At 60.6% G+C, this 55,705-nt stretch carries 60 protein-coding genes (1 of these 60 running past the window's edge); 9 read left to right on the top strand and 51 right to left on the bottom strand.

Translation table 11 applies throughout. The features are described from left to right. Both HX899_RS32800 and HX899_RS32795 read right to left on the bottom strand, forming a co-directional pair. Positions 1–809, bottom strand: the 5' portion of a protein-coding gene (locus HX899_RS32800; protein WP_181294426.1) for a carbohydrate ABC transporter permease. The gene continues 205 nt to the left of window position 1, outside the view; the window shows 809 of its 1,014 coding nt (coding positions 1–809); it begins with the start codon at positions 807–809; its stop codon lies off the left edge, out of view. 187 nt (positions 810–996) lie between these two features. Continuing rightward, a complete protein-coding gene (locus HX899_RS32795) occupies positions 997–2,358 on the bottom strand; it encodes an ABC transporter substrate-binding protein (protein WP_138334352.1) in 1,362 nt (453 codons plus the stop codon). Here HX899_RS32795 and HX899_RS32790 point away from each other — a divergent pair. Next, positions 2,346–2,639 (top strand): hypothetical protein, encoded by a 294-nt coding sequence (locus HX899_RS32790; protein ID WP_181294425.1) that lies wholly within the window; start codon positions 2,346–2,348, stop codon positions 2,637–2,639. The two genes, HX899_RS32795 and HX899_RS32790, sit on opposite strands and share 13 nt — an antisense overlap. A 27-nt stretch (positions 2,640–2,666) precedes the next feature. Further along, positions 2,667–3,692, top strand: a complete 1,026-nt coding sequence (locus HX899_RS32785) for a LacI family DNA-binding transcriptional regulator (RefSeq protein ID WP_138388076.1) — start codon at positions 2,667–2,669, stop codon at positions 3,690–3,692. Positions 3,693–3,805: 113 nt separating this feature from the next. On the opposite strand, the gene folD is transcribed toward HX899_RS32785, so the two are convergent. From folD to HX899_RS32655, 26 genes are all read right to left on the bottom strand, one after another. Further along, a complete protein-coding gene (folD, locus tag HX899_RS32780) occupies positions 3,806–4,705 on the bottom strand; it encodes a bifunctional methylenetetrahydrofolate dehydrogenase/methenyltetrahydrofolate cyclohydrolase FolD (protein ID WP_020048498.1) in 900 nt (299 codons plus the stop codon). 120 nt (positions 4,706–4,825) lie between these two features. Further along, positions 4,826–6,598: a succinoglycan biosynthesis protein exop gene (locus tag HX899_RS32775; protein WP_181294424.1), complete on the bottom strand. Its 1,773-nt coding sequence runs from the start codon at positions 6,596–6,598 to the stop codon at positions 4,826–4,828. A gap of 156 nt (positions 6,599–6,754) precedes the next feature. Then, complete coding sequence (locus HX899_RS32770) at positions 6,755–7,594, bottom strand: WecB/TagA/CpsF family glycosyltransferase (protein ID WP_181294423.1); 840 nt, start codon at positions 7,592–7,594, stop codon at positions 6,755–6,757. A gap of 394 nt (positions 7,595–7,988) precedes the next feature. Beyond that, positions 7,989–8,528, bottom strand: coding sequence for a hypothetical protein (locus tag HX899_RS32765; RefSeq protein ID WP_138334356.1), 540 nt, complete (start codon positions 8,526–8,528; stop codon positions 7,989–7,991). Beyond that, positions 8,528–8,893 carry a hypothetical protein gene (locus HX899_RS32760; RefSeq protein WP_003545575.1) on the bottom strand — a complete coding sequence of 122 codons (366 nt, stop codon included), beginning with the start codon at positions 8,891–8,893 and terminating at the stop codon, positions 8,528–8,530. Before HX899_RS32760 ends, HX899_RS32765 begins: the two co-directional genes overlap by 1 nt. A 124-nt stretch (positions 8,894–9,017) precedes the next feature. Next, the gene (locus HX899_RS32755) at positions 9,018–9,581 is read right to left on the bottom strand and encodes a rod-binding protein (protein ID WP_138334357.1); all 564 of its coding nucleotides are present in this window, start codon (positions 9,579–9,581) and stop codon (positions 9,018–9,020) included. Positions 9,582–9,613: 32 nt separating this feature from the next. After that, entirely contained in the window at positions 9,614–10,027 is a 414-nt protein-coding gene (locus HX899_RS32750; protein WP_003545570.1) for a hypothetical protein, read from the bottom strand. Positions 10,028–10,034: 7 nt separating this feature from the next. Then, entirely contained in the window at positions 10,035–10,787 is a 753-nt protein-coding gene (locus HX899_RS32745) for a flagellar biosynthetic protein FliR (RefSeq protein ID WP_181294422.1), read from the bottom strand. Then, a complete protein-coding gene (gene flhA / locus HX899_RS32740) occupies positions 10,784–12,871 on the bottom strand; it encodes a flagellar biosynthesis protein FlhA (RefSeq protein ID WP_064652575.1) in 2,088 nt (695 codons plus the stop codon). The genes HX899_RS32745 and flhA overlap by 4 nt, the downstream gene beginning before the upstream one ends. Before the next feature lie 193 nt (positions 12,872–13,064). Continuing rightward, positions 13,065–13,331: a flagellar biosynthesis protein FliQ gene (gene fliQ, locus HX899_RS32735; protein ID WP_003556576.1), complete on the bottom strand. Its 267-nt coding sequence runs from the start codon at positions 13,329–13,331 to the stop codon at positions 13,065–13,067. A gap of 99 nt (positions 13,332–13,430) precedes the next feature. Beyond that, positions 13,431–13,859, bottom strand: coding sequence for a flagellar hook assembly protein FlgD (gene flgD / locus HX899_RS32730; protein WP_171599666.1), 429 nt, complete (start codon positions 13,857–13,859; stop codon positions 13,431–13,433). After that, the gene (flbT, locus tag HX899_RS32725; protein ID WP_003556571.1) at positions 13,850–14,299 is read right to left on the bottom strand and encodes a flagellar biosynthesis repressor FlbT; all 450 of its coding nucleotides are present in this window, start codon (positions 14,297–14,299) and stop codon (positions 13,850–13,852) included. Before flbT ends, flgD begins: the two co-directional genes overlap by 10 nt. Next, entirely contained in the window at positions 14,296–14,643 is a 348-nt protein-coding gene (flaF, locus tag HX899_RS32720) for a flagellar biosynthesis regulator FlaF (protein WP_027666404.1), read from the bottom strand. Before flaF ends, flbT begins: the two co-directional genes overlap by 4 nt. 34 nt (positions 14,644–14,677) lie before the next feature. Then, positions 14,678–15,730: a flagellar hook-associated family protein gene (locus tag HX899_RS32715; protein ID WP_171599667.1), complete on the bottom strand. Its 1,053-nt coding sequence runs from the start codon at positions 15,728–15,730 to the stop codon at positions 14,678–14,680. A gap of 3 nt (positions 15,731–15,733) precedes the next feature. Next, a complete protein-coding gene (gene flgK / locus HX899_RS32710) occupies positions 15,734–17,221 on the bottom strand; it encodes a flagellar hook-associated protein FlgK (RefSeq protein WP_171599668.1) in 1,488 nt (495 codons plus the stop codon). Positions 17,222–17,240: 19 nt separating this feature from the next. Beyond that, complete coding sequence (locus HX899_RS32705) at positions 17,241–18,542, bottom strand: flagellar hook protein FlgE (protein WP_181294421.1); 1,302 nt, start codon at positions 18,540–18,542, stop codon at positions 17,241–17,243. A gap of 124 nt (positions 18,543–18,666) precedes the next feature. Beyond that, positions 18,667–19,338 (bottom strand): transcriptional activator Rem, encoded by a 672-nt coding sequence (rem, locus tag HX899_RS32700; RefSeq protein ID WP_003545558.1) that lies wholly within the window; start codon positions 19,336–19,338, stop codon positions 18,667–18,669. Positions 19,339–19,618: 280 nt separating this feature from the next. Then, positions 19,619–20,176 (bottom strand): transglycosylase SLT domain-containing protein, encoded by a 558-nt coding sequence (locus HX899_RS32695; RefSeq protein WP_003545557.1) that lies wholly within the window; start codon positions 20,174–20,176, stop codon positions 19,619–19,621. Further along, positions 20,124–21,557 (bottom strand): flagellar hook-length control protein FliK, encoded by a 1,434-nt coding sequence (locus HX899_RS32690; protein WP_181294420.1) that lies wholly within the window; start codon positions 21,555–21,557, stop codon positions 20,124–20,126. The genes HX899_RS32695 and HX899_RS32690 overlap by 53 nt, the downstream gene beginning before the upstream one ends. Continuing rightward, complete coding sequence (gene motC / locus HX899_RS32685) at positions 21,554–22,849, bottom strand: chemotaxis protein MotC (protein WP_138334365.1); 1,296 nt, start codon at positions 22,847–22,849, stop codon at positions 21,554–21,556. The genes HX899_RS32690 and motC overlap by 4 nt, the downstream gene beginning before the upstream one ends. Positions 22,850–22,853: 4 nt before the next feature. Next, positions 22,854–24,185: a MotB family protein gene (locus tag HX899_RS32680; protein WP_138334366.1), complete on the bottom strand. Its 1,332-nt coding sequence runs from the start codon at positions 24,183–24,185 to the stop codon at positions 22,854–22,856. After that, positions 24,182–24,811 (bottom strand): hypothetical protein, encoded by a 630-nt coding sequence (locus HX899_RS32675; protein WP_181294419.1) that lies wholly within the window; start codon positions 24,809–24,811, stop codon positions 24,182–24,184. Before HX899_RS32675 ends, HX899_RS32680 begins: the two co-directional genes overlap by 4 nt. Before the next feature lie 202 nt (positions 24,812–25,013). After that, complete coding sequence (locus HX899_RS32670) at positions 25,014–25,976, bottom strand: flagellin (RefSeq protein WP_138334368.1); 963 nt, start codon at positions 25,974–25,976, stop codon at positions 25,014–25,016. A gap of 300 nt (positions 25,977–26,276) precedes the next feature. After that, positions 26,277–27,188 (bottom strand): flagellin, encoded by a 912-nt coding sequence (locus HX899_RS32665; protein ID WP_129417936.1) that lies wholly within the window; start codon positions 27,186–27,188, stop codon positions 26,277–26,279. Between the two features lie 246 nt (positions 27,189–27,434). Beyond that, positions 27,435–28,343: a flagellin gene (locus HX899_RS32660; RefSeq protein WP_062942473.1), complete on the bottom strand. Its 909-nt coding sequence runs from the start codon at positions 28,341–28,343 to the stop codon at positions 27,435–27,437. Positions 28,344–28,625: 282 nt separating this feature from the next. Then, positions 28,626–29,531 carry a flagellin gene (locus tag HX899_RS32655; protein ID WP_138334369.1) on the bottom strand — a complete coding sequence of 302 codons (906 nt, stop codon included), beginning with the start codon at positions 29,529–29,531 and terminating at the stop codon, positions 28,626–28,628. A gap of 431 nt (positions 29,532–29,962) precedes the next feature. On the opposite strand from HX899_RS32655, the gene HX899_RS32650 reads away from it, so the two are divergent. Then, positions 29,963–31,936 carry a glycosyl transferase gene (locus HX899_RS32650; protein WP_181294418.1) on the top strand — a complete coding sequence of 658 codons (1,974 nt, stop codon included), beginning with the start codon at positions 29,963–29,965 and terminating at the stop codon, positions 31,934–31,936. Between the two features lie 140 nt (positions 31,937–32,076). Here the strand turns inward: HX899_RS32650 and fliP are convergent, their stop codons facing one another. From fliP to flgF, 13 genes are all read right to left on the bottom strand, one after another. Continuing rightward, on the bottom strand, positions 32,077–32,814 hold the full coding sequence (fliP, locus tag HX899_RS32645) for a flagellar type III secretion system pore protein FliP (protein ID WP_138334371.1): 738 nt from the start codon (positions 32,812–32,814) through the stop codon (positions 32,077–32,079). Further along, positions 32,811–33,317 carry a flagellar basal body-associated protein FliL gene (fliL, locus tag HX899_RS32640; RefSeq protein WP_138334372.1) on the bottom strand — a complete coding sequence of 169 codons (507 nt, stop codon included), beginning with the start codon at positions 33,315–33,317 and terminating at the stop codon, positions 32,811–32,813. The genes fliP and fliL overlap by 4 nt, the downstream gene beginning before the upstream one ends. Before the next feature lie 12 nt (positions 33,318–33,329). Next, on the bottom strand, positions 33,330–34,046 hold the full coding sequence (flgH, locus tag HX899_RS32635; RefSeq protein WP_011650477.1) for a flagellar basal body L-ring protein FlgH: 717 nt from the start codon (positions 34,044–34,046) through the stop codon (positions 33,330–33,332). Continuing rightward, positions 34,043–34,585 (bottom strand): MotE family protein, encoded by a 543-nt coding sequence (locus HX899_RS32630; protein WP_138334373.1) that lies wholly within the window; start codon positions 34,583–34,585, stop codon positions 34,043–34,045. Before HX899_RS32630 ends, flgH begins: the two co-directional genes overlap by 4 nt. After that, entirely contained in the window at positions 34,582–35,703 is a 1,122-nt protein-coding gene (locus HX899_RS32625) for a flagellar basal body P-ring protein FlgI (protein WP_003545536.1), read from the bottom strand. Before HX899_RS32625 ends, HX899_RS32630 begins: the two co-directional genes overlap by 4 nt. After that, positions 35,700–36,182 carry a flagellar basal body P-ring formation chaperone FlgA gene (flgA, locus tag HX899_RS32620; RefSeq protein ID WP_003545535.1) on the bottom strand — a complete coding sequence of 161 codons (483 nt, stop codon included), beginning with the start codon at positions 36,180–36,182 and terminating at the stop codon, positions 35,700–35,702. Before flgA ends, HX899_RS32625 begins: the two co-directional genes overlap by 4 nt. Before the next feature lie 16 nt (positions 36,183–36,198). Beyond that, entirely contained in the window at positions 36,199–36,987 is a 789-nt protein-coding gene (flgG, locus tag HX899_RS32615) for a flagellar basal-body rod protein FlgG (protein WP_003545534.1), read from the bottom strand. A 19-nt stretch (positions 36,988–37,006) separates the two neighbouring features. Then, the gene (locus tag HX899_RS32610) at positions 37,007–37,348 is read right to left on the bottom strand and encodes a flagellar hook-basal body complex protein FliE (protein WP_138334374.1); all 342 of its coding nucleotides are present in this window, start codon (positions 37,346–37,348) and stop codon (positions 37,007–37,009) included. Positions 37,349–37,350: 2 nt separating this feature from the next. After that, complete coding sequence (flgC, locus tag HX899_RS32605; protein WP_003545531.1) at positions 37,351–37,767, bottom strand: flagellar basal body rod protein FlgC; 417 nt, start codon at positions 37,765–37,767, stop codon at positions 37,351–37,353. A gap of 4 nt (positions 37,768–37,771) precedes the next feature. After that, positions 37,772–38,164, bottom strand: coding sequence for a flagellar basal body rod protein FlgB (flgB, locus tag HX899_RS32600; protein WP_138388095.1), 393 nt, complete (start codon positions 38,162–38,164; stop codon positions 37,772–37,774). A gap of 243 nt (positions 38,165–38,407) precedes the next feature. Then, the gene (locus tag HX899_RS32595) at positions 38,408–38,950 is read right to left on the bottom strand and encodes a flagellar protein (protein ID WP_138388096.1); all 543 of its coding nucleotides are present in this window, start codon (positions 38,948–38,950) and stop codon (positions 38,408–38,410) included. Positions 38,951–38,952: 2 nt separating this feature from the next. Further along, positions 38,953–40,353: a flagellar protein export ATPase FliI gene (gene fliI, locus HX899_RS32590; RefSeq protein WP_171599674.1), complete on the bottom strand. Its 1,401-nt coding sequence runs from the start codon at positions 40,351–40,353 to the stop codon at positions 38,953–38,955. Between the two features lie 119 nt (positions 40,354–40,472). Then, positions 40,473–41,207: a flagellar basal-body rod protein FlgF gene (flgF, locus tag HX899_RS32585; protein WP_138334377.1), complete on the bottom strand. Its 735-nt coding sequence runs from the start codon at positions 41,205–41,207 to the stop codon at positions 40,473–40,475. Between the two features lie 254 nt (positions 41,208–41,461). Here flgF and motA point away from each other — a divergent pair, with 254 nt between their 5' ends. The 6 genes from motA (at position 41,462) to HX899_RS32555 (ending at position 46,768) form a co-directional block, all read left to right on the top strand. Continuing rightward, positions 41,462–42,334 carry a flagellar motor stator protein MotA gene (gene motA, locus HX899_RS32580; RefSeq protein WP_011650470.1) on the top strand — a complete coding sequence of 291 codons (873 nt, stop codon included), beginning with the start codon at positions 41,462–41,464 and terminating at the stop codon, positions 42,332–42,334. Then, a complete protein-coding gene (locus tag HX899_RS32575) occupies positions 42,335–43,285 on the top strand; it encodes a FliM/FliN family flagellar motor switch protein (protein ID WP_003545522.1) in 951 nt (316 codons plus the stop codon). Between the two features lie 65 nt (positions 43,286–43,350). Next, entirely contained in the window at positions 43,351–43,938 is a 588-nt protein-coding gene (gene fliN / locus HX899_RS32570; RefSeq protein WP_027666382.1) for a flagellar motor switch protein FliN, read from the top strand. Between the two features lie 28 nt (positions 43,939–43,966). After that, positions 43,967–45,007 carry a flagellar motor switch protein FliG gene (gene fliG, locus HX899_RS32565; RefSeq protein WP_138334378.1) on the top strand — a complete coding sequence of 347 codons (1,041 nt, stop codon included), beginning with the start codon at positions 43,967–43,969 and terminating at the stop codon, positions 45,005–45,007. A 232-nt stretch (positions 45,008–45,239) separates the two neighbouring features. Then, positions 45,240–46,319, top strand: a complete 1,080-nt coding sequence (flhB, locus tag HX899_RS32560) for a flagellar biosynthesis protein FlhB (protein ID WP_138334380.1) — start codon at positions 45,240–45,242, stop codon at positions 46,317–46,319. Positions 46,320–46,324: 5 nt separating this feature from the next. Beyond that, entirely contained in the window at positions 46,325–46,768 is a 444-nt protein-coding gene (locus HX899_RS32555) for a hypothetical protein (protein WP_064652618.1), read from the top strand. A gap of 82 nt (positions 46,769–46,850) precedes the next feature. On the opposite strand, the gene visR is transcribed toward HX899_RS32555, so the two are convergent. The 10 genes from visR to HX899_RS35390 form a co-directional block, all read right to left on the bottom strand. After that, on the bottom strand, positions 46,851–47,597 hold the full coding sequence (gene visR / locus HX899_RS32550; protein ID WP_017990277.1) for a transcriptional regulator VisR: 747 nt from the start codon (positions 47,595–47,597) through the stop codon (positions 46,851–46,853). Positions 47,598–47,605: 8 nt separating this feature from the next. Further along, on the bottom strand, positions 47,606–48,352 hold the full coding sequence (gene visN / locus HX899_RS32545) for a transcriptional regulator VisN (protein ID WP_025393145.1): 747 nt from the start codon (positions 48,350–48,352) through the stop codon (positions 47,606–47,608). Positions 48,353–48,754: 402 nt separating this feature from the next. Beyond that, on the bottom strand, positions 48,755–50,446 hold the full coding sequence (gene fliF / locus HX899_RS32540) for a flagellar basal-body MS-ring/collar protein FliF (protein ID WP_138334382.1): 1,692 nt from the start codon (positions 50,444–50,446) through the stop codon (positions 48,755–48,757). 314 nt (positions 50,447–50,760) lie between these two features. After that, complete coding sequence (locus HX899_RS32535; protein ID WP_003545510.1) at positions 50,761–51,150, bottom strand: hypothetical protein; 390 nt, start codon at positions 51,148–51,150, stop codon at positions 50,761–50,763. Between the two features lie 16 nt (positions 51,151–51,166). Then, entirely contained in the window at positions 51,167–51,721 is a 555-nt protein-coding gene (gene cheD / locus HX899_RS32530) for a chemoreceptor glutamine deamidase CheD (RefSeq protein WP_003545509.1), read from the bottom strand. Next, positions 51,718–52,107: a response regulator gene (locus tag HX899_RS32525; protein ID WP_062942457.1), complete on the bottom strand. Its 390-nt coding sequence runs from the start codon at positions 52,105–52,107 to the stop codon at positions 51,718–51,720. Before HX899_RS32525 ends, cheD begins: the two co-directional genes overlap by 4 nt. Then, entirely contained in the window at positions 52,108–53,151 is a 1,044-nt protein-coding gene (gene cheB / locus HX899_RS32520) for a protein-glutamate O-methylesterase CheB (RefSeq protein WP_017958976.1), read from the bottom strand. Continuing rightward, positions 53,148–54,056 (bottom strand): protein-glutamate O-methyltransferase CheR, encoded by a 909-nt coding sequence (cheR, locus tag HX899_RS32515; protein ID WP_017958975.1) that lies wholly within the window; start codon positions 54,054–54,056, stop codon positions 53,148–53,150. The genes cheB and cheR overlap by 4 nt, the downstream gene beginning before the upstream one ends. Continuing rightward, positions 54,053–54,520 carry a chemotaxis protein CheW gene (locus HX899_RS32510; RefSeq protein WP_003545496.1) on the bottom strand — a complete coding sequence of 156 codons (468 nt, stop codon included), beginning with the start codon at positions 54,518–54,520 and terminating at the stop codon, positions 54,053–54,055. The genes cheR and HX899_RS32510 overlap by 4 nt, the downstream gene beginning before the upstream one ends. Before the next feature lie 4 nt (positions 54,521–54,524). After that, positions 54,525–55,705, bottom strand: a 1,181-nt coding sequence (locus HX899_RS35390; RefSeq protein WP_246697235.1) for a chemotaxis protein CheA, incomplete at its 5' end; no start/stop codon positions are given.

Below are 55,705 nucleotides of genomic sequence, written 5' to 3'. Positions count from 1 at the left end.
ACGAGGATGGTGATCGTCGTCCAGACGACGGCGATGCTGCCCCAGACCTGCGGCACCATGATGCGCCAGAAGATCTGCCAGCCATTGGCGCCGTCGATGACGGCGGCTTCGATCGTCTCTTCCGGAATGCCGCGAAGAGCCGCGGACAGGATGACCATGGCGAAACCGGTCTGGATCCAGATCAGAATGATCATCAAGAAGAAGTTGTTCCAGAAGGGAATGGAGATCCACACCTCCGGCGTGCCGCCGAAGGTCTGGACGATGGCGTTCAGCAGGCCGATCTGGACGTCGTTGCCGCCGCGATATTCATAGATGAATTTCCAGATGACCGAGGCGCCGACGAAGGAGATCGCCATCGGCATGAAGACGATGCTCTTGGCGATATTGCCCCACCAGATGCGATCGGTCATCACGGCGATGACGAGGCCGAAGAAGGTGCAGGCAGCCGGCACCACGGCGAGCCAGAGGATGTTGTTGAAGATCGACTGGCGGAATTCGCGGTCACCGAGCGCCCATTTGTAATTGGCGAGGCCGACGAACTGCAGACCGGCGCGGTCGTAGAAGGAGAGGATGAAGGTCGCAACCACGGGATAGACGAGGTAGACGACGAGCAGGAAGAGCGCCGGGCCGATGAACAGCCATGGCCGGACGAGCGCGCGGCGGTTCAGATTGCGCGATGCCGCTCGGATGTCGCCATCCTTCACCGGCAGAGCCATGTCCAGAATCTTATTTGAAAAATAGAAATAGGCCGAACACGCGATCACGGCGGCGAACACGACGCCCAAAGCGGACACTATCTGCAACAGCATTTCGTCCCTCCCCTGCTTCCCCTGATCTTATTCCGATCGGTTTTTAATTCTGACGGGTCGACCTCAGTCACCGTCAATCTCTTTGATTGCCTGATCACAATATATCCTGCGATGGCCGGGCTCTTTGCGAGCCCGGCCAGTCATGCAAGCCATGCCGCCGGCAAGCCGGCAGCATCGTCTTGAAGGATTACTTGATGCCGTCCCAGGCGCTCTGGATTTCGCCAGCGGCCTCTTCAGCGGACTTGCCACCGACGAAATCGACCATGCCCGTCCAGAAGGCGCCGGCGCCGATCTTGCCCGGCATCAGGTCGGAACCGTCGAAGCGGAAGGTGGTGGCGGAGGTCAGGATATCGCCTTCCTTCTTCATCTGTGGGTTGGCATAGGCCTCGGTGCTGACGCTCTTATATGGCGTCAGGAAGCTCGACTGCGCCATCCAGACCTCATGGGCGATCGGGGTCTTCAGGAAGTCGATGAAGGCGCGGGCCGTCTTCGAGTCCTTGGCGATCGAGACGAGCGTGCCGGCGCCGAGAACCGGCTTGCCGAGTTCGGGATGCGAAGCAAAGGTCGGCATGTAGAAGAAGTCGGCATCCTGACCGAGCTTCGTGCCTTCAGGGAAGAAGGACGGGATGAACGAGGCCTGATGGTGCATGTAGCACTTCGGCGGAACCGCGAAGAGGCCCTTCGGGCTGTCGCGGAAATCGGTCGAGGCCACAGCTGCGACGCCGCCATCGACGTACTTCGCGTTCTTGGCGAACTTGCCGAACTCGTCGATCGCGGCAACGACGGCCGGATCGGTGAACTTCAGCTCGTTGGTCGTCCACTTGTCGTAGGCTTCCGGCGGCTGCATGCGCAGCATGATGTCCTCGACCCAGTCGGTCGCCGGCCAGCCGGTGGCGCCGCCGGAACCGAGACCGATGCACCAGGGAACGCCGCCGTCCTTGACGATCTGGTCGGTCAGGGCATGCAGCTCTTCCATGGTCGTCGGGATCTTGTAACCGGCTTCCTCGAAATTCTCCGGCACGTACCAGACGAGCGACTTTACGTCGGCCTTATACGGGAAGGCGTAGAAGGCTTCCTTGCCATCCTTGCCCTTGTAGGTGCCGTAACCGACCCAGCTGTCGCCGGCGCCGTAATTGTCCTTGATCCACTTCGAGTTGTCGTCGCCGAGCGGCGTCAGGAAGCCCTTGCTGGCGAGATCGGCCAGGAGGCCCGGCTGCGGCAGAACGGCAATGTTCGGCGGCGAGCCCGCCTGCGTGTCGATGACGATCTGCTGTTCGTAGTTTTCGGAAGAAGAGTATTTGGCATCGATGCCGGTGGCTTCGGTGAAGTAGGCAAGCACGCTCATGAAGAACGCCTCGTCCTCGCCGCGCCACGGCCCGAAGATCGTCAGCGGCTGGCCCTTCAGATCGGCATGCGCAGCCTTGAATTCGTCATAGCTCTTCCAGTTGAACTTGGCATCCTGCCCCGGCGCAAATTTCAGTTCGGCCGCAGACGCAGCACCGGCAAAAAGCGCTGCCACGGCAACGCCCATCAAAAATGACTTTTTCATGTGATCATCCTCCCATCACAATCCCAACCGCGCTGAATTCCCTCAATAAAGAAATTTCAAAGCGCTTTGACACCCAACTCATTCCACTTTCGGTGGAATGGAGTCAAGTCAATTCGCGAAAACCCGATGTGAACACGCCAAATATCGCGGCATATCGCGGCGCAACAGCGCCTATCGGGAAATATGGAGCGATTTTTCTTGAGTCAAGCGCGCCAGATGATACATACTTGAAAGCGCTTTGGATGCCGCTGGGAGGCGGCAAGCCTTTTCAAAACGGCTGACGGGCGGGCTGGGAGGAAGCATAGCAGGTGAATCTCAAACAGCTATCGCAATTGCTGGGGCTGTCTCAGACGACGGTGAGCCGGGCGCTCAACGGCTATCCCGAGGTCAACGAGGCAACCCGGGAGCGCGTGCTTCAGGCTGTCAAGGAAACCGGATACAGGCCGAACAAGGCGGCGCAGCGGCTTGCGACCGGCAAGGCAGGCTCGATCGGCCTCGTCATGCCGACGGCGCCCGGCCACCAGTCCGACGTGCATTTCGGTGAATTCCTGGCCGGGCTCGGCGAAGAGGCCGTGCGCCACGATTTCCACTTCGTGATCATGCCTGCCGACCCGGATGACGAGGTGGCGGCGCTGCGCCGCCTTGCGATCAGCGGCAATGTCGATGCCCTGTTCGTTGCCTATATGCGCGGCCACGACCCGCGGCTCGCCATGCTGAAATCGCTCTCCATGCCCTATGTCGTGCACGGCCGGTCCTTCGGTTCGGAGCCGGACTATCCCTATCTCGACATCGACAATGAAGGCGCCTTCTACGATGCGACGCGGCTCTTGCTGCAGCTCGGCCATACGCGCTTTGCGCTGATGAATGGACCGATGCATCTCGATTTCGCCATCCGCAGGAAGAACGGCGTCGTATCGGCCCTTGCCGAGCGCGGGCTCACGCTCGAGGAGGGTTGCATGAGCCACGCGCTGATGACAGACGAACAAGGCCTGCTGGCGATGGAACGCTTCCTGCAATTGCCGGAGCGGCCGACGGCGATCCTCTGCTCCAGCACGGTGCTGGCGCTCGGCGCGATCCGCGCGGTCAACCAGGCCGGATTGCGGCTCGGTGAGGATATCTCGCTGATCGCCCATGACGACGTGCTGCCGCTGCTGAAGCCGGAAAGCTTTTCCGTGCCGCTGACGACGACACGCTCTTCACTGCGGGCGGCGGGCGTTCGCATCGCGCAGCGGCTGATCGGCACGGTAAAGCAGGCCGGCCCCTTCCCCGACCAGGAACTCTGGAAGACAGAGCTGATCGTCAGAGCCTCGACCGGTCCCGTTCCCCAGGCCTAGAACCGGATGATTTTAGGCCGGGTCGGCGTAAAATCTGAATCCTGTTCTGCATCATATAGTTAAAGCATGATGTCGTCCGAAAACCGCTGACACTTTTCGGCATCATGCTCCAATCAAAACTGCGGCGGTGTCTGCCCTGCCGTGCGATGGGCGGCGATGACCGTGTTGGCCATCAGCATGGCGATGGTCATCGGCCCGACGCCACCGGGAACCGGAGTGATGGTGCTGGCGACCGCCGAGACCTCCTCGAAGGCGACGTCGCCGACGAGCCGGGTCTTGCCCTCGCCTCTTTCGGGGGCTGCCACCCGATTGATGCCGACGTCGATGACCGTCGCACCGGGCTTGACCCAATCGGCCCTGACCATCTCCGGCCGGCCGACGGCGGCCACCAGAATATCGGCGTTGCGGCAGACCTCGGCGAGATTCTTGGTCCTGGAATGGGCAATCGTCACCGTCGCATTGGCGTTGAGCAGCAACTGCGCCATCGGCTTGCCGAACAGGTTGGAGCGGCCGATGACGACGGCGTTGAGGCCTGAGAGATCCTCGCCATGGGTGCGGCGGACGAAGACCATGGCGCCGGCCGGGGTGCAGGAGACCAGTCCGGTCTTCAGGTCGCCGGTGGCGAGCTTGCCGGCGTTGACGACGCTCAGGCCGTCGACATCCTTTTCCGGCAGGATCGACTGGATGATCGCCTCGCTGTCGAGCGGCTTCGGCAAGGGCAGCTGCACCAGAATGCCGTGGATCGACGGATCGGCGTTGAGGGTGGCGACGAGAGCTGCCAGATCCTCCTGCTTCGTTTCGGCCGGCAGCGTGTGCTGAACGGACTTGAAGCCGCACTCCTTGGCCATGCGGCCCTTGGAGCCGACATAGGCGTGGCTTGCCGGGTCGTCGCCGACGATGACGACCGCAAGGCCGGTGGTGACGCCGCTGCTCTTTTCCAGCGCCGCCGTCGCACTCTTGACCGTCTGAATGACCGATGCAGCTACGTTCTTGCCGTCGATTACTGTCGTCACGCGTCTCTCCGCCCTGTTTCGCGTCAATCTATGGATACTCGGCGAGCGTCAATTGCCCGCTAACGCCCTATCCTGTCGGAAAGCGGCAATGCAATAGCAAGCTTGCAAGGAAATGTTCGTTCAGCGCAGCGGCTGCCGCGCTTCAAGCGAATGAACACGAAGCCGGTCGCGCAGACCGGAGATTTCGGAGCGCAGCAGCTCCATTTCGTCGACCGGCGCGGGGGCCTGCGCAGGCATGGAGGGCGGCGGGGCCTGCGGCCGGGATACGGGCATTTTCTCGCTTGCGGAATCGGCGACGGGCCTACGCAGCCGGAGCAGGAAAGTCGCAGCAAGGCCTATCGCAAGGCCCGCCGCGGCACCGGTCAGCGCGCGGCCGGTCAGACCATCGCTTCCTGATACTGCGGTTGCCAACGCCGGCTTCAGGAGAACGATACGACCGTCGGCGGCCGTTTCCACCGCTGCGGACGCCGCCTCTTCGAGGCGCGAGCGCGCGGCATTCGCCTTTTCGCTGAGTTCGGTCAGGCGTGACAAATCGACGCCGGTGTCCCGGCTCTGGGCGATCAGCGTGTTGCGGCGATCGTTCAGTCCCTTGCGTGCCTCGACGGCGGCTTTGGCGGCGAGGTTGGCACTCTGGGCAAGACGGGTCAGCTCCTTGCCCATATTCTCCTTCAGGCCGTCGGTTTCGGCCTGCTGCTGCAAGAGGCGCGGATGGCGCGGGCCGAGCTCGGCCGAAAGCTGCGCAAGCGTCGTTTTGGCGACGGCATATTTGTCACGCCAGTCCTGCAGCGCCGGCGAAAGCATATCGGAGGGGAGCGAACCGTCGAGCACCTCGGCAAGTTTTGCGGCCTTGAGCCGGTCGGTCTGCGCCTTGGCGGCAAGGATGTTCTGGTCGGCCGCTTTCAGATCGGCATCGAGCCGGTCGATCTGGCGGCGAAGATCGATCGCCACCTTGACGTTGCCCTCGCCGCTCTTCGCCGTGAAGGCGGCAAGCTCCGCCTTGACCTCGTCATAGGTTTTGCGCAAGGCGGTATCGGTCTCGACGTTGCCGCCGGGTCCGTCTGCTGCGGACACCGCTTCGGCAAGCCTTGCGGCGACGCGCATGGATTTGCCGCTGTCGCCGGTCGTTACCCTGACGAGGACGGTGCCGGCAGCGGTATCGGGCAGTACCTCGACCGCATGTTTCAGCGTCGCTTCGGCGCGCGAGGCCGGATCGGCAGCAGCACCGGTCGCCGAAAGGAGATCGAGCGCGATGCCGAGCGCATTGGCACTGGCGCCGGCAAATTCGGGATCATGATCGAGTTTCAGGGCTGCGACCGTCGAAGCAACCACCCGCGCCGACAGCAGCCCTTTTGCCGCGGCTTGGGTGAAGGCAGCGCGGCTTGCGGCATCGCTCTTCACCGCAAAGGTCGCCTCGGCACGGTAGAGGGTCGGCGAAGCTGGCATCAGCGCCGGCAAGCCCGCGCCAATGATCGTCGTGATGGCAACCATCATCGCAAGGCCGATCCCGCTCGCCCGACGCCGCGGCGCTACCGGCCGGGGCTCGGCGGGTCCTTCACGGACCGCGGCCAGCGGTTCGGGTGAGATCATCGGCTCGTCGGCCGGAACGCTCAGCTCTTCATCGCCCGCCGGCTCCTGAGGAAGCGGACGGCCGACGTCGTTGGCGGCCCGGAGGCGGTTGCCGAGGATGGTTTCGATGCGGTCGACCAACGGTGCGGTGCGCGCCGCTCTTGTGCGCTGTTCTTCAAGCGCGCGGCCGATGGCGCGCAGCAATTCGGCCTCGGGCGGCGCGATATCAGGCCGGCTCGACCGGGGCGCCCCATAGGAATCGTCATGGGCGCGCGGCCCTGCGGCTGCGCGATCCTGGAAGCTGTTTCTGGCCCTGATATCGTACATTTGCGCCACATCTCATGCACATGATGGCCGAGTTCGCTCATCCGCACGAATGCAGATGATTAAGTGACTCTAAATATTCATAGCAAAGAAATGGTTAACCGCAGCGGGCAAGAATTGCTAAGCCGCGCATCTTGTTAGACGCGCGGTGCTATAAGGTCAGCTCGCCTTCTTATGGTCCGACCGCGGCTGCAGCGTGGTGCCGTGCTCTTCCGGATGGCTGAGGATCCTTTCGCGCCGGCGGAAGCGGTAGCGCAGGACATGGAAGAGAAACACCGGGATGCCGATGACGTAACGGCGCCAGAGGCGCGCCGGCTCCTGCAGCAGGCGATAGGCCCATTCCAGGCGCATCATCCGCACGGTCTTCGGCGCACGCGGGACGGCGCCGGAGACGAAGTCGAAGAGAGCGCCCACGGTCAGCACCAGGCGCGCATGATCGGCGCGGATATTGTTGTGAACCCATTTCTCCTGCAGCGGCGTTCCCATGCCGACGATCAGGATATCGAGCTTCTGGTGCTCGAGCTCCTCGATGACCTCAGTGGAATCGACCTTGTCGAAGTAACCGTCGGAAACGACGACGAATTCGTGCCAGGGCGCGTGCTTGCGGAAATTTTCCGCCGCCGCCTCGACGACCGTGCGCTTGCCGCCGATGAGGCCGATGCGGCGCGGAGCCTCCATGAAGGTCAGGAAGGCCGGCACGAAATCGGTGCCGTTCAGATTGGCGGGAAACGGCGAGCCATGGGCGATCTGCGATGCGATGTTCAGGCCGATACCGTCAGGCAGCACCAGATTGTGCGACATGATCCGGTAATATTCGTCGTCGCGTAGCGTCGTCAGCATGTTGTGGGCGTTGACGAAGCAAACCACGGTCTGGCCGACGGGGATGGAGGCCAGCTCGTTGATGAAAACGAGGGCGTCGTCCCAGCCGAGATCGCAGACCGGCAGATCGAAGATCGTCCGCCGCGATGCGAGCACCGCGAAGTTTGCAATCAGATTCATTCCTACCTCCTGCCGAGGGTGCTGCATGCGCCCGACATCCCGGAAAACAAGCCCATATTTCCGCACCGGAGGTCTCGAAAGGACCGGTCGCGTCCCGCCGGCGCGCGTCGCTCCGATCCCGGATAAGCGGCGCATGCCAAGCTGTGACACCTGATATAACAGGACGGTTTCAAACAACCCTTAGGAAAATTCCTTGAATTTCCATGCTCGTATAAGTCGTTTATTAACCACGCGCACCAACGACAAACGGCGCCCTCGGGCGCCGTTTGTCGTGGATGATCGAATGATGTCTAAAGCATGTCGCGCAAAAGTGTGCAGCGGTTCTGCGACAACGACATGCGTAAAAACAAAGACTTAAAGCGCGAGGAGCGAATCTGAAAGATCGCGACGCGCTTTAGTGGGCTGCTGGCGCCGGTGCTTCGGCGGCCGGTGCGGTCTCGACGATCTTGACGGGTGTGCCCACCTTCTTCGGCTGACCGGCGGAGCTTTCCTTGACCTCTTCCTTGGAGAGATAGTCGAGCTGCTCCAGCATCACGTCGGCGACGTATTCGCCGCCGAGGCGCTCGTTCATGCCCTTCTTGATCTCCTCGCGGAAAGCCTTCGGATCGAAGGATTTGATGTGGGCGATATCGACCATCTTGTTGCCGACCAGCAGGCTGAAAAGCTCGTCCGTCGTCATCTCGCTCAGCGGCAGCGTCACGCCTTTCAGCATGTCCTTGTTCATCATGAACGAAACGCGGCCGAGGAAATAGCCGGTGATCGCACCGTTGCCGATAATCGGCACCGTGATCGTTTCGCCCTTCACCAGTTCAAGCGCGCTCTGCTTGGAATCCGTTGCTGCGGGCGCCGGCGCGGTCGCCAGGTACACCGAGAAATAGACCGATGCCAAGGTGATGGCGCAAACCCAGACACCGGTAAGGACGAGCTTGATCATCAGTTTCCACGCGCGGCGAATTGTTCCTGGGAATAGGTGCCGTCGGCGTCGGCGTCCTGAACTGCGTTCTTCAGCAGGTCGGCGACAGCGCGAACCGCTTCGAGATGCGCCTCGACGCGACGGGCATTGAGGACCAGCTTCTTCTTCAGGCCGTGCAGCTGATCGAGATGGGCAGCGGCAAGCTCGGCCGGATCGGTATCGCGGAAAAGCATCGACAGCTCGTAGAGGCAGCGGCTCTTATGCGCATTGGAGACCTTGAGATCGAACTGCGGATCGTTGCCGATCCGGGTGTTCTCATTGTCGATGATCATTTCGAGGCGTCCGAGAACGGATTTGATCCTGTATTCGTTCGAAATTATTTCCATTGTACCCTCGATTATGCGTCGCTTAGAGCATGATGCCGAAAAGTGTGCGCGGTTTTCGGACGACATCATGCTCTAACTATTTAATTTAGAAGAGGATTCAGATTTTAGGCCAACGGGCCTAAAATCATCCTGTTCTATCGGCCTTGGCGTCCGCCGTCGGCGTGCCAAAGGTCTTGCGCTGGAAGTCGTCGATCATGCTGAGCGCGGTGTTGCGGTCATCGTCGTCGGTGGAGGCATTGACGATCTTGCCTTCCTGGCGGCGCAGTTGCTCGCTGTACATCTGCTTGGCGATGCCGATGCCGTCTCCCTTGGCCATGGTGTTGCCGAGCTGTTCGGCCATCATGCCTTTCCAGATATCGCCGGTCGCGCCCTTGCCGTAGACGTCTTCGCTTTCGTTCGGCAGCATGGACTTGACGAAATTCTGCAGGACCATGGCCTCGAACTTCCGGTAGCTTTCCGGAACTTCCTCGGTCTTGGTGCGGTTCTGGATGTTGGCAAGGCCGCTCTTCTGGCCGACATGATCGAGAACGTCGACCGTATTGGAGAAGCCCTTGCCATTCTCGGCGAGGCTCGTTGCGGCAAAGGCCGCACGATTTGCCTTCAACTTTTCCTGGGCCGCCTGAACCTCCATAGGGTCGGCAGCTTTGACAACGTCCAGGACCAGATCACTGGGGGGCGAAATAGCCACGTTACAATCCTCTGAATTTAAGATCGTAACGACTATGGTTTTTGAAGCTTGCTGGAGGCTGGCGTTGCGAATTGCTGATCGATGACATCGTAGACGGCATTGTCATCGGCCTCGCGGCGCTCGACCTCAAGGGCTTCCTTCATGCCGTCTTCGAGGCGGTCGCCCTTGGCGCGCTCGCGCGTCAGCCGCATCTCGTGGATCTGCTGCATGCCGGTCAGTTGCTGGTCCTTGATGGTGAGCCTGCCGAATCGGTCGGCGTAATTCTGCGAGAAGGCGTGGTGGACGGGGTCCATTGAGCCGAGCGCGAGGATGACGTCGTCCATCGCCACATTGACCTCGACACGCTGGCGGCTGGTTTCGGCCAGGTCGTTCTCGGCCATTCTTTCGATATGCCGCTGCACCGAGAGCAGCCGCTTGAGCTTCTGGGAGCGCTTCTTTTCGATCATATCAGCCTCATCGCCCGATATAGATCGAGCCGAAGGACTGGCCGAACTGGCTGACCATCGCCGCAATCGAGAAATAGATCAGGAAGAGCCCGCCCATCAGCAGATAGGGCGTGGAGATGAAGTAGACCGGGATCTGCGGCGCCAGCTTGTTGATGAAACCGATCGAGACGTTGAAGATCAGGCCGTAGATCAAAAACGGGCTCGACAGCCGCAGCATGATGTAGGTGGTCTGCTCCAGCGTGTCGGTAAAGGAGATCAGTGTCGCGCGCATCTGCATCATGCCACCGAATGGCATGGTCGTGTAGGAATCGATCAGCGCGCGGAAGACGATGTGATGGAAATCCATGATGAAGAGAATCATCATGCCGGCAAAGGTGATAAAGGCAGACAGGCTGGTCTCCGGCGTATCTTCGATGACGTCGGCGGAGCCCGGCTGGGTGTAGCCGACCATCATGGCGGTGATCGAGGCGGCGAACTGCATGCCGAGCGTGTAGATCCTCGCCAGCATGCCATACATCACACCGATCAGCGATTCGCTGAAGATCAGGCCGATATAGGTTCCGGCACCGGTGTGAACGGCCGGATAGACGGTATCCCAGAGCAACGGCATGACGGCGATCGAGAGCGCGCCGGCGATGAAGACGCGCATCTGTGCGGGCACGCGCGCCGAGGAAAAACCCGGAAGAGCCAGCACACAGCCACCGATCCGGCAGAAAACCAGAAACAGCGCGAGAACGGTCCCTTGCGGGTCTGTTATCATGAAATAGAGCCCAAAATCTTTATCTCGATGCCCTTGGCCAGTTCGACATGCGACAGGACCGGGAGCGTGGCGAACAGCCTCTCGATGATCATGCGCACATAGGAGCGTGTTTCCGGCGACGTGACAAGTGCGAATGGCAGGCCGCGATCCATGAACTCACGGATAACTTTGGTGGCCTGTTCGCTGAACTCCTCCAGGCTGCGCGGATCGATGTCGAATTCGATCACCTCGCCCTTGGCGTCGCGTTTCAGCGCCTGATGAAAGGCGAGATCCCACTTGCTGCCCAGCCGCAGCACGCGCAGCACGCCGTTGTCGGCGAGATCGCCGCAAAGCTGCTGGGCCATGCGGATGCGGACATGCTCGACGATCTGCTCGGTCTTCCTGACATGCGGGGCGAGCTCGGCCACCGCTTCGAGAATGAGGTGCAGGTTGCGGATCGAGACACGTTCGGCAAGCAGCAGCTTGAGCACTGCCTGCAGGCCCGAATAGGACATGTGCGACGAGCAGATCTCGTCGGCAAGCTTCTTGTATTCGGGATCGAGCCGATCGATCAGCACCTTGACGTCCTTGTAGGACAGCAGCTGCGGCAGGTTGTTGCGGATGACCTCGCTCATATGGGTCAGCACGACGGAGACATTGTCGATCGGCTGGAAGCCCTCGCGTTTCAGATCGTCGGCGAAATTTTCGAGGATGGAGACGGCAGGCATGCCGAAAGCGGGTTCGCGGATTTCGTCGCCGGGAATGCTCGGCCGACGGCCTGCGCCGGTAACGACGAGCACTTCGCCGACGCGCAGCAGGTTGGAAGCGACCGTCGTGCCGTGGATACGGATCTGATATGACTTCTCGGCGATGGCGATATCGTCGGTCACCTTGATCTCGGGCACGACGAAGCCGTATTGCGTGGCGAACTTCTTGCGCATCTTGCCGACGCGGAAGGCGAGCTCCTGGTGGGCGCCGAGCAGGCGCGTCGAGACCATCTTGCCGAGTGCGAGCTCGATTTCGGAGGTGCGCAGCACTGCTTTGACCGAATCCTTTTCCAGTTCCTTGTTCTGGACGACCTTCTTTTCTTCCTGCTCGCGGCGAAGCATGTTCTCTGCCTCGACTTGACGCGGGATGAACCAGGCGCCGAAGGCGAGAAGACCGCCGAGGACCACGAAGGGTACAAACGGCAGACCCGGCATCAAGGCCAGGATGAACATCAGCACCGCTGAGACGGAAAGCGCACGGGGATAACCGCTCAACTGGTTGACGACCGCCTGGTCGGTGGAGCCGGTGGTGCCGCCGCGGGAGACGAGAAGGCCGGCGGCGAGCGAGACGATGAGAGCCGGCATCTGTGCGACGAGGCCGTCGCCGACCGAGAGCTTGACGAAGACGTCAGCTGCTTCGCCGATCGGCATGCCGTGGCGGAAATAGCCGATGATGATGCCGCCGAAAATGTTGATGCAGGTGATGATCAGGCCGGCGACCGCATCGCCGCGCACGAACTTCGACGCACCGTCCATCGCACCGAAAAAGGAGCTTTCCTCCTCGAGTTCCCTGCGCCGGCGCTGAGCTTCCCTCTCGTCGATAATGCCGGCCGAGAGATCGGCGTCGATCGACATCTGCTTGCCGGGGATGGCATCCAGGGTGAAACGTGCGCCGACTTCGGCGATACGCGTGGCGCCCTTGGTGATGACGATAAAGTTGATGGTGATGAGAATCAGGAAGACGATCAGACCGATGACGAAGTCGCCGGACATCACCAGGCTTGCAAAACCGGCGATGACACCGCCTGCCGCATCGTGGCCCTCATGGCCATGCGAAAGGATCACGCGTGTCGTCGCGATGTTCAGCGCCAGCCGGGTCATCGTTGCGATCAGCAGAATGGTCGGGAAAGACGAGAAATCGAGCGGTTTCTGGATCCACAGCGCGACCATCAGGATCAGCACCGAGAAAGCGATCGAGAAGGCCAGTCCCATATCGATCAGGAATGGCGGGATCGGCAGAAAGAGAATGCAGATGATGCCGATGATGCCGAGGGCAAAACCGACATCGCGCAGGCTCGGGGCGACTTTTGGAAGGGGGAGTGCAGGTGGTTGCGCCATGACGATTCCGTCTCTTCATGAGAGGAGGCGGACATGCAGCCCGCCCAATTCGGATCGAGAATTAAATGGCGAAGCTTGCGCGAAGGTGGCTCAGAGCGGTTCAGCTTTTCAATGGAAGCGTAGAACCGCTCTAACCTTTTGTTTCTACGCAATCCCGGACGCAAAACCGCTGCGCACTTTTGCTGGAATTGCTCTAGAAGCCGGACTGGATGCGCGAGAAGACCAGATTGGTGAAAATCGAGACCTGCGAGCCGACGAAAGGCGCGGTGACGCCGACCGTGATCAGCACCGCGACGATCTTCGGCACGAAGGTCAGTGTCGCTTCCTGCACCTGGGTCAGCGCCTGGATCAAGGCAATGACGAGACCCACCACCATCGCGACGATGACGGCGGGACCGGCGGCAATCAGGACGGTCCAGATCGCCGCCTGGAACAGATCCAATGCATCAGCTTCATTCATCCGAAGGCAACCTCATATCGCCTTGAAGTGGCCCCGCCGTGGCCGGACCACCATTGATTGGTATCACCCGAGCTATGCGGCGCACCGGCGCCGTGGATATCAGGTATCGCTGGTCGGCGCCTTGTCGGCAATAGTGATTCCCGCCTGCACGAGTATATTACCGCCATCCGTGGTCGTCGCAATGATTCCGTCCGAATAAACCTTGACGGATTCGATGGTGCCTTTGACGGTGCCGTCGGCACTTTCCATGTATTTGCCGACGTAGCTGCTGGCCTGGGTGAGGCTCGAGCTTGCGAGCAGCGTGTCCAGCTTGGTGTTGGTCTGGATCGTCTGCTCGACCTGCGAGAAGCTCGCCAGCTGCGACATCTGTTCGCTGGCGTCGACCGGATCGGTCGGATCCTGGTTCTTCATCTGCGCGATGAGCAGTTGAAGGAAATTGTCGTAGTTCAGCGTCGCCTTCTGCTGGGCCGTGCTCGTCGTGCTCGAAGTGCTCGTCGTGCCAACGCTTGATGTGGCATCTACCGCCATGGTGCAATCTCCCTGCGAATCTGCTCGACCATCGTCGGCGGCATTTCGTGGTTGTTGAGGATATTGTCTTCGATCGCGTAGAGGCCACGGATCGCCTTCAACGCATCGAAGGCGCGGCCGGTCGAGACGAGCGCATCGATGCGCTTCAGTTCGGCAAGGATCTCCTCGTTCTTGAAGCAGGAGAGCAGCATGGTGATCGACTTGCGGAACAACGCCGTCGAGTGGTCCTTGCCCTCAGGGTTGATGAGGATCATCTGCGCGATGAAATAGAGCTGACGCAGCGGCGTCGTGGCTCCCTCCGGCTGGAGGACGTGGTTTTCGAGAAGGAACGTCACATCATTCAGGAATTCCAGCGCGACCTTGCGGTCGACGCGCAGGACGGCGCCGTTGATGAAGATTCTTTCTCCGGCTTTCAGAGAAATGCGAAGTGTACTTTTCATTTAAGTCCATCCCTGATGATGGTGGTAACGTCGATGATGCCCTGGTAGTTATTAGACTGACGTTTTCTGATCCTGTCGCATTCCTTCAATATCCAGATCGCGATCGAGATGAGGTTGGCCCTGAGCCCGATCTCCAGCTGGTTGTCGGGATGTTTGAGATCCTCGATGAAGCTGATCCAGACCCGGCGTGTATAAAACAGGGCTTCAATGGCTTCCCGGCCGTATTTTTCCTTTTCGCGCGCCAACGACAGCAGGTCTATGGACCGGTCAAGAACCTGCCATTCCCGCTCTTTCGCGTCGGCCACCGAGTCCTGCATGACTTCGGCATATGAGAACTGATACATTCATGCATCCTTCTTTATTGCGCGCCTTTGCTCATCAAAGGTAGTTTACTAGACTCAACTGCTGGATCTTTGAGACGATCGTGTAAGCGGTTTCAAGCTGCGTTTCCAAAGTCTTGACGAGGGTCGAGGCTTCGTAGGGATCGACCCCCTGGAGATCGACGAGCTTGTTCTTGATGATGTTCGATTGAGCGTCGAGAGCGTCGTTGGACTTCTTGACGCGCTCCTGCGAAAGGCCGAGTTGGCTTGCCTGGGTGACCAGGCCGCTGGTCGCCTTCGCCGTGTAACTGATCGCCTGCTTGGACACCGTGCTCATCGCATCGCTGCTGAGGCCCTGACCCAACAGTGCCGAAGCCATCACCGAGGCGAGGGCGAAGTAACGCATGCCCTCGGAATTGGCATTGGTCGAGGATTCGATCACTTCGGAGTTGCTGATGCGGCTCGTCATGTTCTGGTTCGAGGCTTGCGACCAACCGGTCGCCGGATTGGTCCAGTTGGCCTGGCTGAACATCGGCTCCACCGTCGTGGTGATGAAGGTGCTCATTTCGGCGCCGGTCAGATCCTTGACCGCCTTCGGTGGGACAAGAGCAGCGGCGTAGGCATTCAGCTGCGTGACGATGGCGGCACTCGTCGCGGTCGTCTTGTCGGTCAGCGGCTGCACATCGGTGTTGATGCCCGAGAACAGATATTCGCCGTTTACCATGGTGTTGGCCGTGTCCATCATCGTGGACAGGGCGCTGGTGGCCGACTGGATGGCGACGGTGATGCTGCCGGGATCGTTGCTGCCCTGGAGCGCCGTCAGCTTCGAAACGAGGCCGTCGCCGACGTCCTTCATCTTGGAAAGGCCGAGCTGCGAGGATTCCATGCGCGCGGTGACAAGCGAGTTGCTTGCCTTGATCGAGGCTATCCTGTCGACCTCGCGACTGAAGTCGACGCTCCTGGCGGCGTTGCCGCCGAGAGAGACACCGATATCCGCATAGACTCCCGTCGTCGCTTCCATCGTCGCCTTCGTCATCTGGTTCTGCGCCTGACGGATCGTCAACCGCATCGCATTCTGAATGGCCGAACTTGAAATAAATGAGCTCTTCATGGCTTAACTCGCAATATCCAGCAATGACTTCAACATTTCGTCAACGGCGTTGAGGATCTTGGTCGCCGCCTTGTAGGACTGCTCTATGTCGAGGAGCAGCGTCAGCTCCTCGTCGAGGTTGACGCCCGTCTCGTTGGAATAGGCTTCGTCGGAGCGCGACAGCGCCGCCGAGGTGTTTTCCGCCGCCGTCGTGGCATTGCTGCGGTACTGTTCGAGCCAGCCGAGGGAATTCGTGGCGAATTCCATGATGCTGACGTTCGAATCGATGCCGGTCGTGGCGTCGAACCCGACCGGCGTCCCCGCCGCCGGATCGAAATCGATGTCGGAGCCCAATGCGGTATAGAGGCGATCGAGTTCAGCCGTATAACCGCTGACGCCTGACGTGTTCAGGACGAGGCCGGTGGCGTTGACGCCACCATCGCGCAGACGCATCGGATCGCCGCCTTGCGAGGTGATGACGCGGCTGCTGACCGTGATGGTCGCCGCCATGCCGGCAACCGCGGTGGCGCCGGTATCGACCGTGCCGCCGCTCCAGGTGAAGAGGCCGGGCACATAGGCCGGACCGGCTACCGTGTTCTGCTCCTTGAAGAGCGAGACCAGGCCGCGGGCGACTTCGTCGAGCTGCTTCTGGAAGTTCGGGGCGATTTCGTCGCGCACCTGGAGGAGAGATTGAAGGCTTCCCTGCCCCGTGGTCGTCGATCCGCTGCCACGCGGAAGCGCCACACCGTCAACATAGACCGAATTGCCGGCGATGGTCGCGGTATAGACATCCTGAGATTTGAACGTCACCTTGCGCGGGATCGTCTCGAAGAGGATCGTCCCGTCAGACGTGCTCAGCACCATGTCGTTATTGTCGCGCGTCGTTGTATTGACGCCGACGATCTGCGAAATCTGCTTGAGAGCCTTCTCACGTTCGTCGAGGGCGCCGGATGCATCCGCACCCGAGGCCGTGGCGGTCTTCACCGCGTTGTTGGCCTTCTCGAAGTCGCTGAGAAGCGTATTCAGCTTATCGACGTCGGTGGCAATCTGCTTATCGGCGGTGGCGCGGACGTTCTGAACGGATTGCGAGGCATTGTTCAGCGAGTTTGCGACGTCCTGGGCGGCGGTGATGGCGCCCTGGGCGGCGACTGTGCTGCCCGGCGTCGTGCGGAAGGCCTGAAGCTTTTGCTGGAAAACGCCGAGATATGTGGATGGCGCCGTTTCGTAGTCGTTGCCACCCACGATCGACTTGAGGTCCTCAAGACCGCCGAGCAATGCCTGCTGGGCACTGTCCTGAGAAGATGTCTTCAGGTATTGGCGCAGCAGCGCCTCTTCCTGCGCCCGATCGATCTTGACGACCTGCGCGCCGTTCAAGGACGTGGTGAGCATCGCCTGCCGGCGCACGTAATCTTTGTTGCCCGCATTCGAGATATTGTTCGATACGACACTGCTCTGAGTGCCCGTATTGTTGAATATATTCTGCGCGGTATTAAGTGCGGATGTGAGCGACATGGCTTACCCGGTACCTTGCTTATCTCTTGAGGTTGACGAGAACGTCCATAATGTCGGATCCCGTCTGGAACACCTTGGAATTGGCGGTATAGCTGCGCTGCGATTCGATCATCTCGGTCAGCTCGCCGGCGAGGTCGACGTTCGAGCCTTCGAGAGCGCCTGATTTGATCGTGCCGAGACCGTTGGTCTGCGGGAAGCCGGTGACGGTGACGCCCGACTGGCCGTTGGCGCTGTAGACGTTGCCGCTCATCAGCGTCAGCTTGTCCGGGCTGGCGACATTGGCCAGCGGAATGCGATAGAGCGGCTTGGTGCTGCCGTCTTCGTATTTCGCGTAGACGATGCCGTCGCCGTCAACCGTGACGTCCTTGACCGGGGTCGCTGCCTGACCGTTCGGCGTACCGGTGCCGGAGAAGTCGGCACCGAGCTGTGTGAAGGCGGAGAAGTCCATGGCAATCGTCTGGCCAGTCACCGGATCGGCGATGTTAACGGTGCCGGGCGAGGTCATCTTGCCATCACGGTCGAAGGTGAGCGCTCCCGTGCCGACAGCGGCGGTGGAGTAAGGGAAGGAGGTCGCGCCGCCGACCGCAGCATCGGCGTTGCGGAACATCGCCACTTCCCAGGTGGCTGCGGTAGCGGGAGGCGCCGGCGGCGGCGCTGGCGCGACTGAGGACTTCGTGAAGTAGAAGTCGTACATCACCTTGTTGCCGAGACGGTCGTAGGCGACCATCGAAACCTTCTTGGTATCGGTCGTCGTCGTGGCGAGGTTGGCGCTTGGAGCCGTCGCGGGAGCGACCGGAGCGATCTTGGCGTTGGAGTCCAAGTTGCCCTTGAAGATACCGGATGTCGAGGCGATCGCGGTCAGACCATCCTGGTTGACATTGACGGGAACGAGGCCATCGAAGCCGTTGACGACGACGGCTGGAGCGCCGGAATCGTAGGAATAGCCCATCAGCATAAAGCCGGCGGCGTTGACGAGGTTGCCCTCGTCATCTTTGGTAAAGTCGCCGGCGCGGGTCAGGACCGGCGTGCCGTCAGGACCCTGGACGATGAAGAAGCCGTCGCCCGAGATTGCGAGATCGGTGCTCGACGTGGTGTAGGAAATATCGCCCTGGTCGGAGACGGCCTGGCGGACAGAGGTCTGAACACCGCCGGAGTTGTAATTGCCGCCCGAGGAGGGCAGAACCAGGGACGAGAAGCTCGTCGACACAGCCTTGTAACCGGTGGTGTTAACGTTGGCGATGTTGTCGGCGACGGTGCTGAGGCGGTTGGCCTGAGCGTTCATCCCCGATACTGCCGTCTTCATGCTGCCGAAAATGCTCATCTGAAAACCTCGTTTTACCTGTTATGCACGAGAGTATTTGTCGGGCCTTGCGTGAAGCTGTCTGTCATGCGAGCTGCGAGGCCAATATTGACGTTCAGCCGGGCGCCGCCGCCCGGCCGAGAAATCAGGCCCAATCGATGCAGTAACCAAGGAAGCGCTTGGAATCGACCGGATCGACGCCGAGCTTTTTGCGCAGCTTCTTGCGCAGCTTCGAGATATGGCTTTCGACGACGTTCTCCTCGACCTCTTCATCGAAGATGCCGTAGATGGCGTTGAAGATCTGGGTCTTGGTGACGCGGCGACCACGATTGGCGATCAAATATTCGAGGATGCGGCGCTCGCGCCGGGGAAGTGCGAAGACTTCGCCGTTGATCTCGGGGTCACGACCATCCGAGAAGACGCGGATCCCGCCGATCTCGGTGTAATTGGTGATCGCCTTCAGCCGGCGCCGGATCGCAGCCGCCCTTGCGAGGATTTCGCGGGGATGCACCGGTTTGCGCACCACGTCGTCGACGCCACAATCGAAAAGCGCAAGAGTGTTTTCGAGCGAGTGCTGGTCGCTGACCGCAATCACCGGCGCCATCGACCGATCCCGGATCGCCCGGGGCAGTTCGAAGTTGCGCTGGCCCTGACCGATCAGAAAGGCCTCGACTGCAGCTATGTCGGAATCGGCGGCGGTCTGTACCCACTCGCCAAATTCCGCTGGATCAAAGCCGGTGGAGGGAATGCCCTCACGACCGAACAGAGATGTGTATCCATCTTTCACGAGCTCACGCTCATCAACCACTACGATCATTCGTCCGCCTCCGAATCAGTGTGGCACTTCGATGATCTATGGGTACGAATCGCACGAATCGGCGACAACTCGTTAAAGTTAATGGCAGAAACTAATAATTGATTAAGATCTGGGTAGCGATTTGATCTATATCTAGTGGGTACGCCTGATTATGCACACCAAAATTTCGTGGAAAAGTTAACAGTCGGTTAAATAAGACTTGCGCGGGAGATTCATGCCGGATTCCTGCCACATTGTGACACAGTTTCGTCACAATACGCCTCTTCCATCTTTGGTTGAATCAATTTCGGCAAAAGTTACTCGCATTGAGAGTCCACTTGCCGTAGCCGGTGGCGACGAGATTGGAGATCACGCGGCAGACATATTGCTTCTGCGCCGGATTGTTATTGGGTCCGGCATGGTATCTGGCTACCGCCATCGTCCATGTCTCATGACGGTCATGCAGATTGCGGAGGAATTTTGCCGCATACTCGACGTTGCGATGCGGGTCGAACATCTCCTCGGCGGAGCGGAAATTCTCGCCGTGAAAGTAATGGTTGATCTGCATACAGCCGATGTCGATGAGCTTGGCGCCGCTGTTGCGGGCGACATCGAACTGCCGCATCGCGTCCTGCTCCGAGGGCGGAAAGATCGCCTTGCCTTCGACGTTCATGGCGTAGGGATAGAGCGAGCCCTTGCGGCCGGTCTCCGTCAGCCCAACCGAATAGAGGATGCCTTCCGGGATGCCGTATTTGGCCGCTGCCGACTGGATCTCGCGTTCGCAGGCGCCGGTGGAGGCGATCGCCTCAGAGGTAAACGCCGCCAGTGCCGCTGCTGCCGCCAGAACGAGCGTCTTCAACACTGGTATCGCCTGCGCCATTGAAGCCTCCGTTCGTCCTCTGTGCCGTCTGATTTTGGCGCTCGCGCGCCTCGCCGCCCTGCCCCTGCTGAGGGAGCGACTGCTGCTGGGAGGCCTGGCCCTGATTGCCCGCGTCGGGACGCTCGACCGGCGCCATGCTGATGGTGACGTTTTCGACCGCGTAACCCTGGCTGCGCAGAGCTTCGAGAATCTTGCCGTGATCTTCCTTCATTTGACGATAGGCCGCTCCGGTATCGACCTTGAGGTCGATGTTCAGGGCGTCGCCGGACAGGCGCATGGTCGCCGTCACCAGGCCGAGATCGAGCGGGTTCATCTGGATCTTCAACGTATTGACCACCTTGCCGGTGCTCGTCCATTCCGCCGCGTTGGAGAGCGCCGAGCTCGGCTCCATGGCGCGCGCCCATTCGGAATCGCCGGAGAGAGCGGCGGTGACGGCGGCGGAATTCGTATTCTGCATCAGGCCGATATAGCGGCGCGATTCGAGCACCGAAACGTTTTCGACATCGGCCTTCTTAGAACCATCTTTCGGCCCGGCCTGATCCGTGCCGATGTGGACATCCATCGACACGCCGCGGCCATCGGCACGGCTCAACCTGAATGTCTTGCTATCGGCGGCTTCGGCAGTCTCCGATCCGGGGACCTTGATGTCATTCGCCTTGCCGCTCTCGTTATTGCCGCTGACCGCGGCAAGAGCGTCGGACGCATGGCCGCCCGCCTTGGCTTCGATACCATCGAGTTTCTTGTCGCCCGCTCCAGCCTCGTCGACCTTGGCGGAGACGTGATGTGCGGTGGTCGCCGGCAAAGTCACTGTCCCGTCGGCAGGCTCCTGCTTCAACAGACCCAGGACATCGGAAATGCCGCCGTCATCATCGTCGCTGACCTTGTCCGTATCGGTTTCCAACGCGTCGGCCTTGGTGTGTTTGCCGCCCTTGGCTGCCGGAGCGACCTCGTCTGCGGGACTGTCCTTCGGATCGAGCTTGCCGAAGGCGAGATCGGCCGGCATTTTGACCTCAGCCTTTGCGGGCTTTGTCGTGGCCTTTTCAACACTGGCAATCGTTTCCGGCTGCACCTCCGCCTGTGCCTTCAGCGCGGCGTCGCTAAGGTCGATCAAGGGCTTTGCACTGCTGCGGCCGCGGATCGTCCGCGCCACTTTCTCGGCACCGCCGTCGGCAGCCACGCCCTGATCCGGCTGCGCATCGTCGGGCTCGTCATTGACGGCATCGCTGCCTGCCTTGGCAAGCGCGTCGAAGAAGCCGTTCTTTTGGCCGTCAGCATCGCTTTTTCCGGCCAGTCGCGCGGATTTCGCAACCGCGGCCGTCTCCGTACCGGAGGCTCCGCCCGAGACGCTTATATCCATCATTGTTCGTTGCCTTCTTGCGCCAGAAGACCGTCGATCTCGTCGAGCTTGGATCGATTGGTCGTCACAAATGCGTTGAATGAGGGGTCGGTATCCTGACTTTGGCCAGTCGATGCCACACCTCCCGGAACAGGCTCGGGAAGCGCGCCTGGCGCTCCCGGTTGCGTGGCTATCGCCGCAGCCTTTTCAGAAGTGATTTCTTGATGATCAGTGTTAGGATCGGAGGCTTGCGTCAAGCTTGCCGGGTCGGGAGCGCGCAGGATCTGCTCGGCAACGGATCGCGCCGCCTCCTGCAGCGCCTGATCCCGCCGCGACAGCGCGTTGCCGTCGATGCCGCTGACATTCTTTGCTGCCTGATCGATATCCTCGGTGGGAAGGCCGGCCATGCCGCCATAGAAATCCGCGAGCGGACCGAAAGCATTGTCGGTGCCGCCGCCAAGCGACTGCACGCGTCCGACCGCCATGCGCGCCAGCTCCGGCTTGCCTGATATCGCGGCGGCGCGGGCGATGCGCAGATAAACCTCGCGTTGGCGCGGGGCGTCCATGAAGGACAGGATGTCGATGACATCCTGCGGTTTCACGTCGTGATCGTGGCCGACGACGAGGGTGACGAAAAGATCGGCGAACTGGCTGGCATAGGGCGAATGCAGGAAGCGACGGACATAGCGCTGCGAATAGGCCATTCCCCTGTCGAGCATCCCCTTGTCGACGCATATGGCGACGGAGCGGCGCAACGCCGCCTCCTCGACGATCGTGCCCGGGGCGGCAAGACGCGCCTGGTCGTAGAGATCCAGCGCGTCTGTCGGTTTCGTCGCGATCAGCACGTTGCCGCCGATCAGCGCAAGGTAGGGGCCGATCTTCTTGTCGCGATATTCCCTGGCCGTCTCCTGCAGCGTCTTGGCGACGAGGAGGCCCTTGCCGCTCAGATATTTGCGCAGCACATCGGTGACACGGTTGTCGAAATAGCCGTTGACGTCGTGGGCGATCAGATATTCGAGCGTCTGCGGATTGCCGCCGCTCATCGTGTAGATCAGCGCTGCGTCAACATTGCGGTCGTCGTCGAAGATCGACGGTTCGACGGTGCGCAGCCGCGTGTCGATCGTGCCCAGCATGAAGCGCTGCATCTCACCGGCCGAATGATCACCGGTAACGACGGAATCCTGCACGAATTGCAGCGACCGCAGCATTTTGTAGGGCGCGAGATCGTCCGGATCCTGCGCATTGGCCACGGCCGGCGAAAGCATCGCCAGGCCGAGAGCCACAAATCCGACGTAACGATGCTGCCGACGCGCCATTCGACTATCCTTGATCCGCCTGCACCAGGATCTCGATCCGGCGGTTGGTGGCGTTGAACGGGTCAGACGGCAGCTTCAGCCGACGGTCGGCAAAGCCGGAGACCTGGGAGATGCGTTTCTCGTCTAGCCCGCCGCGCACGAGCATGTAGTAGGCGCTCTGAGCGCGGTCCATCGAAAGCCGCCAGTTCTCGTTCTGCGCGCCCTTATACTGGCGACCGTCCGTGTGGCCGCGGATGGCAACCGCACCACCCCTCTCCTTCAGGATCGTGCCGATCTTTTCCATGGCGAGTACCATTTCCTGGCGCGGAACCGCAGAACCGATATTGAACATCGAATCGTCGGTCTGGTCGGAGATGCTGACCAGCAATCCGCCTTCGGACGCCGTCACGGTCAGGCCTTCGGCGAGCTTGCCGGCAACGCCGCCGATCTGCTGGGCGATCTGCGCCTGCAGCTGCTCGGCTTCCTTTTGCTGCTTCTGCTCGGCCTCGGCGGCACTCTTGTCCGCATCCTTCTGATGATCGGCGTCCTTCTGAGCTTCGGCCTTCTTGTCTTCGGGCGACTTGCCACCCGGCGTCTTGCCGTCCTTGGCCTCGACCGCGCCCTTGGTTTCCTTCGTTTCTTTGGTTTCCTGGGCGGCCTTCTGATCGGTGGTCAGCGGTATCGGCTTGGCGTCCTCAAGCTTGGCGATCTCGGTCGTCTCGCTCTCGACCGCCTGGTCGTCGCTCTTGCCGGGCGGCAACGGCTTGCCGGCCGTCGTGACCTCGACCTGCTTCGTCCAGAAATCCGGATCGAAGGGATCGCGATAGGCCTCGCCGCCATCGGCGCCGGTGGCCGGGCCGGAATCGGCGGCACCGCCATCGCCCTTGGCGCTGACATTGGCCTGCTGACCGACTTCCTGCGCGATCTCGGCAAGAACCGAATAGGGGTTTTCGAAGAAATCGGCCTCGGAATAATTGGTTTGGTCGCCGGAGGTCGATGTCTGGTCGTCACCATCCGCCGCGGCCTTGCCGTCGTTCGGATCTTCTTCCTTCTGTTTCGACTTCTCCTGCTTCTCCTCACCCTCGGCATTGTCGACGGGCTTCTTCAGGCCCTTCTCGGTCGGCTTTTCGTCGGAGAGTTTGATCGGATTGAAATAGGTCGCGACCGAAGCCTTGGTCTCCTCGTTGGCGGCATTGACCAGCCACATAACCAGGAAGAACGCCATCATCGCCGTCATGAAGTCGGCATAGGCAATTTTCCACGCACCGCCATGGGCGCCATCGTGATCACCGCCGCCATGTCTCTTGACGATGATGATCTCGTTCTTGCCGTGGTGGTGGTTTTCGCCTTCGCTCATTCCAGAACTTTCTTCAAGCTGGCCGCCCAGGCGGACATACGGGTGACGATGACGGAATCACCGATTTCGACGGCAAGATCGATATCGTCGGTCTCAAAGTGGCGAACCGCGCTGGCATGTTCGCCGAGCTCGGCCTTCAATATATCGAAAAGCCGGGTCGGGCCCCTGACGACGATCGCTCCGGCCGCGCCTTCGAGGATCGCATCACGCAGCAGGGCGGCGAGGCTTTCGGCAGCCTTGGCCGCAAGCGCTTCCGTCATCACAGGCGCGATGGCCTGGGCGGCGCCGGCGCTGACCAGCTGAGCGACCTCTTCGGCGATATCGCGGATGCGGGACGCAATGACCGCCGCCGCCTCGACCTCGTAGCGAAGCTTCAGTTCCTCGAGTTCACGCGCATGGACCTCCGCCAGCGTCCCCGCCTCGTGTTCGTATTTCTCGGTCAATTCCACGGTCGCTGCGGCATGACCTTCCGCATAGGCTTCGCGGCGCTCCGCCTCGACGTCGATCACCGGTTCGCTCGGCATTTCGGGAAAATCGTCGCCACCGAAATCGCTCATGTCGAGGATCGGCGCTGACGATTCCGGTTCACCGAAATCCTTCAAATACCGGGAAAGCGTAATGCTCATAAAAAACCATCCAGCATTCGGGAGGCATGCAGCATGCCCGCCCCGCTCAAAGTGACCTTGCGCGCCGGCATCCCCTTCGAAACGGACAAGGGGCTGACCTTGCGCCGGCACGGATTCGGACGATGCCTTCATGCCGGAAACTAGGCAGTCAAACTTGCGCGAGGATGAATGGCGCCGTCGCCACCCGTGATCGCGCCCACGCCTATTCCAGCAGGATCAGGATCTTGCTTGCGGCCGTGTTGAGGATCGAGATCGCTTCGACGGCCATCTGCTTCTGGGTCTCGATCGCCTTCTGCCGGATCGAAGCCTCGTCCATGTCGGTGTCGACGAGCGCGCCGACGCTCTTGTCGATCGAATCCGCCAGATCGGCGGTATAGTCGATCTGATCGTCGATGCGCGTCTTCATCACGCCGATGGACGCGGCCGTCGTCGTCAGCGAGGAGAGAAGCGCGTCGGTGACGTCAAGCATGTCGGTGAGTTGCTCACCGGTCGTGTTGTTGTCGATCGCAATTTCCGTACCCGTCGCCGGCGTGGTCGAGTTGGCGTTCAAAAGGTAGTAGTTGCGCGACGTCGCGCCACTGTTGTTGATCGCATTGGCATCGACCGACTTGGTCAACAGGCCGCCACTCGCATTGTTCTTGTCGATGAGAATGGTCTGCGACGATGGGAAATCGATGGTCTGGGCCTGATATTCGCCGGTCGGAGCGCGTACGAAACCAGAGATGACCTGCCATGTCGGCGGCGCAGCGGTATCGCCGTTCAATAGCCAGTTTTCACCCGCAAACGACGTCGATTCAACGATCGTCTGCAACTGCTCTTTGTATTCGCTGATCTCGGCGTTGATCTTGTTCTTGTCGGCGCCGGGCTCTCTTGCCGAAACCAGCTTGGCGCGAATATCGCCTATGAGATCGATCGCCGAGTTCATCGCCGTGTAGGTCGCATCCACCTTGGCAGCGCCGAGACCGAGCGCATCGCCGATCGTTCCGAGATTGGTGCTGTCCGAGCGCATGACGGTCGCGACCGACCAATAGGACGCGTCGTCGGCGGCCGTCTCGATACGATACCCCGAGGACACTTGCTGTTGGGTCTGGCTGGCTTCTTTGTTGATGCTGCGCAGCACCGCAAGCGCATTCACCGCGGCCGCGCTGGTAATCTTAACGGTCATCGACAGGTCTCGGAATCGGGGTGAAAAGGCAGGCCGGATTGCCGGCGGCGACTGATGTGGCATCATGCCTCCGGCAGGGTTTCCGCCGGTGTGTCGCAAAAGCAAATCAATTCCAGGCGAAGGTAACTCGATATCAACCTGTTGGGCAAGAGCGCAGCACTGAGCGTGGCGCGCCGATCGCCATGTCGATCAAGCCGTTGATATAAAAGAAAGAACCGCGCCATTTCGGGCGCGGTCCGGGAGACTTTACGCTTGCTGCCAGATGACGGCGCAAGATTGGGTCCAGCTTCAGCCTCTGATTTAGCTGCGGAACAGCGTGAGGATGTTCTGGGCGCTGGAGTTGGCGATCGACAGCGACTGGATGGCCAGCTGCTGCTGCGTTTGCAGCGCCGTCAGCTTGCTCGATTCCTCTTCCATGTCGGCATCGACGAGGCGGCCGACGCCCGAGTCGATCGAGTCGCTGAGCGCGCTGACGAAGTTTTCCTGCAGATCGATGCGAGTGGAAATCGAGCCGAGTTGCGATGCAGCCTTGGTCATCGCCTCCAGGCCGGCCTCGATTGACGTCAGGGCCATGGAGATCTCAGCCGAGCCGAAAGTGCTGATGTCCATCGAGTAGATCGAGCCGATCGTGCCGCTTAATGTGCCGAGAATGCCGGAGCTGGTCTCAATCGTGCCAGTCGAGGTCATGCCGAAGAGGACGTTGCCCGTGGAGCTCGAGTCCAGGATGTAGTCTGTCGTCTTGACCGAGACATTGCCGTTGCCATCGCGCACGAAGGTGGAAACGACGCTCTTGGTGCCGTCGGCGCCGGCAACCCAGTTTTCACCGGAGAAGGAAGCCGATTGCGCGATGCTCAGGAGCTGCTGCTGCAGCTGGCCGATTTCTTCCTGAATCTTGGTCTTGTCGACGCCCTTTTCGGTCGCGGCGACGATCTTCGCCTTGATTTCGCTGATGATGTCGATGGCGCTGTCCATGGCAGAGTAAGCGGTGTCGACTTTGGCGGCGCCGAGGCCGAGAGCGTCGGAAACGGCGGAAAGTGCCTTGTTGTCCGAACGCATGGTCGTTGCGATCGACCAATAGGCGGCGTTATCGGCTGCCTTTTCGACGCGGTAACCCGACGATACGTGGTTCTGCGTGGTCTCAAGGCTGTCGTTGATACCGCGGAGTGTCTGAAGAGCGGCCATCGCCGCGACGTTCGTCAAAATGCTGGTCATGAAATGATTGCCCCTTGTCGGCATGTGGAAAAAAGGGACATTCCGGAAAGGTACCGGGAACGGGAAGCAGCCTCATGCCTGTTAACCGATTCTTAAATTTGGTTAACTCTCCGTCTCGTTGACCGCAGAAGACAGCATTATGGTTAATCATTGGTTAACGAAAATTAAAAAGCCGCGCTCCATCGGAGCGCGGCTCTATTCGGAGATGCCCGCCGGAGACCGACGGGCCGATGTTTCTGCGGGTTATTAGCCGCGGAACAGCGTGAGGATGTTCTGCGAAGAGGAATTCGCGATCGACAGCGACTGGATCGCCAGCTGCTGCTGAGTCTGCAGGGCGCTGAGCTTGGAGGATTCTTCTTCCATGTTGGCGTCGACGAGACGGCCGACACCGGAGTCGATCGAGTCGCTGAGCGCGTTGACGAAGTCTTCCTGCAGGCCGATGCGGGTGGAGATCGAGCCGAGAGCAGCGCCGGCGCTGGTCATGGCCTTCAGAGCCGCTTCAACGTTGGTCAGAGCCGACTGGATCTGGCCGAGCGTGAAGTTGGTGATGCTCATCGAGTAGACCGAGCCGGTAGCGCCCGACGAGGTGCCAAGGATACCCGTGGAGGTTTCGACCGAGCCGCCGCTCATGCCGAACAGGACGTTGCCCGTGGAGGTGTTCGAGAGAACGTAGTCGGTCGTCTTGACCGAAACGGCGTTGGAGGCGTCGCGGACGAAGGTGGAAACGACGCTCTTGGTGCCGTTTGCGCCGGCAACCCAGTTTTCGCCCGAGAAGGAAGCCGACTGAGCGATGCTCAGGAGCTGTGCCTGCAGCTGGGTGATTTCTTCCTGGACCTTGGCCTTGTCGACGCCGTTTTCAGTGGCGGCAACGAGCTTAGCCTTGATGTCGCCGACGACGTCGATGGCGCTGTCCATGGCGGAGTAAGCGGTGTCGACCTTGGCAGCGCCGAGTCCGAGAGCGTCGGAAACAGCCGAGAGAGCCTTGTTGTCCGAACGCATGGTCGTTGCGATCGACCAGTAAGCGGCGTTGTCGGAAGCCTTGCCGACGCGATAGCCGGACGAAACGTGGGCCTGGGTTTCCTGGAGACCCTGGTTGATGCCACGGAGAGTCTGGAGGGCTGCCATTGCAGCGTTGTTGGTGTTGATGCTCGTCATAGTTTGCTTGCCCCTTGTTGGCAGATTTTAAGAAGGGACATTCCGGATTTTCGGCCGGCCCACAGCGATCAGCATCATGCCTGTTAACCACTCTTGTTAAGGTTAACTCGCCGTTTCGATGGGCCTAGAAAACAGCAAGATGGTTAAGGAAAGCTAAATTCAAATTGGAAATAGCGTAAAAATATCTGATACTTAGGAATGTTTTCATTAACCTTATCTTAAAACATTTCGCGGCCGGGGATGACCCGGCCGCGAAACTTGAAAGCCTTGTGCCGACCGGTCTTAGCGGAAGAGCGACAGGATGTTCTGCGAAGAGGAATTCGCGATCGACAGCGACTGGATCGCCAGCTGCTGCTGGGTCTGCAGGGCGCTGAGCTTGGAAGATTCTTCTTCCATGTTGGCGTCGACGAGGCGGCCGACACCGGAGTCGATCGAGTCGCTGAGCGCGTTGACGAAGTCGTCCTGGCTGTCGATGCGGCTGGAGAGCGAGCCGAGAGCAGCGCCGGCGCTGGTCATGGCCTTCAGAGCCGCTTCAACGGTGGTCAGAGCAGACTGGATCTGGCCGGCGGTGAAGTTGGTGATGCTCATCGCGTAGATCGAGCCAGTTGCGCCCGACGAGGTGCCGAGGATACCGGTGGAGGTTTCGACCGAGCCGCCGCTGATGCCGAACAGGACGTTGCCGGTGGAGGTGTTCGAGAGAACGTAGTCGGTCGTCTTGATCGAAACGGCGTTGGAACCGTCGCGGACGAAGGAGGAAACAACGCTCTTGGTGCCGTTTGCGCCGGCAACCCAGTTTTCGCCGTTGAAGGAAGCCGACTGAGCGATGCTCAGGAGCTGCTGCTGCAGCTGACCGATTTCTTCCTGGACCTTGGCCTTGTCGACGCCGCTTTCGGTTGCGGCAACGAGCTTAGCCTTGATGTCGGTGACGACGTCGATGGCGCTGTCCATGGCGGTGTAAGCGGTGTCGACCTTGGCGGCGCCTACGCCGAGAGCGTCGGAGACGGCCGAGAGAGCCTTGTTGTCCGAACGCATGGTCGTTGCGATCGACCAGTAGGCAGCGTTGTCGGAAGCCTTTTCGACGCGATAGCCCGACGAAACGTGGTTCTGCGTCTGGTTGAGGCCCTGGTTGACGCTACGCAGCGTCTGGAGAGCGGCCTGTGCGGAAGAATTCGTGTTAATGCTTGTCATAAGTCTGTCCCCTGGAAAACTAGATACAAAAAGGAGGACATACCGGACTATAGTACCGGCGATGACGGACCAGCTTCATGCTACTCGGCGCCTGTTTTGTTTGGCCCAAACCCGTCATGTCCAGGGCAATTTCGCAGCCAATGCTTGCCAACTTCTTAAAAATACAGACCCTGGGCCGGCTCCTTGCAGGGCATAGTTAATGCCTTCTCACAAGGCTTAGTTAATGCCTGCTGAAGATAATTTTTGGCATCCGAATTCGAGCGGCAAAAGCGAACTTTACCGGCGAAAGGGGCGCTTTCCTGGGACAGTCGAGGCTTTCCGAACAAAGCAGGCGCTCATCGCGCCACCGGTTTCAAGCAAGCTTCGAATGCCAGTATGGCAGATGCCGGGATAGCATCATCGGACTGACCCCGTTTTTGGGAGGACGGTCCATGCGCGCTTCGGCACTCGACAGTCATGCCAGAACATTTCCTTCACGGAGTTGGGTTTTGAACAGCAAAGTTTCGTTCTCTGCGGCATCCAAGGATTACCAGATGGGCCGCTACACACAGTCCTTGGCGACGCTCAACCAGCTCATGGATATCCAGCAGGACGCCAAGACCTATGCGCTGCTGGCCAAGAACCTCGTGCAGCTCGGCTTCAAGGCCGATGCCGCGAAAGCCTATGGCCTGGCCGGCAACTGCGAAGGACCAAACGCCTACGAATACCAGAAACAGGCTGCCAAGCTGCATTACGAGACCGGCAGCGAGGACGATTCTCTGCTGATCGCCATGCGAAACCTCGCCAAGGCGCAGGAAGACCCGGAGCTCGCCTTCATCATCACCGCGATCTATCTGAAGCGCCAGCAGCGGGATATCATCCGCCCGTTCAAAACGGTGCTGTCGCAGAGCCAAAACCCCGATCATATGCGCCTGGCGGCCTTGCTTCTCAGCGACGATCTGAACGACCCAACCAACCAGAGCCTCTCGCGCAATCTTTTCAAGCGGTTTCCCGGCAATCTCGCATTCCGCTTCCTGCATCTGGTTTTCGCCCGCGAATTCAATGAGTTCGAAGAGGCCGGCAAACATCAGGCGGTGATCGACGCTGCACTCGCAAAGGGCGATATCGAGATCCTGCGCAAGGACAATCCGTTCTATCACCTGCACTGGTGCGGCAACGAGGACTTCAACCGGTATGCGACGATCGGCTTCGCCCCCCTCAACCCGGAGCGGGTGTCCTTCCGCCGCAGCCAGCCGCACAGCTGGTCGGACAAGATCCGGATCGGCTACATGTCATCGGACTTCTGGGATCGCCACGCGACGATGAAGCTCTTGCAGCGCATCCTGGAACTGCACGACAAGGACCGGTTCGATGTGACGCTCTTCTGCCATACGGACCCGGAGTTCCTGAAGCACAACGATACCGACCGTAACCGCTGGGGCAGGATCGTCACAATTCACGGGTTCTCCGACCAGGCGATGCTGGAAGCGGTGCGCGAGCATAATATCGACATCATGGTCGACCTGAAGGGCCATACATCAGGCAGCCGCGCCACGGCCTTCAACTTGCCGCTGGCACCGGTGCATGTCGGCTGGCTCGGTTTTCCCGGCAGCACGGTCAATATCGACCTTGATTATGTCATCGGCGACCATTCGGTATTGCCCGACGTGGCAAAGCCCTTCTATCATGAGAAGTTCTGCCGGCTGCCGGAGAGCTACCAGCCGAACGACCCGATGCATCGCCCGAAGCCCCGCCCCGTCACCCGCGAAAAGCTCGGCCTGCCTGATGAAGCCTTCATCTTCGCGTCCTTCAACGGCAACCGCAAGATCACGCCGGAGACGATCGACAGCTGGTGCCGCATTCTCAAGCGTGCGCCAAACAGCGTGCTCTGGCTGATGGCAAATACGCCGCGCAACCAGGCGAACCTCTTGAAGCAATTCCAGACGGCCGGCATTTCGCCCAAGCGGATCATCTTCTGCCCGCGCGCGCCCTATGAAGAACATATCGACCGTCAGCAAGCAGCCGACCTCGGCATCGACACCTTCCCCGTCAACGGCCACACGACCACCTCGGAGCAGCTCTGGGGCGGCCTGCCAGTCCTGACCGTCAAAGGCACGAACTTCGCCTCACGCGTCAGCGAGAGCCTGCTCAGGGCCATCGACCTGCCCGATCTCGTCGCGCCCGACCTGCAGGCCTATGAGGATATGGCCGTCGAACTGGCTGAGAATCCCGGGCGGATCGCCGAATACAAGGCGCATCTCAAGGAGAAGCGTTATATCGCGCCGCTCTTCGATGCCGAACGGTTCTGCGACCATCTGGAGAAGGCCTATGAAGTCATGGCCGAGCGTGCCAAGCAGGGTCTCGCACCCGATCACATGGACATTCCGGCGCTGCCGCCGCGCACGGCGCCGTTCGCGGCGGAGTGAGGCTTTTCGACCGCTACAGCGTCGCGCGTCTTTCAGATGGGTAAAGGACGCTGTAGCACTTTGAATTGTTGCATAATGAAAGAACCCGCTGGAGCGATCCAGCGGGTGTTTTTCATTGGTGAATATCAAGCGGTAGCCGGTCAGCTGAACGAGCGCACCAGGCTGCCGACGAGCAGGTTCCAGCCGTCGATCAGCACGAAGAAGAGAATCTTGAAAGGCAGCGAGATCGAGGTCGGCGGCAGCATCATCATGCCCATCGCCATGGTGATGGTCGCGACGATGAGGTCGATGACGAGGAACGGCAGCACGATGAGGAAGCCGATCTCGAAGCCGCGGCGAATCTCGGAAATCATGAAGGCCGGGATCAGCACGCGGTAGTCGATCGGATCGGTCGTCTGGATATTCTGTCCGCGTTCGCGCGCCAGATCGACAAAGAGCGCCAGATCCTTGTCGCGGGTATTGGCCGCCATGAAGGTGCGGAAGGGTTCGGCGATACGCTGGACCGCCTCGGTCTCGTTGATCTGATTGGCAAGCAGCGGCTGCACGCCGTTCTGCCAGGCCTGATCGAAGGTTGGCGACATGACGTAGAAGGTCATGAACAGCGACAGCGACAGGAGGATCATGTTGGAGGGCGTCGAGGAGAGGCCCATCCCTGAGCGCAGGATCGAGAAGGCGATGATGAAGCGCGGAAAGCTCGTCACCATGATCAGGATGCCCGGCGCGACCGAAAGAATGGTCAGCAGGCCGAATGTGCGGATGATCCAGGCGGCGACGGAGCCATCGACCGGCACGTTCAACAAGTCAGTCGGCAGCTGCTGTGCCACCGCCAGTTCCGGTACCGCCATCATGGCGGCAAGGAAAACTATGAGACGAATCATTCGATGACAAATGTCCTGAACATGACCTTCGATACCCGCCCTTGCGAGCGAAGGTCAACACGTTCCTGTATGTCATCCTTGAGATATTGAAAGCCCCGCGGCCCCTCGATCTGCTGGAGGGAAACGGTCCTGATATAAGCGAGGATATCCTGGTGAATATCCTCGGAAACCTTGACATCCGGCGGCCCGTTGAACAGCAGCGCGACTTCGAGTCGCACCCAGTTTTCTGAGGGGTAGGCGAGGTTCGAGGTGATCGGCTCGAGCTGGACGACGTTGTTGGCCTCGGTCGAGATGCGCGCCAGGCCTTCCTCGGCCTTCTTCTTCGCCTCCTCATCCTTGGCCTGCTCGACCTCCTTGGCACCCTTGACGTTGGGCGCCACGATCGTGCCGACCGCCCAGCCGCCGCCGGCGCCGAGCAGGGTCAGGACGGCGATGCCGATGATCGTCATCAGCGAGCCGGATTTCTTCTGCGATTGACCTGCGCTTGCGTCTGGTTCTGCCATCGTCGTTCAGCCTCAAAGCGGCGAGAAAAGATCGACGGCCTGCTGGCCGCGCGGAGGCTGCTGCACTTCCATCAGACGGCCGCGGCCGCCGTAGGAGATACGGGCTTCGGCAATCTTGTCGTAGGAGATCTGGTTGTCGGCATTGACGTCCTGCGGACGAACGATACCGGCGACATTCAGGATGCGCAGCTCCTGGTTCAGGCGGACTTCCTGCGAGCCCGATATGACGAGGTTGCCGTTTTCGAGAATACCGGTGACGACGGCGGCGACCAGAAGGGTGAGCTTATCGGTACGCTCGATCTTGCCCTTGCCGTCGGTGCTGGTGTCGGAGCCGTAAGTCAGGTCGGTCTTCGACTCGGGCGTCCAGCCGAAGATCTGGGCGTTGACATCCCAGTTCATGCCGCTCGAATTCGTGCGGCTGCGGTTGGTCTCGTTGTCGAAGGAGGCCTTGTCGTTGATCTGGATGTCGACGGTCAGGATGTCGCCGACGTTGAGCGCGCGCGCGTCCTTGAAGAGGGCAGCTTGCGAATCGCTCCACAGCGAATAGCCCTGCGCCACGGCGCGCGGCTGCTTCGGATAAAGCGCCATCTGTGGCGTCTGGCCGTAAGCGAGGCCGCTGCCGATCGGGCTCATGGCAGGCGCACGGCCGATCTCGCTGACCGCAGTCGGAGACTGGCAACCTGCAAGGAGTGCGAGGGCGGCGATCGCGGCCGGGAAACGCATATTCATGAAGGATCCTTCGACGTATTGGGATCGGACGCACTGGCGATGACGCTGGCGATGACCGCGGCCTTCTCAGGGTCCATCTCGTTGAGGATGAGGCTCGACTGACGCGGGCCGAGCCGCATGATCACGGCGGAGGCCACCTCGATCTTCATGTCCTGCAACTGAAGTGCGGCCGCATCCGGCTTCATCTTCCTGTAGATTTCGGTGAGGCCGGCTTCCGCCTGCCTCAGGAAATCGTCACGCCGCTTCAGCCAGTCCTGGTATTCGGCCTTGCGCTTGTCCATTTCTTCCATGCGGGCGTCGATGTCGGCGCGAAGCTTTTCCAGTTCCTGCTTCTGCAGGAGGTAACGCTGGTCGCGGGCGGGCTCGGCGATGTTGGTGCAGAACTGCTTGATTTCATCCTGCGAGGTGATGTCGCCTGCCGGCGCATGTTCCTGCGCGAAGGCGCTGGGGATCGACAGAAGGACGAGGCCTGCGGCCGGCAGCGCCAGCCGGCGCAGCAATTGCAGAACCGTCATGTCGGGGTTGATGATATCAATCATTGCAGCACAAGCTCCGCCTGCAGGGCGCCTGCCGACTTGATGCCCTGGAGAATGGCGATGATGCCATCCGGTTTCACACCGATATTGTTGAGGCCGGCGACAAGGGTCCTGAGATCTGGACCATCGATGATGGCGACGCGCCCGCCGGTCTGCTCGGCCGCGATATCGGTCTGCGGCTGGACGGCGGTCCGGCCGCGCGAGAAGGGTTCGGGCTGGATGATCTGCGGCGTCTCGGTGACCTGGACAGTCAGGGTGCCGTAGCTGACGGCGACCGGCGAGACGCGGACGTCGGAGCCGATAACGATCGTTCCGGTGCGCTCGTTGATGACCACCTTGGCCGGCGTGTCGGTTTCGACGATGAGATTTTCGACGTCGGCCATCAGCCGGGTGAGATCGGCCGCGCGCGGCTTCTGGATCACGACTTCCTGCGAATCCTTGGCTTCGGCGACGGGGCCGCCGAAGCGCGCCGAGGCATAACCGTTGACGATGTCGGCGATACGGATCGCCGTCGAGAAGTCTGGGTTGCGCAGCTGCAGGACGAGATTGACCGAATCCTTGAAGCGGGACGGCAGTTCGCGTTCGATGATCGCGCCGCCGGGCACGCGGCCTGCGGTGGTGACGCCTTCGGTCACGGTCGCCGCCTGGCCCTGTGCCTGGAAACCGGAGACGATGACGGCGCCCTGCGCAACGGCGTAGATCTGGCCGTCGGCGCCGGAAAGCGAGGTCATGACGAGCGTGCCGCCGCGCAGCGACGTCGCGTCGCCGAGCGAGCTCACCGTCACGTCGATACGGCTGCCGGGACTTGCGAAGGGCGGCAGGTTGGCGGTGACCATCACGGCCGCCGTGTTCTTGGCGTTGGACTGACCGCCCTGCGTCGAGATGCCGAGATTCTGCAGCATCGCCCGCATCGACTGCTCGGTGAAGGGCGAGGCACGGAAGCCGTCGCCGGTTCCCTGCAGGCCGACGATCAGACCATATCCGATCAGCTGGTTGTCGCGACCGGCCTGAAGGGAGGCGATGTCCTTGATGCGGGAGGTCAGCGCCCAGGCGGGCGCGACATCAGCCAAACTCATGGCGAGAACCGCGACAAGGGTGACGAAACGGAAGAACAATTTCATTTTGCCCTCACATGGACCGTGCCGTCCGCAAGCACCGTGCCGCTGACGATGACGCCGGAGTCCATATTGCGTGCGCGGACGACCTGCCCGATCGTGCCGTCTTCGAGCGGCGTGCCGGCGGCGGAGATTGTCATCGCGCCGAGCGATAAGACCAGGCGGATCGAAGAGCCGCGCGTCACCGTATAGGCCTCGCGCAGACCCGAAACCGAAATCGTGCGGCCCGGCAACAGCGTGCGCTTGGAAACCATGCCTTCGACCTGGGAAATGGATTTGGCATAATCGCCGGCGAGGTTGGGGTTGGTGACCTCGACCTCCTGAAGCTGGCTCGACGACAATGTGTCGCCGGGGTAGATGATCGTCGTCGGGACGACGGCATAACCCATGCCGGCGTCCACGTCCGCGGGCAAGAAAATGCCCGCGACTGCGATCGTGGCTGCCGCCACCCATCCTGAGATGTGTCCTGCCCGGCAAAACATCATGTTTCGGCCCTTCCCTTTACTTCAGGTTCTTGCTGACGATGGAGGCCATTTCATCAGCGGTGGTGATCACCTTGGAATTCATTTCGTAAGCGCGCTGGGCCGAGATCAGCTCGGTGATTTCCTTCACCGGGTCGACGTTCGAAGATTCCAGGTAACCCTGCTTCATGTAGGCGAAACCTTCCTCGTCAGGATTGCCGATGACGGCTTCGCCGGAGGCCGGCGTTTCCTGGAAGAGATTGTCGCCGAGCGGCTGGAGACCCGCCTCGTTGACGAAGTCGGCAAGGGTCAACTGGCCGAGCTCGGTTGCCTCCGTCGCTCCCGGCAGCTTGGCCGAGACCTGGCCGGAGCGGCTGATCGTCAGTTCGGTCGAGCCCGTCGGAATGGTGATGCCGGGAAGGACCTCGTAGCCGTCGATGGTGACGAGCTGGCCCTGGTCGTTCTTGTTGAAGGCGCCGGCGCGGCTGTAAAGCGTCGTACCGTCGGTCGACTGGATCTGGAAGAAGCCCTTGCCGATCAGCGCCACGTCGAGATCGTTGCCGGTCTGGGTCAGTTCGCCCTGAAGATGCAGGTTGCGGACCGCCGAGGTCTGGACGCCGAGGCCGATATTGGCACCTTCCGGAACGACGGCCTGGTTGGCGCGGTTGGCGACACCCTTGGCGCGTTCGGTCTGGTAGAGAAGATCCGAGAATTCGGCGCGGGCGCGCTTGAAACCGGTCGTATTGATGTTCGCGATGTTGTTCGCGATGACTTCCAGATTGGTCTGCTGGGCATCCATGCCCGTTGCTGCGATGGCGAGCGCTCTCATGTGTTCGTCCTCAAATCAGTTACATCTGCATCTTGGTGACTTCGAGAAAGGCCGAGACGACCTTGTCGCGGATGGCAATCGCGGTCTGCAGCGTCTGCTCGGCCTGGAGCATGGAATCGACGACTTCACGCGTCGTCGCCGTGCCCTTGATACCGGCAAAGGACATGCTTTCCGCACCCTTCAGGCTGGTGACCGCGTCGCTCGCCATGTTGCCCATGACAGAGGCGAAGCTCATGCCATTGGCCGCACCTGCGGCGCCCGACATGGTGGCGGCAGACGAGGAGGCGGAATTTTCGGTGTCGACGGCGCCGAGCGCACGGGTCATCGAAAGGTTGCTGACATTCTGGACGCTGCTGATCATTATTATTGGCTCTTCAGGAGGTCGATCGTGGAGGAGATGAGATCGCGGGTCTGTTTGATGGTCTGCAGATTGGCGTCATACGAGCGGTTGGCTTCGCGCATGTCGGCCATCTCGACCAGGATATTGACGTTGGGCAGTTTGACGACGCCCTTCTGGTCCGCAGCCGGATTGCTGGGGTCGAATTCAGTGCTGAAGTCGCCTTCGTCGACGCCGACCTTCTTGACGCCGACAGTCTCGACGCCGTTGCTGCGATCCATCTGCTGGCCGAAGGTAATCGTCTTGCGGCGATAGGGGTCGGCGCCGGGCGTGTCGCCGGTCGAGCGGGCGTTGGCGATGTTTTCCGAAACGATGCGCAGGCGCGTCGACTGCGCCTCGAGCCCGGAACCGGCGATTTTCATTGCTGCTGAAAGCGGATCCATGACTTTACCTCCTGACCGTCATCAACATCATGCGGTTGAAGGAACTGACCAGCGAGGTGTTCAGATCGTACTGGCGCTTGATATCGCCCGACTTGGAGAGCTCCTCGGCCAAACCGACCGTGTTGCCGGATTCCTGGACACCGATTTCCTGGTCGAGCGCAGCGTCCTTGACGTCGATATCGCCGCTGTCGCTGAAATCGTTGCCGCTGAGATGCGCCGGATTGGTGCGCGCCATGTTGATATTGGCATTGTCGAGCACCGCATCAAAGGGCGTAACGTCCTTGGCATGGAACTTCGGCGTATTGGCATTGGCGATGTTGCCGGCAACAACCTGCTGACGGATCGTCAGCCATTCCGCCTGCCGCGAAGCCAAGTCGAAAAGTTGGATCGGTTGCATGAGAACTCTCCGTTTTTACTGTCCCGAACCTAGTGCGGTAATCTTGCGTGGGACTTACGGGGAATTCAGGCTTCGAGGCGGTTTTCGGCGAACGCCGCCGCTTTGACAGCGCCGCGCGCCTTTCGGATGCGCAAGGCTGCGTCATTCCCTAAATCGGAATCGATCTGAGAAATGACGGAAAAAACAGGGGCTCCGGCCGATTCGCGGCGGAGCCCCTGTTGCCTTTGGCGTTTGCGGACAGGTTCAATTGTTCTGGTAGATCTCGCCCTTGGAGGTGACGATCACCCATTTGCCGTCGCGCTGCTCGAGTGTCGCAAGGCGGCTTTCGTCGGGCAGGATCGAGCCGATGCGCACTACATACATGCCCGAGGGATCCTCGATCAGCGCCCGGCCGTTGGAAACATGCAGCAGGCGGAAGGAAGACTTGCCGGGGAAAGGCTGATCTTCCTGTATGGCGCGGCCAGCGCGCTCCTTGCCGAGATCGGAGACCGTCGCCGTCGTCAGCGGATCGATCGGCGGGGCCTTCTTGTCCGCCTCGTTCTTGTTGACCATGGCAAGCGGCGAGACGCTGAAGACGTTGCGGGCCGGCCAATCCGGTAGTTCACGCGAATTCTCGCTGGCGGCGACATTGATGCCGAATTTGTCCGCATTGAAGAAGACATACCAGGGAAAGAAGGCGGAGGCGCCGGCAAGCGCCAGGCCGGAGAAGGTCAGAAACCGATCCAGGATGGCGGCTTTCCTGCGCTGCTTCAGGGAAGCGATACGTTCGTCGTCGAAATCAGCCACGTCTAGCCTCTCCTCTGAATAGGGGCGCCCTGATTGCCCATGCCGGCTGCAGCCTTGAGCGCGCCGGCGAGATCGGCGAAAGCGTCGAGCGAGTCGCGATCGCCCGGAGACTGCTTCAGAACGTCGTAAATAATCGGCACCTGCTTGATCGCCATGTCGAGATCGGGATCAGCACCCTGGCGGTAACCGCCGATCATGCGCAGGTCGCGCGTCTCTTCGAAACGATGGATCAGCACCTTCAGCCGCGATACCAGCTTTTCCTGATCCGGCGTCCAGGCCTTGCGGGCGAGACGCGAGATCGAGGCGAGCGGATCGATCGGCGGATACCGCCCTTCTTCGGCCAGACTGCGCTGCAGGACGATATGACCGTCGAGGATGCCGCGGGTCGAATCGGCGATCGGATCATTGTGATTGTCGCCGTCGACGAGGATCGAGATGATCGCCGTGATGGTGCCGGCGCCCTCGGGACCGGGACCGGCGCGTTCCAGGAGGCGCGGCAGCTCGGTGAAGACGGAAGCGGGATAACCGCGCGCGATCGGCGGTTCGCCGGAGGCGGTCGCCACCTCGCGGATCGCATGGGCGAAACGCGTGACGCTATCGACGATGAAGAGGACGTTCTCGCCCTTGTCGCGGAAATGCTCGGCGATGGTGACCGCCGTCAGCGGCGCCATCTTGCGCAGCATCGGGCTCTCGTCGCTGGTGGCGACGACGGCGATCGCCTTCTTCATATTGCTGCCGAGCGTATCCTCGATGAATTCGCGCACCTCGCGGCCGCGTTCGCCGACGAGCGCAATGACAACCTTGTCGAAGGCATCGGCGCGGGCGAGCATGGACAGAAGCGTCGACTTGCCGACGCCGGAACCGGCGAAGATGCCGAGGCGCTGGCCGAGGCAGAGCGGCGAGAAGATGTCGATCGCGCGCACGCCGGTCTTGAAGCCGGTCTCGACACGCTTGCGGGTCATCGAGGGCGGCGCGGTATTGGAGATCGAGCGGCGATCGAGGCCCTCGGTGATCGGGCCCAGCCCGTCGATCGGCTCGCAGAGCGAGTTGACGGTGCGCCCGCACCAGCTGTCCGTCGGAGAAATGCGGAAGGCGCCCTTGCGGATGACGGTATCGTGGATACCGATCGGTTCGCCGGGTTCGATCGGGCAGACATAGATCAGTTCCGGCTCGACGCGCACGACCTCGCCGAGATGGATGCCGGTGGCCGATTTATGGGCCACGAACTCGCCGAGACGAACATGGCGGGAGAGACCGTGAACCGTGTAGTGGCCCGCAGCGATGGTCTGCACGCGGCCGCCATGGGCAACCGCGAACTCCGGCGATGCGTATCGCTCGACGAGGTCCGCCAGATGCGCCAGCTTCGGAGAAAGACCGTCCACTGATAGTAGCGTGGTGCTCATGCTTCAAATCCCACCCCAAAATACGTCGCGTGCAGCTTGCTGCATGCGACGTATTTTGGATCTTTGTTCTTGTGCGTGTCGTTCTCCCAAAACCGCCAGACACTTTTGGGCGACATGCATTAGCGGCTGCCCCCAAGCGTCTGAACGGCTTCCTTGAAGGAATCCTCGCTGTCGCGCATCAGCGACGAGACACTTTCGAAGGCGCGGTTGACTTCGATCAGCTGGGTGATCTCGCGCATGGCGTTGACGTTGGAGTTTTCGAGATAACCCTGCTCGACACCGACATTGAAGCGGTCGACGACGGCGCGCGGCTGGTCGGTGGTCATGATGCCGCTGTTTTCGTAGCGCAGGTAACCCTTGCTGACATCGGCCTCGAACAGGCCGAGCGAGGCGATCTGGCGTCCGCCCTGATAGATGATGCCGTCGGTGCCGACGGCCGGTTCGCCGCCTGTCGTGTTGAGCTGGATCGGCGCGCCGCCGGCGTCAAGAACCGGGTATCCGCGGATCGAGACGAGTTCGCCGGTATCCTTGATCGTAAAGCGGCCGTCTCGCGTCAGAACCTGGCCGGCCGGCGTGTCGAGCGCAAACCAGGCATCACCCTTGATAGCGAAATCGAGCATGTTGCCGGTGTGCTGCAACTCGCCATTTCCCTCGTTCAGGTAGTCGTTGCCCTGGGAAACGAAGGCGACCTTGGTGTTCAGCTTGTTCTTGGTGGCCGCCACCATCTCGTCGAACTTCACCTCGGTGGCGCGAAAACCGGTCGTGTTCACGTTCGCCATGTTGTCTGCGATGGTGGTCAGGCGCTTTTCGAGGGCCATCTGCGACGACAGAGAAACATAAAGACCGGATTGCATGTCGGTAAGCTCCAAGCATTGGCGATGAACGGGACGAAAAGCCGGGCGTCGTCTCATGTGGTTCGGCCGGGATTTCGCTGAGGCGGCATCTCAGAAACGGGCGCGGGCACCCATTCGTCCCCTTTAGACTGACGGCAGATGCTTGCGCGAAGCTGGCACGCGGAAATGCCTCGCGAGCGGGCCTTTCATCAGCCTCACGCAAGGCAGAAACCCTATCGGTCTCAATGAAAAGCAACGTTCAGATTGGGCTGACGATGAACATCATTATCGGATTTATAGTGACTTGCGGCTGTGTCATCGGCAGCTTCATGGCGATGGGCGGCGACGTGAACGCTCTGTTCCAGCCCTTCGAATTCGTCATCATCGGTGGCGCCGGTCTCGGCAGCTTCATCATGGCGAACCCGATGAAGGTGGTGAAGGATTCCGGCAAGGCGCTCGGCGAAGCCTTCAAGCATGCCGTGCCGAAGGAACGTAACTATCTCGATACGCTCGGCGTGCTCTATTCGCTGATGCGCGACCTGCGCACCAAGTCGCGAAACGAAATCGAAGCCCATATCGACAATCCGGCCGAATCGACAATCTTTCAATCGGCTCCGACCGTTCTGAAGAACAAGGAACTGACGGCGTTCATCTGCGACTACGTGCGCCTGATCATCATCGGCAACGCCCGCAGCCACGAGATCGAGGCGCTGATGGATGAAGAGCTCAACACCATCATGCACGACAAGATGAAGCCCTACCACGCGATCCAGATCATGGGCGATTCCTTCCCTGCGATCGGTATTGTCGCGGCCGTTCTCGGCGTCATCAAAGCGATGGCCCACATCAACGATTCGCCCGAAGTGCTCGGTCACCTGATCGGCTCGGCGCTCGTCGGCACCTTCCTCGGCATTCTCTTGTCCTACTGCGTCTGCTCGCCGCTGGTCTCCCAGATCAAGGTCGTGCGCAACAAGCAGCACCGCCTCTACGTCATCGTCAAGCAGACGCTGCTTGCCTATATGAATGGCTCGGTGCCGCAGGTCGCTCTCGAATACGGTCGCAAGACGATCTCGGCTTACGAGCGTCCGTCCATCGATGCGGTCGAGCAGGAAATGATGAACCCAGGTGGCGAAAACAAGGCGGCTTAAATGACTATGAGCAATGCTTCGCACGACAAACCGGCAATGGATCCTGCCCTCCTCGCCAAGTTGACAGGCGGGCTTGGCGACAGAGGCAGGGTCGCCAAGATCTGCAGCTCCTTCGGGGAAATCTACAGCGAATTCTTTCCCGACGTCATCAAAAGCGAGACCGGCCTCGACGTGACGGTCAACTATCTCGGCTGCGAGATCGGCTACAAGAACCACCTCATCGAAGACCTGAGCGCGAACGTCACACTCGTCGACGCGACGCTGCGCAACTGGTCGCAGAACATTACGCTTGCCTGCGGCAACGGCTTCGTCATCACGCTGATGGAGCATCTGCTCGGCGCCACAGCCGATACGATCGAGGAACCGGCCGACCGGCTGCTGTCGATCATCGAGCTCGATCTGGCGGTCATGGTCTTCGACAAGATCGCCAAGGTGCTGCGCTCGGCCGTCAACGCGCCGGGCGGTTTCGAACCGAGCCTTTCGGCCCCGTACGCCCATGACATGCGCGCCCGGCCGCAGGAGGATCGTCCGGATGAATTCGCCGCTGCCATCAACATGTCGATCACGCTTGCCGGCATCGTTTCGGAATTTTCGTTGATCGTTCCGCAGACGGCACTGCTCAAGACCAAGGTGACGCCGCCGAAGCCGAAACGCCAGGCCAGCAGCAACTCAGCGGAATGGACCGAACAGCTTGGCGACCAGGTCCGCCGCTCACATGTCACGCTCGAGGCCAAGATCAGGCTGCAGGACCTGACGCTGCGCACGATATCGAAGCTGATGGTCGGCGACGTCATTCCGTTCCGCGACCACGGCGACGTGCGTGTCGAGGTCAGCGCCAACAGCAAGGAATTGTATGTGTGCGAGTTCGGGCGTTCAGGCGAAAACTACATGGTCCGCGTCAAGGATACGATGAACTCGGATGACGAACTCATCCGTCATTTAATGAATTAATCGGTTCTCTGGCTTTTGGGCTGCAAAGGCAGTTTGAGGCAAGTTTCAACTGGAATAGTGATTTCATGGCTACGAAGAAAACACAGCAGAACAGCGACCTCTCCCTGGATCTTCCGGGCAGCGAAGCCGATCTCGACCAGGCGATCGACGATCTGCGCGGCGTGCTGAAGCAGGATGCCGATGGCGACCTGTCGCAGTTTGGCGACGACCTGCAGAGCGACCCCTTCGCAGCAGGAACGGACCTGGCGGCCTTTGGCGGCGAGACTTCGGAAACCCCGTTTGGCAGCGACGATTTCGGCGGCGACTTCGGCGGCGGCGATGCCAGCCCGGCGGCCGGCATGGATTTCGGCAGCAGCCCCTCCTTCGAGGCGTCGCCGGCCCCGCTCGGCAGCGCTTTGAATTCCAACTTCGACCTGATCATGGACATCCCGATCGACGTCCAGATCATGCTCGGCACCAGCCGCATGCAGGTCTCCGGTCTGATGAACCTCAATGAAGGGGCGACGATCGCCCTCGACAAGAAGATCGGTGAACCGGTCGAGATCATGGTGAATGGCCGCAGGATTGCCCGCGGCGAAATTACGGTGCTTGATAACGACGACACGCGATTCGGTGTGAAACTGATTGAAGTTTTGAGTACGAAAAAAGCCTGATCCCTGTGTGGGACGGAGAGGTTAGACCATGATGGACTTTGACGATTTCGGCGGCGCACTAGCCGGGAAACCGTTGACCCAGGCTGAAAAGGCGGCGGCTGTTCTTCTCGCTATGGGAAAGGGCGTCGCCGGCCGGCTGTTGAAATATTTCACCCAGGCCGAACTGCAGACCATTATCTCATCCGCCCAGTCGCTGCGCGCTATTCCGCCGGACGAGCTCCTGTTGCTCGTCTCCGAGTTCGAAGACCTCTTCACCGAGGGCGCCGGACTGATGGACAACGCCAAGGCGATCGAGGCCATTCTTGAAGAAGGCCTGACGCCCGACGAGGTCGACAGCCTGCTCGGCCGCCGCACCGCATTCCAGGCCTACGAAACCTCGATCTGGGATCGCCTCAGCGAGGCGGAGCCGACATTCATCGCACAGTTCCTGCTGCGCGAACATCCGCAGACCGTCGCCTATATTCTTTCGATGATGCCCTCCTCCTTCGGCGCCAAGGTGCTGCTGCAGCTTCCCGACAACCGCCGCGCCGACATCATGAACAGAACGGTCAACATGAAGGCGGTCAGCCCGAAGGCTGCGCAAATCATCGAAAACCAGGTCATGACGCTGCTTGCCGAGGTCGAGGCAGAGCGCAATGCAGCCGGCTCGACGAAGGTCGCCGATCTTATGAACGAGCTCGACAAGCCGCAGGTCGACACGCTGCTCAGCTCGCTCGAATCGATCAGCCGCGAGTCGGTCAACAAGGTCCGCCCGAAGATCTTCCTGTTCGAGGACCTCATGTACATGCCGCAGCGCAGCCGCGTCATGCTGCTCAACGACATCTCGACGGACGTGCTCACCGTCGCGCTGCGCGGGTCGCCCCCGGAGATCCGCGAATCGGTTCTCTCCGCCATCAGCCCACGCCAGCGCCGCATGATCGAATCGGATCTGCAGAGCGGCATGGGTGGCGTCAATCCGCGCGAGATCGCGATTGCCCGCCGCGCCGTGGCGCAGGAAGCGATTCGCCTGGCCAATTCCGGCCAGATCGAGCTCAAGGAAAAGGAAGGCGACGCTTCGGCGGCCGCCTAACACGTCGAGACTGTTGACAAATCCGGCATGCCGAAAGGCGGCTGTTGATCGCCGTGCCACAGGCGACTACCCTTCCAGCAACAGACCGCGCTCTAAAGCGCGTCGCATAGAACTCGGTTCCTGCGACGCGCTTTAGGTCTTTGTTCTGATGCATGTCATTATCCCAAAACCGCTGCACGTTTTTGGGCGACAAGCATTAGCTGCGGCCTATTTCTTTGAAGAGGGCCGCGACTTGGCAGACGATGACAAGGACAGCAAAACAGAAGCCCCAACCGCGAAAAAGCAAAGCGATGCCGCGGAAAAGGGCAACGTGCCGTCTTCGCGCGAACTTTCGATCTTTGCGACGATCCTCGCGACCTTCATTTACCTCGTATTCTTCCTTCCAGAAAGTGTCGGGCGCATGACTGAAATGCTGCGCGACATCTTCGAGCAGCCCGACCAGTGGAAGATCGAGACGGGACCGGATGTGCTGGCGCTGTTCGTCCGGATCGGCTGGGCAAGTGCGGCGCTGGTGGCGCCCGCCTTCATCCTATTCATGGTGTTCGGCGTCGCCTCCTCCGTCTTTCAGAATCTGCCGACGCCGGTGCTCGAACGCATCCGCCCGCAGGTCTCGCGGATCTCGCCGATCAAAGGCTGGTCACGGCTGTTCAGCGTGCCCGGCCTGGTCGAATTCGGAAAGTCGCTGTTCAAGGTGGTCGTCGTCGGGGTGATCCTGTTCTTCGTGCTCAGGAGCGAATATTTCGGCTCGATCGACGCGATGTTCTCCGATCCGCAGACGATCCTGGTGCGAATGATGGCGGCGATGCGCAAGATCATCATCGTCATGCTGATCGCCACGGCTATCGTGGCGATCGCCGATCTTTTCTGGACGCGCCATCACTGGTTTACCGAGCTGAAAATGACGCGGCACGAGGTGAAGGAAGAAAACAAGCAGGCGCAGGGCGATCCCTTCGTCAAGAGCCGGCAGCGCTCGCTGATGCGCGACCGGGCGCGCCGGCGCATGATCGCCAACGTGGACCGCGCGACGCTGGTGATTGCAAACCCGACGCACTATGCGGTGGCGCTGCGCTACGCGCGCGAAGAGAACGACGCGCCGGTGGTGCTGGCCAAGGGTCAGGACCTGATTGCGCTCAAAATCAGGGAGATCGCCGAGAAGAACGGCATACCGGTGTTCGAAGATCCGCCACTTGCGCGCTCCATGTTTGCGCAAGTCTCGATCGATAGTGTCATCCCGTCAGTCTTTTATAAGGCGGTAGCGGAGCTCATCCACCGGGTCTACGCTGCGGACGCCAGGAACAAACGGGTGAGATAAGCCGAATGAAAAAATGCCCCCACTCTACGCAGCGTGAAAAGATCCTTGCAGACGCGATCAGCCCGGTCGCTACCGAACTGCGACTTCTGGATGCTTCTGACCTTATTTCACTGCTGCGCTTCGAGTATTACGGCAATCTTTCCGATCTCGTCGCTTCGGCGGCGGAGCTTTTCTTTCATCCGGGCACGGTGAATTTCGGCCTGGGCGGCAATTATACTCTGGAGTGGGGCGGCAAGCCCGAAGTCGTTCTCGATCTGGAAATCAAGCCGCGCGGCGTCACCGTCTACGCACAGCTCACTCTTGCCGAAGATCACGCCGGCATCGAGATCAGCCATATCGCTTTCCAGGAGCCCTCGGCCGATCCGGACGAAAACACCATCTTCCTCAAAAAGAGCCTTCGGGAAGCGCGTTACAGCGTCAACCAGCCGCCGCAGGCGCTGACCGGCTGACTTTCTTCCATGCACACTTTCGCGCGACATGCTCTCGCGCGTCTCAAAAGACGCGCGGCGCTGAAAGGCACAACGCGTGGGTTCAGCTGATATAACCGAGCCGGATCGCCTTGGCGATCGCCTGGATGCGGTTGACGGAATCGAGCTTGATGGTCGCCGAGCCGAGATAGGCGTTCACCGTGTGCACGGACAGGCCGAGCTTGTCGGCAATCTCTTCGCTGATGCGGCCGTCGCCGGCAAGCTGCAGACAGGCGATCTCGCGTTCGCTGAGCGCCTCGGCGGCAGCCGTGCGGCGTTCGTCGAGCGAGAGCAGATCCATCATGATATGGCAGCAGCGACCGTGCAGCTCGACGATGGTATCGCTCGAAGGATCGATCTCATCGCCGGTGAAAAGGATGAAACCATTGCCGACGGCGCCGAGCCGCACCGGAAAGGCAAGGCCGGAGAAAGACAGGATACCGTCCTGCAGCCGGGTCATGAACGGCGAGAAGTCTGCCGGACCGGGTGCCGCGCGGTCGTAACCGCCGGCCCATGAGAGCGGCAGCAGCGACTTGTCGATATGATCGAGAAGAATATCGCCGTAGGCATCCGTGAAGGCCTTGCCGAAACCGGCATTGGAAGAACCCCAGTTCTCAAGCTCGCAGACAAGCCGCTGCTTTGCCGGAAGGCCAGAGCCGCTGACGCGGAAGATCGCGAAGCCTTGCGCATCGGCGAGCTTCTGCATCGCGATCAGCCGCGGAAAAAGATCGGACCGGCTGGAAATCCTGTTCACACGCACCGTGCGCAGCTGCTCGGCGCTGCTCATCGTCCTGCCTGCTGGATAGCCCATAGATCCCCCTATACGAGATTATTGCGGACGGCGAAGGCTATGGCCTCGGACCGGGTCTTGGTCGCCGTCTTGCGCATCACGCTGGTGATGTAGTTGTTGATGGTATTGCGAGAGATTCCGAGGATCATCGCGATCTCGTCGCTGGTCTTGCCCTCGGCGATCCAGAACAGGCATTCCAGCTCGCGGTCGGTCAATTCGAAATCGCGATCGACCTTCGTCCCACCGCAGCGCAGGAAGCTCGCGACATAACCTGCAAGCAGGCCTACGTCCCGCAGGCGCTCCGGCGAAAGGATGAACCCCTCGCCGAACAGGAACATCAAGGCCAGCCGCGACCGGCCGACATTGAAGGTCACCGAACAATATTGACGGCTGGCGCCATCCGGAACCTCGGCACTGTCAGGCAGAAGAGCAAAATTCGGCTGGAATACCTGCATGCATTTTTCCAGCTCCGTCGACCGGGCATAGCCGCGAACCAGATCATTGGCGATGTCCCTGACAAGATCGAAAGGCCAGTCAGACGAAACGATGAAATCGAGGCCACTTTCCTGAAGAAGATCGCAGCGCGCCAGAAGGTAGTGCGACGCACCCACGTAGTCCGTCAATGCGCGCAAACCAGACTGCAACCTGCCGGTGCTGGCGACACCGTGGAGGCGCTGGAGCAGCTCATCGCGCGGCAACAGATCCGGCACCACCGCATTCGCGAAATTCGCCATATGCCTCTCGCCTTTGCTCGCCTGAATTACATTCATATCCATTGGCAATGTCCTGCGGCTGAGAAACGATCGAACTCGGTGCAACAGCAATTTTTCTGCAAGGGATTCAATTCAAGTCCCGCTCGAATCCCATTTCGAATCACCCAAGGGTAAGCCAGTCGATGCAAATCACCATCTCCGACTTCTAGGGATTTACTTTCGCTGTCGCCAATGCACTGATTCGACCGCTCGTTCCAGCCTTCAAGATATAGGGAGGCTAAGGTGATTCTGGCGGTATCGCAACTTGCTTCGCGTTTTACGCGAGTCCGTCTCATCATATCGCCCTACAGCCGCATTTCAGTGGTCGGGTCTTTCGCATTTCCAGTCACGGCTTTTCAGCAAACAGCGATTAGGGATCCAGCTTCGGTATCGACATGAAAAAAGGCCGGTTGCCCGGCCTTTCCTTTACGCTGCTTCGTCGATCGCCCATTTCCTGAGGATTTTCGCGGCGCGTTCCTCGTTGATCTCGACCATACGGGAAAGCTTGCGTTCCGGGCCTTCCTTGACGCGACGATTGAAGTTTCCATCGTCGTCGCCGAGGCTGAGCAGGTCCTCGGTACTGTCGAAGCCGAAGTCGGACCCGAAGCCGTCCATGAGAGCGCCACCGGGCGCTCCCGATGCAGGCGCGAAGTCCGGAAGCTCGAGGCCGGCCGCTTCCGGCGTCGCGTCGCCGAAAGCCGCGGAGCTGCCGTTGCCGTTGATGCTGCGCACCAGGGGCCGCAGGCCCATCCAGACCACCACGAAGGCGACCGCGACAAAGGCGAGTGAGTTGATAATGCCGGCAAGGTTGCGGCTCAGCATGTCCATGACGCGGACGCCACCGGTGGCGTCTTCGAGCAACTGGTTCTCGAGGAAGTCCATGGCCGTCACGGTGACGACGTCGCCGCGCTTGGCGTCGATGCCGGCCGCCGAAGCGACGATCTTCTGCATTTCGGCAAGATAGGCGTCGACCTTGGTCTGATCGGCGGGCTCACCGACCATCTTGGCGATGCGGCCCTTGTTGACCACCACGGCGATCGAAAGCTTTTCGACCTTGTAGCTGCTGCGGGTCGTCGCCGTCGTCTTGCTGTTGATTTCGTAGTTGGTCTGCTCTTCGCGCTTGTCGGACTTGTCTTGCGATTCAGGCCCGGCGGAACCGCCGGCCTCGGGAGCCGCCTGCGGAATGTTCTGCTCGACCGTCGTCGCGCTATCGGACTGCTTCTGCTGCGACTGCTGAGCTTCCTTCGTCGAGCGGACCGAGCGTTCGACCTTGGATTCGGGATCGTAGGTCGTTTCCTGGATCTGCTGGGCGTCGGTGTTGAGATCGGCGGTGACGCTGGAGCGGAAGTTGTCCATGCCGAGGAAGGGTGCCAGAGCTTTGTCGATGTTGGATTCGACTTCCTGCTGAACGTTCTGGACGATGTTGAGCGAGCGGTTCAGCGAGCTGTTGCTCGCCTCGTCGCCGGAAGCGAGCAACTGGCCGGCGGAATCGAGGATGGTCACGTCATCGACGTCGAGCCCCGGCACGGCCGAGGCGACGAGATGGCGGATCGAGGTCGCCGCGCTGCGCCCGGTGGTGGCGCTGGCGCGAATCATGACGGATGCGGTCGGTTTCTGCTCCGCCTTCCGGAAGTTGCCAACCTCCGGCATGACGATATGGACGCGCGCGGCTGTTATACCCGAGATCGACTGGATGGTACGGGCGATTTCGCCTTCCAGCGCTCGAACCCGCGTTACCTCCTGCATGAAGGAGGTCAGGCCGAGGGAGCCGACATTGTCGAAGAGTTCATAACCGGCATTGGCGCTGTTCGGCAGGCCGCGCTCGGCGAGCATCAGGCGGGCCTTGCCCGTCATCCCCGCGGGAACGCTGATGCTGGTGCCGTCCGTGCCGACCTGGAAATTGATGTTGGCTTCGGCAAGCGCCATGCTGATCTGGTTGAGATCCGGTGAGTCCAGCCCGACATAGAGCGTTTCCTGTGCCGGCTTGTTGACGAAAAGGGCGGCCGCAAGGATGATTGCAATGGAAACGGCACCGACGCCTCCAAGAATCATCAGGCGTGTTCGGCCCAGGGAACCGAAGTTCTTAAAGATCTGAACTAATTGATTTAACAGATTCATTCTGTTCTCGCACGATCCGTCAAAGACAAAGCAGGCTTATTGCCTCATCAGACGAATAGTCGGCGAAACTTGTGCGAGCGTTTCGTGAGAGCGTGCGGGAGTGAAAAGGCCTAAAGTAATTCCAGCCAAACTGCGCAGCGGTTTTGCGTCCGGAATTGCGCAAGAACAAGGAGAGAGCGTTTCCGTGACTCGGAGAAAAACGGGGGCGTTCTAAAGCATGTCGCGCAAAAGTGTACGGCGGTTTTGCGACAACGACATGCGTAAAAACAAAGACCTAAAGCGCGAGGAGCGAATCTGAAAGATCGCGACGCGCTTTAGAAGAAATCGAAGTCACCGGCTGCCTTGCTCAATGGCTGGGAGTGGCCGTGGCGTGTGGCGCCGCCCAATGCCTTCTGCATCTCTGCCAGCTTGACGAGGCTGAGCGCGGTTGCGACGTCGACTGCCCAGCCGTGCGGGATTTCGCCGGTGATGGTATCGATGAATTCAGCAAGGCCGCGCGATTTCTGCACGGCCAGATCAATGCCCTGCATGACCTTCATGGCATCCGGCGAATTCAGGATTTCGGCGCCGCCGATTTCGAGAAGCTGCGGCTCGATGCGCTCGATGAGGTAGGCGACATCGTGCAGTTCGGACACGATGCGCATCAGGATGTCGCTCAGCGCTTCGACAGGCGCAGGCGGCTCCATCATCTGGGTAAATGTCATATGAAAATCCTCGCCATCAAAAAAATTCGATACTGGTTTCGACGGGTTTCTGCGGAGCGGCGGGGCGCTGCTCGAGAGCGACGGTTCTCTGCGTTTCGGCGCCGGTCAGGGGGTATTGCCGGGCACGACCGGAGACCGGCCAATATTCAAGCTTGCGTCCGTGTTCTCCGCCGGTCGAGGAACCGACCACCGGAATACCTTCATCCCTGAGGAACTGCACGGCGAAGGCCGCGTTCTGCTCACCGACATTGGAGAATGTCGAGATCGTCTTCGCGCCGCCGAAGATCTTTGCCTCCAGCCGGTCGCGCCGGGCGCCCTGCTTCAGGAGACCGTTGATCAGCAGTTCCATCAGATGCACGCCGTACCGCGTTGCATCGCCGCCTGATGTCGGCGACGTCGCCGAACCGGGCAGCAGAAAGTGGTTCATGCCGCCGACACCGGCGACAGGATCTCTGAGGCACGCAGCCACGCACGAACCGAGAATGGTCGAGAGGACCGCATTCGGATCGTTCAGAACCTTGTACTCGCCCTGAATGATGTGCACGCGGCGGGCTGCCCCCTCAGTGATCATTTCAGGGCTCCAAACACGGCTTCGATCGCCGCTTTCATCTTCTCGATCGTGAATGGCTTGGCGAGCACGTTGTTGGCGCCGAGCTGAGCCGCCTTCTGCACCAGTGCGCGGTCGCCCTGGGCGGTCAGGATGATGAAGGCCGCCTTCTTGGTGTTGGGGTTGGTGCGCACCGCCTGAAGGAAGCCGATGCCATCCATCTTCGGCATGTTGAAGTCCGAGATCACCAGGTGGTGCGGCTGCTCGGACATGATCTTCATGCCCTGCTCACCGTCGCCGGCCGACGTGATCTGCTTGAAACCGAGCTGGGTCAGCGCGTCACTGAGCAGCAACCGGCTCGTTACCTGATCGTCGACGATCAGAACTTTGATTTTCTCCGCGATCGACATTTATTCGGTCCCTTCCTTTCGGGCGGCTGTCATTTTCAATATTTCTTCACCGATGGCAGACAGCGGCAGCTGCTGCTCAACGGCGCCAAGTTCATGAGCAACCCTTGGCATTCCGTAAACGACACAGGTTTTTTCGTTCTGGCCGAGGGTTCTGGCGCCGGCGTGGCGCATTTTCAACAATCCGGCGGCGCCATCGCGGCCCATTCCGGTCAAAATCACGCCGACAGCGTTGCGGCCCGCCAGTTCCGCGACCGAATCGAACAGCACGTCCACCGAGGGGCGGTGACCGTTGACCGGCGCGCGGTCGATGAGACGGCAGCACGGTGCCGAGGCACCACTGACCTGCAGGTGCCGCTCGCCGCCGGGGGCCAGATAGATCTTGCCGATTTCGAGCCGGGCGCCGTCGGTCGCTTCCTGCACCACCGGCGCACAGAGGCGGTTCAGCCGTTCGGCAAAGCTCTTGGTGAAGGTCGGCGGCATATGCTGGGTGATGACGGTCGGCGGGCAATTCGCCGGAAATTTCTGCAGCACGGCAATGAGTGCCTCGACGCCGCCGGTCGACGAGCCGATCGCGACGATCTTGCGGCCGACGCGGAAGTCGGCGACCGAGGGTGGTGGCGCGACGGCAGCGACGGGCTGGGAATACTGGCGTTGCGTGCGGGCGGCTGCCTTGACCTTCTCGGCGAGGTCGCCGAAAGGCCTGAGTTCGCCCGGCGCCGGCTTGCCGACACAGTCGAACGCGCCGATCTCCAGCGCCGCAAGCGTCGCCTCGGCGCCGCGATGGGTCATCGTGGATACCATGATGACCGGCATCGGACGCAGCGTCATGATCTTTTCGAGGAAATCGAGGCCGTTCATGTTCGGCATCTCGATGTCGAGCGTCAGGACGTCGGGGTTCAGCCGCTTGATCGCCTCGCGCGCTTCCAGAGCGTCGCCGGCCTGGCCGATGACGTTGACCTCGGGGTCGGAACTCAGCACGGCGGTGATCAGGCCCCGCATCGTCGGCGAGTCGTCAACAACGAGAACTCTTGCCGGAGCGCTCATGCCTTCCTCCCGAGACCTTTGGCCGTATAGCGATAGGTCGTGATGCCGATATTGTCGAAGACGTGTTTTGCCTCACCCGAAACACGCTCGGAATGGCCGATATAGAGATGACCGCCCTCCGGCAGCAGACCGGCAAAACGCTGCCAGATCTTCATCTGCGTCGGCTCGTCGAAATAGATGACGACGTTGCGGCAGAAGATGACGTCGAACTTGCCCTTGAACGGCCATTGCGCCATCAGGTTCAGCTCGTTGTAGGTGATCAGCCGCTTCACGCGGTCGTCGACCTGGAACTTCCTGCGGCCCTGCACCTCAACTTCGCTGAACCATTGCTTGCGCATGGCCGGTGACACGGTTTCGAGCGCATTTTCGTCATAGGCGCCGGCGCGGGCGATCGCGAGGATCTTCGGATCGATGTCGGTCGCCAGGATCTTGAAGTCGTAATCGGCGACATTCGGCATCAGCGACAGCACCGTCAGCGCGATCGAATAGGGTTCCTGCCCGTCGGAAGAGGCAGCCGACCAGATGCGCACCCTGCCGCCCGATCTCGCCCGCTGCAGAAGCTCCGGCAGGACATGGTCGCGCAGATGGTCGAAATGGTGGTTTTCGCGAAAGAAGCGGGTAAAATTGGTCGTCAGATGCGAGAGCATCTCGCGGCGCGGCGCAGCACCCGCCGGCGAGGCGACGAGGTCGCAATACTCCCGGAAGCCGGACAGGCCGAGATTGCGGATATGCTTCGACAGGCGCGAATAGACGAGCGACGCCTTCGTCTCGTTGAGGAAGATGCCGGCATCTGAATAGATCATCGCGGCGATCTCAGTGAGGTCGCGGCGCGTCAGCGGATATTCTCCGCTTGCCAGGACCTCGTCGGATCCCTGCCTCTGATCTTTTGCGCCCATTACACTCATGCGGCTTCGCTTTCGGTCTCTGGAAAGAGGGATTCGAGTTCGATCAGGCAGATCATGCGCTTCTCGATGGCGAGAACGCCGCGGGCAAATTGACGCTCGAGTTCGGAGGAGATCTCGGGCGTCGGCTGGATGGTTTCGTCGGTCACCGTCAGGATATCGGAAACGGCATCGACCAGCAGGCCGACAACCTTGCGCCGGACCTGGGCGACGATGATGACATGACGGGCAGTCGGATCGGCCGGCTTCATGCCGAGCCGGGCCGCAAGATCGATGATCGGCAGCACCGCGCCGCGCAGGTTGATGACACCCAGCATATAGCCAGGCGAATGCGGCATCGCGGTTGCCGGGGTCCAGCCGCGGATTTCGCGAACCGACATGATGTTCACGCAAAATTCCTGATCCCCGATGCGGAACGCGATCAGCTCGCGATCCCCCTCGTTCAGATTTTTTACAGTGTACGACATTCCCTTATCCCACCGCTGCTAAAGACATTTCCGCTTTGAGCGACTGGCCGCGCGAGGCGCCGACGACCGCGTCGACATCGAGGATGAGAGCGACGCGCCCGTCACCGAGGATGGTGGCGGCGGCAATGCCCGGCACATGGGTGTAGTTCGCTTCCAGGCTCTTGATGACCACCTGGCGCTGACCCTGGATGGCATCAACCATCAGGGCGCGCTGGCCGCCGCCTTCGGATTCCACCAGAAGCGCCACGCCCTCGACCGGATTGGCCTGGGTCGCACGGAAGTTCAGGATGCGACCGACATCGACCAGAGGGCAGAAGCTGTTGCGGATCGAGATCAGCCGGTGGTTCGCACCGAAGGAGTGGATCGCGGCCGCTTCCGGCTGCAGGGTTTCGACGATTGCCGTCAGCGGCACGACCAGCGTCTGGCCGGCGACGGTGACCACCATGCCGTCGAGGACGGCGAGCGTCAGCGGCAGGCTCATGGTGAAGACCGAGCCGTGACCCGGCTTCGAGGTGATGTTGATGCGGCCGCCGAGCGCCTGGATCGAACGCTTGACGACGTCCATGCCGACGCCGCGGCCGGAGATGTCTGAGATCTTATCGGCCGTCGAGAAGCCCGGCAGGAAGATCAGGTTGTCGATTTCCTCGTCCGACAGGTTGGAATCGGCCGGGATGAGGTCGTTGTCGATCGCCTTCTGACGGACCTTCTCGCGGTTGATGCCGGCGCCGTCGTCGGCAAGCTCGATCAGGATGCGTCCCGAACGATGCTTGGCGGTCAGGCGGACCGTGCCTTCGGTGTTCTTGCCGGCGGCTGCACGCTTTTCGGGCGTTTCGATGCCGTGGTCGACGGCATTGCGGATCATGTGGGTCAGCGGTTCGGCCAGCTTGTCGATGACCGTCTTGTCGACTTCGGTGTTTTCACCTTCGGTGATCAGGCGGATCGACTTGCCGGTCATGTCGGCGATTTCGCGAACGATACGCGACATGCGCTGGAAGACCGGCTTCACCGGCTGCGCACGGATCGCCATGACCGAGTCCTGGATCTCGCGGGTGAGCTGCTGCAACTCCTCGAGGCCCATATTGATCGAGGAGGTGCCGGTCGTATCATTCTCGATGACGCTCTGCGACAGCATCGCCTGGTTGATGACCAATTCGCCGACGAGGTTGATGAGGCGGTCGACACGGT

Source organism: Rhizobium sp. WYCCWR 11146, assembly GCF_013591995.1.
Classification (GTDB): domain Bacteria; phylum Pseudomonadota; class Alphaproteobacteria; order Rhizobiales; family Rhizobiaceae; genus Rhizobium; species Rhizobium indicum.
The sequence above is the reverse complement of the archived record's forward strand: the minus strand, read 5'-3'. Positions and strand labels throughout refer to the sequence as shown.

What these genes read in the sequence shown, in the direction of transcription:
- HX899_RS32625 (WP_003545536.1), bottom strand. Translation starts at nt 35,703, where the DNA reads ATGAAATTGTTCTTCCGTTTCGTCACCCTTGTCGCGGTTCTCGCCATG.
- visN (WP_025393145.1), bottom strand. Translation starts at nt 48,352, where the DNA reads ATGGATATGAATGTAATTCAGGCGAGCAAAGGCGAGAGGCATATGGCG.
- flgG (WP_003545534.1), bottom strand. Translation starts at nt 36,987, where the DNA reads ATGAGAGCGCTCGCCATCGCAGCAACGGGCATGGATGCCCAGCAGACC.
- fliP (WP_138334371.1), bottom strand. Translation starts at nt 32,814, where the DNA reads ATGATTCGTCTCATAGTTTTCCTTGCCGCCATGATGGCGGTACCGGAA.
- HX899_RS32525 (WP_062942457.1), bottom strand. Translation starts at nt 52,107, where the DNA reads ATGTCGATCGCGGAGAAAATCAAAGTTCTGATCGTCGACGATCAGGTA.
- HX899_RS32610 (WP_138334374.1), bottom strand. Translation starts at nt 37,348, where the DNA reads ATGATCAGCAGCGTCCAGAATGTCAGCAACCTTTCGATGACCCGTGCG.
- flgA (WP_003545535.1), bottom strand. Translation starts at nt 36,182, where the DNA reads ATGATGTTTTGCCGGGCAGGACACATCTCAGGATGGGTGGCGGCAGCC.
- cheR (WP_017958975.1), bottom strand. Translation starts at nt 54,056, where the DNA reads ATGAGTGTAATGGGCGCAAAAGATCAGAGGCAGGGATCCGACGAGGTC.
- HX899_RS32575 (WP_003545522.1), top strand. Translation starts at nt 42,335, where the DNA reads ATGACTATGAGCAATGCTTCGCACGACAAACCGGCAATGGATCCTGCC.
- HX899_RS32690 (WP_181294420.1), bottom strand. Translation starts at nt 21,557, where the DNA reads ATGATGGATATAAGCGTCTCGGGCGGAGCCTCCGGTACGGAGACGGCC.
- fliG (WP_138334378.1), top strand. Translation starts at nt 43,967, where the DNA reads ATGATGGACTTTGACGATTTCGGCGGCGCACTAGCCGGGAAACCGTTG.
- HX899_RS32705 (WP_181294421.1), bottom strand. Translation starts at nt 18,542, where the DNA reads ATGAGCATTTTCGGCAGCATGAAGACGGCAGTATCGGGGATGAACGCT.
- HX899_RS32760 (WP_003545575.1), bottom strand. Translation starts at nt 8,893, where the DNA reads ATGGAAATAATTTCGAACGAATACAGGATCAAATCCGTTCTCGGACGC.
- HX899_RS32715 (WP_171599667.1), bottom strand. Translation starts at nt 15,730, where the DNA reads ATGAAGAGCTCATTTATTTCAAGTTCGGCCATTCAGAATGCGATGCGG.
- HX899_RS32665 (WP_129417936.1), bottom strand. Translation starts at nt 27,188, where the DNA reads ATGACCAGCATTTTGACGAACGTCGCGGCGATGGCCGCTCTTCAGACA.
- motC (WP_138334365.1), bottom strand. Translation starts at nt 22,849, where the DNA reads ATGGCGCGTCGGCAGCATCGTTACGTCGGATTTGTGGCTCTCGGCCTG.
- flgF (WP_138334377.1), bottom strand. Translation starts at nt 41,207, where the DNA reads ATGCAATCCGGTCTTTATGTTTCTCTGTCGTCGCAGATGGCCCTCGAA.
- fliQ (WP_003556576.1), bottom strand. Translation starts at nt 13,331, where the DNA reads ATGAATGAAGCTGATGCATTGGATCTGTTCCAGGCGGCGATCTGGACC.
- HX899_RS32670 (WP_138334368.1), bottom strand. Translation starts at nt 25,976, where the DNA reads ATGACCGTTAAGATTACCAGCGCGGCCGCGGTGAATGCGCTTGCGGTG.
- HX899_RS32510 (WP_003545496.1), bottom strand. Translation starts at nt 54,520, where the DNA reads ATGTCGTACACTGTAAAAAATCTGAACGAGGGGGATCGCGAGCTGATC.
- HX899_RS32795 (WP_138334352.1), bottom strand. Translation starts at nt 2,358, where the DNA reads ATGAAAAAGTCATTTTTGATGGGCGTTGCCGTGGCAGCGCTTTTTGCC.
- flgB (WP_138388095.1), bottom strand. Translation starts at nt 38,164, where the DNA reads ATGCAACCGATCCAACTTTTCGACTTGGCTTCGCGGCAGGCGGAATGG.
- HX899_RS32655 (WP_138334369.1), bottom strand. Translation starts at nt 29,531, where the DNA reads ATGACAAGCATTAACACGAATTCTTCCGCACAGGCCGCTCTCCAGACG.
- HX899_RS32675 (WP_181294419.1), bottom strand. Translation starts at nt 24,811, where the DNA reads ATGAGCATTACGCTTTCCCGGTATTTGAAGGATTTCGGTGAACCGGAA.
- HX899_RS32680 (WP_138334366.1), bottom strand. Translation starts at nt 24,185, where the DNA reads ATGAGCGAAGGCGAAAACCACCACCACGGCAAGAACGAGATCATCATC.
- HX899_RS32775 (WP_181294424.1), bottom strand. Translation starts at nt 6,598, where the DNA reads ATGTACGATATCAGGGCCAGAAACAGCTTCCAGGATCGCGCAGCCGCA.
- HX899_RS32745 (WP_181294422.1), bottom strand. Translation starts at nt 10,787, where the DNA reads ATGATAACAGACCCGCAAGGGACCGTTCTCGCGCTGTTTCTGGTTTTC.
- flaF (WP_027666404.1), bottom strand. Translation starts at nt 14,643, where the DNA reads ATGTATCAGTTCTCATATGCCGAAGTCATGCAGGACTCGGTGGCCGAC.
- HX899_RS32790 (WP_181294425.1), top strand. Translation starts at nt 2,346, where the DNA reads ATGACTTTTTCATGTGATCATCCTCCCATCACAATCCCAACCGCGCTG.
- cheD (WP_003545509.1), bottom strand. Translation starts at nt 51,721, where the DNA reads ATGATCACTGAGGGGGCAGCCCGCCGCGTGCACATCATTCAGGGCGAG.
- HX899_RS32660 (WP_062942473.1), bottom strand. Translation starts at nt 28,343, where the DNA reads ATGACGAGCATCAACACCAACAACGCTGCAATGGCAGCCCTCCAGACT.
- flhA (WP_064652575.1), bottom strand. Translation starts at nt 12,871, where the DNA reads ATGGCGCAACCACCTGCACTCCCCCTTCCAAAAGTCGCCCCGAGCCTG.
- flgD (WP_171599666.1), bottom strand. Translation starts at nt 13,859, where the DNA reads ATGGCGGTAGATGCCACATCAAGCGTTGGCACGACGAGCACTTCGAGC.
- motA (WP_011650470.1), top strand. Translation starts at nt 41,462, where the DNA reads ATGAACATCATTATCGGATTTATAGTGACTTGCGGCTGTGTCATCGGC.
- rem (WP_003545558.1), bottom strand. Translation starts at nt 19,338, where the DNA reads ATGATCGTAGTGGTTGATGAGCGTGAGCTCGTGAAAGATGGATACACA.
- fliL (WP_138334372.1), bottom strand. Translation starts at nt 33,317, where the DNA reads ATGGCAGAACCAGACGCAAGCGCAGGTCAATCGCAGAAGAAATCCGGC.
- fliI (WP_171599674.1), bottom strand. Translation starts at nt 40,353, where the DNA reads ATGAGCACCACGCTACTATCAGTGGACGGTCTTTCTCCGAAGCTGGCG.
- fliN (WP_027666382.1), top strand. Translation starts at nt 43,351, where the DNA reads ATGGCTACGAAGAAAACACAGCAGAACAGCGACCTCTCCCTGGATCTT.
- HX899_RS32555 (WP_064652618.1), top strand. Translation starts at nt 46,325, where the DNA reads ATGAAAAAATGCCCCCACTCTACGCAGCGTGAAAAGATCCTTGCAGAC.
- flgC (WP_003545531.1), bottom strand. Translation starts at nt 37,767, where the DNA reads ATGGATCCGCTTTCAGCAGCAATGAAAATCGCCGGTTCCGGGCTCGAG.
- HX899_RS32535 (WP_003545510.1), bottom strand. Translation starts at nt 51,150, where the DNA reads ATGACATTTACCCAGATGATGGAGCCGCCTGCGCCTGTCGAAGCGCTG.
- HX899_RS32650 (WP_181294418.1), top strand. Translation starts at nt 29,963, where the DNA reads ATGCGCGCTTCGGCACTCGACAGTCATGCCAGAACATTTCCTTCACGG.
- flbT (WP_003556571.1), bottom strand. Translation starts at nt 14,299, where the DNA reads ATGAAAAGTACACTTCGCATTTCTCTGAAAGCCGGAGAAAGAATCTTC.
- HX899_RS32630 (WP_138334373.1), bottom strand. Translation starts at nt 34,585, where the DNA reads ATGATTGATATCATCAACCCCGACATGACGGTTCTGCAATTGCTGCGC.
- cheB (WP_017958976.1), bottom strand. Translation starts at nt 53,151, where the DNA reads ATGAGCGCTCCGGCAAGAGTTCTCGTTGTTGACGACTCGCCGACGATG.
- fliF (WP_138334382.1), bottom strand. Translation starts at nt 50,446, where the DNA reads ATGAATCTGTTAAATCAATTAGTTCAGATCTTTAAGAACTTCGGTTCC.
- flgK (WP_171599668.1), bottom strand. Translation starts at nt 17,221, where the DNA reads ATGTCGCTCACATCCGCACTTAATACCGCGCAGAATATATTCAACAAT.
- HX899_RS32765 (WP_138334356.1), bottom strand. Translation starts at nt 8,528, where the DNA reads ATGATCAAGCTCGTCCTTACCGGTGTCTGGGTTTGCGCCATCACCTTG.
- HX899_RS32750 (WP_003545570.1), bottom strand. Translation starts at nt 10,027, where the DNA reads ATGATCGAAAAGAAGCGCTCCCAGAAGCTCAAGCGGCTGCTCTCGGTG.
- flgH (WP_011650477.1), bottom strand. Translation starts at nt 34,046, where the DNA reads ATGAATATGCGTTTCCCGGCCGCGATCGCCGCCCTCGCACTCCTTGCA.
- HX899_RS32770 (WP_181294423.1), bottom strand. Translation starts at nt 7,594, where the DNA reads ATGAATCTGATTGCAAACTTCGCGGTGCTCGCATCGCGGCGGACGATC.
- visR (WP_017990277.1), bottom strand. Translation starts at nt 47,597, where the DNA reads ATGGGCTATCCAGCAGGCAGGACGATGAGCAGCGCCGAGCAGCTGCGC.